This is a genomic window from Cellulosimicrobium sp. NPDC057862, from assembly GCF_042797035.1.
Classification (GTDB): Bacteria; Actinomycetota; Actinomycetes; order Actinomycetales; family Cellulomonadaceae; genus Cellulosimicrobium.
On the sequence record NZ_JBHVMH010000001.1, the window covers coordinates 602,509 to 657,385 of the forward strand.

Sequence of the window (54,877 nt, forward strand, 5' to 3'; positions counted from 1 at the left end):
GGCCCCGGTCCCCCGTAGCTCTCCTCGAGCTCCTCGATCGACATGCGCCCCTCGCTCCCCCGAGCCCGTCACGACCCACCGAGGGACCGCGCGACCGGGACAAACCTTCGTCGTACACGTGTTCTACAGCGGGCCACCCACACGACTGTCCCGGTGGCCGCGCCTCCCGCCTCCGACAAGCACGACCCCGCGACACTAGATCGCGGTTCCACACCCCGCAAACGGCCCTGTGCACGCCCGGTGGACAGGGACCCCCGAACCTGTGGACACACTCCCCCACACTGTGCACACCCGGTGGAAAACGGTGTGGACAACCTCACGATCTCCCTGTGTACATCAGCGTGAGCGGCCCCTGACCAGCCTCGTCACTACCCTCAGGGGTGTGGAAGAAAGAAAGTCCGACGACACGCCGACGACACGCCGGACACCGCCCGGCCACTCCGGCGACACCCGGACGCCACCCGACCCCGCGCCGTCGTCCACAGGTCGCCGCACCCGCTCCCGGCTCGACCGCGAGATCCTCGCGCTCGCCGTCCCCGCCCTCGGCGCGCTCGTCGCAGAGCCCCTCTTCGTGCTCGTGGACAGCGCGGTCGTCGGCCACCTCGGCACCGCCCAGCTCGCCGGGCTCTCGCTCGCCTCGACGCTCCTCGTCACCCTCGTCGGGCTCTGCGTCTTCCTCGCCTACGCGACCACGGCCGCGGTCGCCCGCCGCATCGGCGCCGGGCACACGCGCGAGGCGCTCCAGTCCGGCGTCGACGGGCTCTGGCTCGCGGTCGGGCTCGGCGTCCTGCTCGCCGCCGCGCTGTGGGCGACCGCGCCCTGGGCCGTCGGAGCGATGGGCGGGACCGGCGAGGTGGCCGAGCACGCCGTCGTCTACCTGCGCTGGTCCGCCCTCGGCCTCCCCGGGATGCTCCTCGTGCTCGCGTCCACAGGCGTGCTGCGCGGCATGCAGGACACGAAGACGCCCCTGTGGGTCGCCGCGGGAGGCGCGACGTTCAACGCCGTCCTCAACGTCGTCCTCGTCTACGGGGCAGGTCTGGGGATCGCCGGGTCGGGCATCGGCACGGCCGTCGCCCAGCTCACCATGGGCGCGGTGCTCGTCGTCGTGGTCGTGCGCGGCGCACGCCGCCACGGCGCGTCCCTGCGCCCCGCCGCCGGCGGCATCTGGTCGAACGCGCGCGCGGGCGCCCCGCTCTTCGTCCGCACCCTCTCGCTGCGCCTCGCGATCCTGCTCACCGTCTTCGTCGCGACCGGGCTCGGCGAGGTCACGCTCGCGGGCTACCAGGTCGTGAACTCCGTCTGGGGGCTCGCCGCGTTCGCGCTCGACGCACTCGCCATCGCCGCGCAGGCGCTCGTCGGCCACGGGCTCGGGGCCGACGACGTCCCGCGCGTCCGAGCCGTCCTGCGGCGCACCCTGCAGTGGGGCGTCGCGGCGGGCGCGGCGATCGGGCTCGTCATGGCCGCGGGCGGCTGGTGGTTCGCGCTGCTCTTCACGTCCGACCCGGACGTGCGCGCCGCCGTCGCGGTCGGCATGGCGGTGTGCGGGCTGCTCATGCCCATGGCGGGGTGGGTGTTCGTCCTCGACGGCATCCTCATCGGCGCCGGGGACGGACGCTTCCTCGCCTGGGCGGGGATGCTCACGCTCGTGGTCTACGTGCCGTTCGCGCTCGCCGTCCGGCACTGGGCGCCCGACGGCGCAGCAGGCCTCGCGTGGCTGTGGCTCGCCTTCGCGGGGGTCTTCATGGCCGCACGCGCCGTCACCACGGGCCTGCGCGCCCGCGGCAGCGCATGGATGGTCACCGGCACGGCGTGAACAGCACGAAGGCCCGGCCCCTCCGAGGAGGGACCGGGCCTTCGAGGACTGCTCAGCAGCAGATCAGGCAGCGACGACCTTCACCGCGAGGGTCGCGGAGACCTCCGGGTGGAGGCGGACGGAGACCGTGTAGTCCCCCGTCGCCTTGATCGGCTGGCCGATCTCGATCTTGCGCTTGTCGACCGACGCGCCCGCGGCGGTCACGGCGGACGCGATGTCCGCCGTCGTCACGGCACCGAAGAGGCGGCCGGCGGCGCCGGCCTTCGCCTCGACGACGACCGGCTTCGACTGCAGCGAGTCGCGGATCGCCTTCGCGTCGTCGAGCGACGCGATCTCGCGGGCCTTGCGCGCCTTGCGGATCGCAGTCACCTGCGACTCGGCGCCCTTGGACCACGGCGTGGCGAGCTTGCGCGGGACGAGGAAGTTACGGGCGTACCCGTCCTTCACCTCGACGACGTCGCCGGGCTCACCGAGACCGGTGACCTCGTGGGTCAGGATCAGCTTGGCCATGAGTTCTCTCCCTTCCCGCTCAGCGAGCCGTCGACGTGTACGGCAGCAGCGCCATCTCGCGCGCGTTCTTCACCGCACGGGCGATCTGGCGCTGCTCCTGGACGGAGACGCCGGTCACGCGACGCGCGCGGATCTTGCCGCGGTCGGAGATGAACTTGCGCAGCAGCGCGGTGTCCTTGTAGTCGACCGACTCGATCTTGGCCGACTTCAGCGGGTTGGACTTCTTCTTGGGCTTGCGCACCACAGGCTTCGCCATGGTGTTGCTCCTCTACAAGGTGCGATCCCCGCGCGCGGTCCGCGCCGACGAGCGACGCGGCACCCGCGGGGACGGGTGTGTGTTCTGGGAGTGGCGGGCGATCAGAACGGGGGCTCGTCGGAGAACGAACCACCGGACGACGCGGGGCCAGCCGAGGCCCACGGGTCGTCGCTCTGCTGCTGACCGCCGCCGGAGCTGAATCCGCCACCGGAGGCACCGCCGGAGTTGGCGCCACCTCCGTAGCCGCCACCGCCGCCGAAGCCGCCGCCACCGCCACCCGAGCGCTGGGCCCGGGTGACCTTCGCGGAGGCGTAGCGCAGGGAGGGACCGATCTCGTCCACCTGCAGCTCGACGACGGTGCGCTTCTCCCCCTCGCGGGTCTCGTACGAGCGCTGGACGAGGCGGCCCTGCACGATGACGCGCATGCCCTTCGTCAGCGACTCCGCGACGTTCTCCGCGGCCTCGCGCCAGATCGAGCAGCGCATGAACAGGGTGTCCCCGTCCTTCCACTCGTTCGACTGGCGGTCGAAGGTCCGCGGCGTCGACGCCACCGTGAAGTTGGCCACCGCCGCACCCGAGGGGGTGAAACGCAGCTCCGGGTCTCCCGTGAGGTTCCCGATCACCGTGATGACGGTGTCACCTGCCATGGCCAGCTCCTTCGTGTGTCGTCAGCATCGTCGCGTTCGTGCTCGTAACGGGTCTCGCGTCGCTCATCCCATCACGCGGCGCCCACACGCGCTACGGCGTGCAGCATCCCGGTGCGGGACGGTCGAACGGGGGACGCGGGGAGGATCAGCGAGCGTCCGTGCGCAGGATCTTGGTCCGCAGGACGACCTCGTTGAGGCCGAGCTGACGGTCCAGCTCCTTGGCGGTGTCGGAGGTCGACGTGAAGTCGACGACCGCGTAGATGCCCTCGGACTTCTTCTTGATGTCGTACGCCAGGCGGCGACGACCCCAGATGTCCACCTTGTCGACGGAGCCGCCGTCGGTCTTGATGACCGACAGGTACTTGTCGAGCGACGGGGCGACGGTGCGCTCCTCGATCTCGGGGTCGAGGATGATCATCAGTTCGTACTGACGCATGCGGATAACCCACCTCCTCTGGTCTTCGCGGTCACGGTCTCTCCGTGACAGGAGGGTTCATGCATTCGTGCTGCTGCCGCCCGACGAGCCGACGGCAGCTCCCCAGGGTACCCGCTCGGCGCGGGCCCCTGGAAATCTGCGGAACAGCCGGGCGTCAGCCGCCCTGGCCGGGGTTCGTCCCTCCACCACCGCCGCCACCGGGGCCCCCGCCGCCACCGTCGCCGGGGTCGGGCGTCTCGGTCGGCTCCTCGGTGGGCTCCTCCGTCGGCTGCTGGCCCGGGTCGGTTCCCTTCGAGACGACGAGCGCGATGGTCGATCCCGGTGGGACCTCGCTCATCGACGACTGGCTGATGACGAATCCGCGTGGCTGCTGGTCGGAGAACTCCTCGGTGATCCGCACCTTCAGGCCGGCCGCTTCGAGCTGGGCGCGCGCGGCGCGGCTCTCCATGCCGACGACGCCGGGCACCGTGACGTTCTCCGGCTGCTGCGGCTCCTCCGGTTCCTCGGTCGGCGTCTCCTCGGTGGGCTCCTCCGTCGGCGTCTCGGTGGGAGTCTCGGTCGGCTTCGGCTTGGGCGGCGTGTACTGCAGGAACTCGCCGACCGGCAGGTTGGCGGTCGCCGCCTGCATGTACGACGTCCACGCCTCGACCGGCCAGGAACCACCCGTGATCTCGGGGTTGCGCATGTCCGCCCACTTGCCGAACGGCGTGATCTGCTCCTGCTCGTTCTCCGGCCCGGTCTGGTAGAGACCGACGACCGTCGCGAGACCCGGCGTGAAGCCGGCGAACCACGCGGACTTGTTCTCGTTCGACGTGCCGGTCTTGCCGGCGGCAGGCCGGCCGATCGCCTGGGCGGGTTCACCCGAGCCCTGCTCGACGACCTGGGACAGCGCGTACTGCGTGGCCGCCATCGTCTCCGTGCTGAACTCCGGCGTGCGGTCCTCCGCACCGGGCGCTTCGTACTTGAGGTTCCCGCGCGAGTCGACGACCTTCGCGATGATGTGCGGGGTCGCCCTCTGGCCGCCGGCCGCGATGGTCGCGTACGCGTTGGTGAGCTCGAGCGGCGTCACCGTCGCGGTACCGAGCACGTTGGACGCGTTCGGGGCGACCTTGCCTTCCTCGATGCCGAGCCGGGTCGCGACGTCTGCCGTCTTGTCCGGACCTGTCTCGATGTTGAGCTCGGCGTACACGGTGTTCACCGACTGGGCGGTCGCCTCGACCAGGTCGATGTTGCCCCAGCTGTGGTCGCTGAAGTTGCGGACCTTCCAGTCGCCGCCGTCGTTCGCACCCTCGAACGTCATCGGAGAGTTGCCGTCGTAGCGCTCGTCGAGCGTGTGGTCGTTCTCGAGCGCCGCGATGAGCGTGAACGGCTTGAAGGTCGAGCCACCCTGGGCAGCACCCTGGGTCGCGTCGTTGAACGGCTTGCTCAGGTAGTCGGCACCCCCGTAGAGGGCTCGGATCGAGCCGTCGTTGGGATCGATCGACACGAGCGCGGCACGCAGGTTGGGCGAGACCGGGTTGTCGTCCCCGCGGGACTCCTGCGGAAGGGAGGCGATCGTGTCCTCCGCGGCCTTCTGCATCGCCGGGTCGACCGTCGTCGTCACCTGGTAGCCGCCGGTAAGGAGGTCCTCCTCGTCGATCCCGAGCTTCGCGAGCTCGTCGCGCGCCTCCGTGAGGAGGTAACCGGTCGGGCCGGCGAGCTTGTCCGACTTCACGTACTCGACCGGCATCGGGAAGCCCGCCGCGACCGCCTCGTCGTACTGCGCCTTGTCGATGTGCCCGTCCGCGAGCATGTTGTCGAGCGTGCGCTCCCACCGGTGCGTCGCCTGAGCCAGGTCGTTGGCCGGGTCCCAGTACGTCGGGTTCGGGATGATGCCCGCGATCATGGCGGACTGCGAGACGGTGAGGTCGGCGGCGTTCACCCCGTAGTACTTCTGCGCGGCGGCCTGGATGCCGTTGGCGCCGCGGCCGAAGTAGATGGTGTTGAGGTAGTTGCCGAGGATGACTTCCTTCTTCTGCCCCTGGGTGATCTTCAGCGCGAGGATCACCTCGCGGGCCTTCCCGACGTAGTCGGTGACCGTGTCCGTGTAGTAGCGCTCCACGTACTGCTGCGTGAGCGTCGAGGCCCCCTGGCGGTCGCCGCCCTGGAGGTTGTTGAGCAGGGCGCGCCCAATCCCCTTGACGTCGACGCCGGAGTTCGTCCAGAAGGTGCGGTCCTCCGAGGCGACGACGGCGTCCCCGACGTACGCCGGCAGCGTCGCGTAGTCGACGAGGGTGCGGTCCTCGGAGGCGAACGTCCCCATCTCCGTCGTGCCGTCGCCCCAGTAGACCGTCGAGGTCTGCTTGTTCACACCGGGCAGCGTGCTCGGGACCTCGGTCGTGTACCACGCGGCGACGAGCACGCCCGCGACGAGCGCGACGCCGGTCAGCATGGTCCCGACGACGACGCGCCACGACGGCAGCCAGCGGCGGAAGCTCTTGACGTGCGAGCGCGGGTAGTTGAAGAACCGACGGCGCCCGCGGGGGGTCGTCCGTCCGTTCGTCCTCGTGGATCGCGCCACGGTCTACCTTCCTCTGGGGGGCAACGGGAAGCTGGTTCCACGTCGTCCGCGGACCTGCTCGCGGCCCGCCGCGAGCGGACCACCTGCCCGACGGCGCGTCCCCGCCTCGGGCGCGGGACGTCGTCGGGCACGGGGTCGGCACACGCCGGACCACCCTGAACAATAGGGCGTCGCCCTGTCGGGACAAGGGCCTGCAGCACTGACAGCGCGATCGTGCGCCATTGATTCGCCGCGGCGTCCCGCCGCCTCCGCGGGTCCTTCACATCTGTGGCGCGATGCGCGACACTCCCCGAAGATTGCACGACGCATCGAGACGACCTAACCTGTCGATGTATCGACTCGATACATCGAGTCTCACAGCGGTCCCGCCGGGGCACGCCGAGCGAGCGTCAGGAGGTGGGATCGTGCGCAGCAAGACGCCCGTGCTCGAGACCGCGATCCTCGGCCTCCTCAAGGAGTCGCCCCTGCACGGGTACGAGCTGCGCAAGCGGCTCAACATCATGCTCGGCTCCTTCCGCGTGCTGTCCTACGGCTCGCTGTACCCCGCCCTCAAGTCGCTGGTGGCCCGCGGGCTCATCACCGGCACGGAGCAGTCCGCGGCGCAGTCGACGCTCGCGCCCGCCCTCTCGGGCAAGCGCGCGCGGATCGTCTACGAGCTGACGGCCGAGGGCAAGGAGCACCTCCAGAGCGTGCTGGCCTCGTCGGGGCCGGCCGCGTGGGAGGACGAGAGCTTCGACGTCCGGTTCGCGTTCTTCGCGCAGACCGACGCCGAGACCCGCATCCGCATCCTCGAGGGCCGGCGCACCCGGCTCACGGAGAGGCTGGAGGCGGTCAGGGAGTCCGCGGCTCGCACCCGCGAGCGGCTCGACGAGTACACGCTCGAGCTGCAACGTCACGGACTCGAGCAGGTCGAGCGCGAGGTGCGCTGGCTCGACGGTCTCATCACCACCGAACGCGACCGGAGCTCCGGGCACTCCCGGAGCACCACCCGTGCGCGGACCAGCAGCACCCCGCATCCTGCGGAACCTTCCGAGCAGGAGCCCGACGGCGCGAGGCGTCCCGAGGACCCTGGAACAACGAACACCAAGGAGCGAGGATGACCTCCATCCGCGTCGCCATCGTCGGCGTAGGCAACTGCGCATCGTCCCTCGTCCAGGGCGTGCACTTCTACCGTGACGCCGACCCGAGCACCACCGTCCCGGGCCTCATGCACGTGCAGTTCGGCGACTACCACGTGTCGAGCCTGGACTTCGTGGCGGCGTTCGACGTCGACGCGAAGAAGGTCGGCTTCGACCTCTCGGAGGCCATCAACGCCTCGGAGAACAACACGATCAAGATCGCGGACGTCCCGCCGCTCGGCGTGACCGTCCAGCGCGGCCCGACCCTCGACGGCATCGGCAAGTACTACGCGCAGACGATCGAGGAGTCGGACGCGGAGCCGGTCGACGTCGTCGCCGCGCTGCGCGAGGCCCAGGTCGACGTGCTCGTCTGCTACCTCCCCGTCGGCTCGGAGCAGGCCGCGAAGTTCTACGCGCAGGCCGCGATCGACGCGGGCGTCGCGTTCGTCAACGCGCTGCCCGTCTTCATCGCGTCCGACCCGGAGTGGGCCGCGAAGTTCGAGGAGGCCGGCGTCCCGATCGTCGGCGACGACATCAAGTCGCAGGTCGGCGCGACGATCACGCACCGCGTGCTCGCCAAGCTCTTCGAGGACCGCGGCGTCGTGCTGGACCGCACGTACCAGCTCAACGTCGGCGGCAACATGGACTTCAAGAACATGCTCGAGCGCGAGCGCCTGGAGTCCAAGAAGATCTCCAAGACGCAGGCCGTGACCTCGAACCTCGAGGGCCCGCTCGGTGGCAAGAAGGAGGACCGCAACGTCCACATCGGCCCGTCGGACTACGTCGCGTGGCTCGACGACCGCAAGTGGGCGTACGTGCGCCTCGAGGGCCGCGCGTTCGGCGAGGTCCCGCTGAACCTGGAGTACAAGCTCGAGGTCTGGGACTCCCCCAACTCTGCCGGCATCATCATCGACGCCGTGCGCGCCGCGAAGATCGCCAAGGACCGCGGCGTCGGCGGCCCGATCCTCTCGGCCTCGACCTACTTCATGAAGTCCCCGCCGGTCCAGATGGAGGACACGAAGGGCCGTGCGCAGCTGGAGGCCTTCATCGCCGGTGAGGTCGAGCGCTGATCCGGAGTGCAGCGAAGGTTGGGAGCCCGGCACGCTTTTCGCCGGGCTCTCGGCCGTAGCGGAGCGCAGGACCAGCGCGACCGAAAGAGTCGAGCGCTGACCTGGACTGCAGTGCAGGGTGAGGGCCGAGGTACGAGGCACTCGCCCGGAACGGAGCGCAAGGTCAGCGCGACCGAAAGGGTCGAGCGCTGATCCGGAGTGCAGCGAAGGTTGAGGGCCCGGCACGCTTTTCGCCGGGCCCTCGGCCGTAGCGGAGCGCAGGACCAGCGCGACCAGCAGAGTCGAGCGCTGATCCGGAGCGCGACGGAGGTGTGAAGCCCGGCGCGTTCGGCGCTGGGTGACGACGGGCGAGGCCCCTGCCGATGTTTCGGCAGGGGCCTCGCTCGTGTGCTCGTCGTGCCGCGCGTCAGGCGCAGGGGCTGCCCGCGTCCCAGGCGCCGTGCACGTCGGTGCCGGGCTGTGACCCGGTGGTCCACCACTGCGCGGTGTAGTTCACGCCCGCGCGGGTGACGACGTCGCCGGCGGTGTAGGTGCGGCCGGCGTCCCAGGCGTCGCCGCAGGCGGGTGCCTCTCCCGCCGGGGCGGTGCCGGCACCGCCGATGGCGCGCCAGGGGCCGTTCGGCTGGCCGGGCTCCTGGTTCCGGGTCCACCAGGCGGCGCGGTACTCGACGCCGTCGTGGTAGACGACGTCCCCCTTCGTGTACACGCCGGACGCGTACCAGGGGGCTGCCGCGTCGGCGGGCACGAGCGGGCCGGGCGTGGCGGTCTCGAACGTGCCCCGGAGGGTCCCGAGGAGCTCGTTGTCGTCGTCACCGGCGAGGTCCCAGAAGTACCCGCCGCCGTAGCCGTTGGTGGCGAGGTACTCGGCCTTGGCCGTCACGGAGCGCGGGGTGTCCGCGGTCCACCACTCGCCGTCGCCGTAGAAGTAGCCCTGCCCGGCGACCGCGTCGTAGTACTCCGGGAGGCCCTTGGCCTTGATGTCGGAGTAGTACGTGAACGGGAGGGCGCCGTCGGCCGCGGCGCCGGGCGTCGGGTCGGTGACGTTCTTCCAGCCGTAGCCGTACGCGGCCATGCCGAGCACGAGCTTCTCCTTGGGCCATCCGGCGGCGTGGTACGCGCCGAGGACACCGTCGGCGGCGAGGCCCCAGTTGGCGGGCTCGCCCGTCGTCGGGTCCTCGTAGACGTGCAGGTTGCCCTGGTGGCCGGTACGGGTGGTGTTCCAGTCGCCGTGGTAGTCGTAGCCCTGGACGTTGATGAAGTCGAGCGCCTCGACGAAGCGCGGGTCGAGCCAGCCACCGTAGGTGCGCGGGGCCCACCCGGCGGGGGCGAACCCGGTGATCTGGTAGTCCTCGCCGGTCTCGGTGCCGAGCTCGTCGAGCTCGGCACGCAGGAGCTGCGCGAACTGGACGAAGTTCTCCGCGTCCTCCTCGGGTCGCGGCGTGGGGTGCTCGCCGGTCGCGCCGGGCCACTCCCAGTCGAGGTCGACGCCGTCGAAGAGGCCGGCAGCGACGCCGTCGCCACCCTTGGTGCCGTTCTCCGCGTCCTGGACGACGGGCAGGTTCCCGCGGAAGTACACGTCGAGGCAGGACTCGACGAGCCGCTCGCGGTTCTCCGGCGTCGAGACCGCGTCGGAGAAGTTGTCCGACCAGGTCCACCCGCCGAGCGAGATGAGGACCTTCAGGCCCGGGTTTGCCTCCTTGAGCTTCTTGAGCTGGTTGAAGTTGCCCGCGAGCGCCTGGTCGGCGGTGTCCGCGACGCCGTCGACGGCCTGCCCGGCCGGCTTGAGCTGCACGTAGTCGTTGAGGGGGTCGCCCTGGAGCCCGCCGTCGACGGGGTCCTCCCGGTCGGTGATGTCGCAGACCAGATCGGTCGTGACGTTGCCGAACGCGTAGTTGAGGTGCGTCAGGTCGGACGCCGCCCCGGTGGTCTGGAGGTCGGCGACCTGGTAGCCGTCCTCGTTGCCGGCGTCCCACGCGGGGTAGTAGCCGACGGTCTTGTAGCCGTTGGCGCCGTCTCCGCCGGCCGTCGCGGGTGCGGCGTGCGCCGCCCCGACCGTGCCGGCGACGAGCGCCGCCGTCGCTGCGAAGGCGAGCCCTGCGGCTGCCGTCCTAGGGGTTCGTGTCATTCGAGAATGCCTCGCTGCTTCTCCGGGCCCGGCCACTGCGGCGGGTCGTGACGAAAACGCAAAGGTAACCTTCCTAATCATTTTTGCCCAGGGGGTTCCCAGGATGCGAGAACGGCACGTCTGGCTCCGGGTCGGCCGACATCGGCCCGTCGGGTCGTGGCGACCGCCTAGGGTTGGGGGGTGAGTGTCGTCGCCGAGCTGCGAGCGCTGCTGCGGCTGCGCGGGTTCCGCAGGCTGTTCGCCGTCCGCCTCGTCTCGCAGGCCGGGGACGGCATGTTCCAGGTCGGCCTGGCGTCGCTGCTGTTCTTCTCGCCCGAGTCGCAGGGCACCGCGGCGGCGATCGCGGGCGCGTTCGCGGTGATGCTGGCGCCGTTCACGATCGTGGGGCCGTTCGCGGGGGTGTTCCTCGACCGCTGGCAGCGCCGGCAGGTGCTCGCGTGGGGCAACGCGGTGCGCGTGGTCATCACGTTGGGTATGGCGGCGCTCATGCTCTCGGGCGGTGTGAGCGGATGGATCTACGCGCTCGGTCTCGCGGCGCTCTCGGTGAACCGCTTCCTCCTCGCGGGCCTGTCCGCGGGGCTGCCGCGCGTCGTCGACGGCCCGCTGCTGCTCACCGCGAACTCCTTGACGCCCACGCTGGGCGCCGGCGCGGCGTTCGTCGGGGGCGGGATCGGGTTCGTCCTGGGGCTCGCGTTCGAGCCGGGCCGGGTCAAGGACTCGTCCGCCCTCGTGTGCGCGGCGCTCGTCTTCGGGATCGCGGCGCTGCTCGCGCTGCGCCTCGGCCGGACGCAGCTCGGCCCGGAGCGCCCCGCCGAGTCGGCCATCCGGTCGGAGATCGTCAAGGTCGCGCGCGGTCTGGCCGACGGCGCCCGGTACCTCGTCGCACGCCGCACCCCGGGCCAGGCGCTGCTCGCGATGGCCACCCACCGCTTCCTCTACGGCGTGGTCTTCATCGCCTCGATCCTCATCGCCCGGAACCTCCTCGACGCGGGGAGCCAGACGGCGGGCATGGCGACCTTCGCGATCGTCGTCGGCCTGACGGGCCTGGGCGGCGCGGGCGCGATGGTGCTCACGCCGACGCTCTCGCGCTACACGGGGCCGCAGGTGTGGATCGCGATCATGCTGCTGCTCGCCGCGGCGAGCCAGCTCCTGCTCGTGACGACGCCGTCGCGCGCGGTGGTGTACACGGGTGCCGCGCTGCTCGGGCTGGCCGCGCAGGGCACCAAGATCGCCGTGGACACGATCGTCCAACGCGACACCGACGACGAGTTCCGCGGCCGCGCGTTCGCGTTCTACGACGTCCTGTACAACGCGGCATTCGTCGGCGCGGCCGCCCTGGCGGCGTTCACGCTCCCCGACACGGGCTGGTCGCGCGGCGTGTTCGTCGCCCTCGCGGTCGCCTACGCGCTCGCCGCCCTCGTGATGTGGACACGCGGGGCACGGACCCCGGCCGGGGTGGGCGACGCCGTCGGGCACGACGGCGCACGGCCGGCCTCCGAGGCCACCACACCCGGCGAGGGCTCGGCCGCCGGCGACGGTGTCCCGGCCGCGCGACCCGGTGCCTGACGGGGCACGACCGCCCGACGGGGCTCAGCCGAGCTCGGTGGCGAAGGCCCGGAGGTCGTCGACGACGAGCTGCGGTTCCTCGAGCGCGGCGAAGTGCCCGCCGCGCGGCATCGTCGTGAACCGCCGGACGTCGAAGAACCGCTCCGCGTACTCGCGCGGCGGCTGGGAGATGTCGCGCGGGAAGACGGCGAGCGCGGTCGGCACGTCGATGCGGACTGACCAGCCGGCGTCGGCACCCTCCCCGCCCGACCATGCGGCGTCGACGGCCTCCCCGTCCGACCATGCGGCGTCGCCCCCTGCCTCACCGCCCCAGTCGCCGTCGAGCCCCTCGTTGTAGAGGCGCATCGACGAGCGGATCGAGTTGCCGAGCCAGTAGAGCATCACGTTGGTGAGCAGGTCGTCGTCCGACGGCAGGGTGTCGGAGAGGTAGCCGAAGTGGTCGACGAGCCACGCCGCGAGGCCCACGGGAGAGTCGCTCAGGCCGTAGGACAGGGTGAGCGGGCGCGACGACTGGATCCCGACGTACCCGCCGTGCGTCTCGCCCCACGCGTCGACGGCGGCGAACATCGCGCGCTCCCCCTCGCTCGCCGTACCGCGGTCGACGAGGAACAGGTTGGGGAACGGGACGTCGGTGAGGTGGAGGCCGACGACGCGGTCGGGGTGGGCGCGCGCCACCTCCTGCGCGACGACACCTCCCCAGTCGCCGCCGTGCACGAGGTAGCGGTCGTAGCCGAGGCCCTCCATGAGGCTCGCGACGACCTCGGCGCTCTGGGCGCCGCTCACCGACCCGGCCTCGGGCTGCTCCGAGAAGTCGAAGCCCGGCAGGGACGGGACGACGACGTCGAACACCGGCTCACCCGGGCCGACCGCGGGATCGCGGCCCGTGAAGCGGTCGACGACGTGCGCGAACCGGTAGAACGAGTCTGCCCAGCCGTGCAGCAGCAGGATCGCCGGAGCGTCCGGGCGCACCGCACGCTCGTGGATCGCGTGGAGGTCGCGGCCGTCGATCGCGGCCACGACGTGGTGGAAGCGGTTGAGGCGTTCCTCCTGCGCGCGCCAGTCGTAGCCGTCGAGCCAGTGCGCGACGAGGCGGCGCATGGTCGCCATCTCGGTGCCGCGCTCCCAGCCGTGCTCCTGGAGCTCGGCGGGCCAACGGGTGCGGGAGAGCCGCTCGTGCAGGTCGTCGAGCTCGGCCTGGGGGACGTCGATCGTGAACGGTCGGAACTCCATCAGGGCCTCCGGTGTCTGGGGTTGGGTCCGTCCTCGACGCTAGACGGGGTAGCGGTCAGCCGCGGTCCTCTTCTCGTCGCTCCTCCCAGCCCCTCCCCGTCGCGACCACGGGCGTTCTGCTGTCGGCAGCGCCGATGAGTCCGCGAGCGAAAAGAGGTCGTCACGTCGGGCGGGAATAACGCAGGATGGTGGATGGTCGTACAGGGTACGGATCGATGTGGCGAGGCCGCGCCGATCGTCCCGGGTCGCCCACCCTCCCCGTGGCCCGCCGACCGAGAACCGACACCGTCGTCGCGTGCACCGCACGCGACTCCCGTGCTGCCCCCACGCAGCCCGCCCTGCCCTGACCGGGTCCGAACCTGAGCCCGGGCCGCCACCGACGCGAGCGGAGACACCCCGTGACAGCCTCCCCCACCCACGACACCTCGGCACCCGTCGACCGGCTCCCCCGGGCGGACTTCCTCGTCATCGCGCTGCTGCTGGGCTCCGCGTTCGTCGTGATCCTCAACGAGACCACCATGAGCGTGGCGCTCGCGCCGCTCATGGCGGACCTCGGCATCACGGCCAGCACGGGCCAGTGGCTCACGACGGCGTTCATGCTGACGATGGCGGTCGTCATCCCGGCGACGGGCTTCCTGCTCCAGCGTCTCGGCACGCGCGGGGCCTACCTGCTCGCGATGTCGCTGTTCAGCGCCGGCACCCTGCTCGCGGCCGTCTCGCCCGGCTTCGCGTGGCTGCTCACCGGCCGCGTCGTGCAGGCCTCGGGCACGGCGATCATGATGCCGCTGCTCATGACGACGATCATGACGCTCGTCCCGCCGACGATCCGCGGCAAGGTCATGGGGAACATCTCGATCGTCATGGCCGCGGCGCCCGCGCTCGGCCCGTCGCTCTCGGGCCTCATCCTCAACTCGCTGAGCTGGCGGTGGGTGTTCGGGATCGTGCTCCCGATCGCGCTCGTCGCGCTCGTCCTCGGCTTCCTGTACATCCGGGACGTCGCCGACCGTACGCACTCGCGCCTCGACCCGGTCTCCCTGGTCCTCGCGGCGTTCGCGTTCGGCGGCCTGGTCTACGGGCTCTCCAGCATCGGCGAGGCGGCGCGCCACACGCCCGTCGTCCCGCCGGCCGTGCCCATCGCGTTCGGTGCCCTCGCGCTCGGCGTGTTCGTGTGGCGCCAGCTCGTCCTCCAGCGCGAGGACCGCGCGCTGCTCGACCTCCGCGTGTTCACGCACCGTGGCTTCAGCGTGCCGCTCGGCATCATGGCGGTCGGCATGGTCGCCATGTTCGGCTCCCTCATCCTCCTGCCGCTGTTCCTCCAGGACGCGATGGGTCTCGAGCCGCTCGCGACCGGTCTCATCGTGCTCCCCGGCGGGCTCCTCATGGGTCTGCTCGGCCCGACCGTCGGACGGCTCTACGACCGCGTGGGCCCGCGCCCGCTCGTCATCCCCGGCGTGAGCGTCGTCGCCGTCGCCCTCGCGGCGTTCACGACGATCCACGCGGACTCGTCGCCGTGGTTCGTCCTGGCGCTCCACGTCACGCTGAGCCTGGGCCTCGCGTTCATGTTCACGCCGCTGTTCACCTCCGCGCTCTCGGCGCTCGAGCCGCACCAGTACTCGCACGGGTCGGCCTCGATCGGCACCGTGCAGCAGCTCGCGGGCGCCGCCGGAACGGCCATGTTCGTCGCCGTCATGACGACCCGGTCCATCGCCTACGGCGAGGCGGGCGCGTCGCCGCAGGCCGCCCTGGCCGAGGGCGTCGGTGACGCGTTCGTCTGGGGCACCGCCGTCATGCTCGTCGCGGTGGGCCTGTCGTTCCTCTTGCGCCGCCCCGCGCCGCAGGAGCACGGCCCGGGCCAGGGCCCCGCGCAGGACCGGACGCAGGACGCGCCGGTCGAGGACGTCAAGGTCGAGGCCGCACTGGCCACCGACGACGTCTGAGCCCTCGCCGCGTCGCGCGCCCGCCCGGAGGCGACGCGACCGCTGAGGGCGAGGCCGGAGGGGCGGTCGTGCCGGGTCGTGGTGGGTCGTGGCGGGTCTGGCGTGAGCGGCGCGAGGAACGAGCGGCGCGGAGGGTAGACCCGGCACGACCGCCCCGGAGGTCTCGACCGGACCGACGCGGGGAGCATCCCGCTCAGGAAGCCGACGACTCCGGCTGCTCCGCCCACCAGGCCAGGAGGTCCGCGCGCGCCGTCTCCTCGTCGACGGGGCCGCGGTCCAGGCGCAGCTCGAGCAGGTGCTTGTACGCCTTCCCCACCACCGGTCCCGGCCGGATCCCGAGGATCGCCATGATCTGCTGGCCGTCGAGGTCCGGGCGGACGGCGTCGAGCTCCTCCTTCTCCTGGAGGTCGGCGATGCGGCGCTCGAGGTCGTCGTACGACTCGCGCAGGCGCTGCGCCTTGCGCCGGTTCCGCGTCGTGCAGTCGGCGCGCGTGAGGCGGTGCAGCCGCTCGAGCAGCGGGCCGGCGTCGGTCACGTACCGGCGGACCGCGGAGTCGGTCCACGCGCCGTCGCCGTAGCCGTGGAACCGCAGGTGCAGCTCGACGAGGCGCGCGACGTCCTTGACGACCTGCTTGTCGTACCGCAGCGCCTTGAGGCGCTTGGCGACCATCTTGGCGCCCACGACCTCGTGGTGGTGGAAGCTCACGCCGCCCCCCGACTCGAATCGCCTGGTCGGCGGCTTGCCGACGTCGTGCAGCAGCGCGGCCAGGCGGAGCACGAGGTCGGGGGCCGGGACCGCGCCGTCGGGCCCGGTCTCCTGGGCGATCGCCTGGTCGAGGACCGTGAGGGAGTGCTCGTAGACGTCCTTGTGCCGGTGGTGCTCGTCGATCTCGAGCTTGAGCGCGGGGAGCTCGGGCAGCACGTGGTCCGCGAGGCCCGTGTCGACGAGCACCTCGAGCCCGCGACGCGGGGACGCCGCGCACAGCAGCTTCGACAGCTCGTCCCGCACGCGCTCGGCGGACACGATCTCGATGCGCTCGGTCATGAGGACGAGCGCGGCGAGCGTCCCGCCGTCGACGTCGAACCCGAGCTGGGCCGCGAACCGCGCGGCGCGCATCATGCGCAGCGGGTCGTCGTCGAACGAGCGCTCGGGGGCGATCGGCGTGCGCAGCACGCGGCGCGCGAGGTCGTCGAGGCCGTCGAACGGGTCGACGAACGTCATCTCCGGGACGCGCACCGCCATCGCGTTGACGGTGAAGTCCCGGCGCGACAGGTCGCCCTCGAGCGTGTCGCCGAACGCGACGACGGGCTTGCGCGACGTCGGGTCGTACTCGTCGGTCCGGTACGTCGTCACCTCGACGACGAGGTCGTCCCCGGGCCCCCCGCGACCGAAGCGCTTCGCCCCGATCGTGCCGAACTCCTTGCCGATGTCCCAGTGGGCGTCGCCCCAGCGCGCGAGGATCGCCTCGGTCTCGTCGGGCGACGCGGACGTGGCGAAGTCGAGGTCGTTGCTCGCCCGCCCGAGGAACGCGTCGCGGACGGGCCCGCCCACGAGCGCGAGCTCGTGACCGGCGGCGCGGAACCCCTCACCGAGCTCGATCGCCGCGGGTGCCATCTCGGTGAGCACGGCGAGGGCGCGGCGCTGGAGCTCGAGCGACTGCGACGTCGGCGGGGGCGACGGCTGGGGCGAAGAAGGCTGGGGCACGACACCCAAGCCTGCCAGATGCGACGCCCGCACCGGGGAGCCGGTCCCGGGGAGCCGACGTCCACTCGGTAAAGTTGGGACATGTCCACCCCTGCGCACGCCGACGAGCCCCGGAGGGATCCGGCGGGCGGGCGTGACAACGGTCGCGGGCAGCCCCTCCCGGTCCCCGCCCCGCCCGGCGGGCACGCGCTGCGCATCGACCCGCGCTCGCGCCCGGCTCCCGTGCCGCCGCCGCTGCCCGTGGTCGACGAGGTCTCGGCCGGCGGGCTCGTCGTCACGGTCGCGGGCGGCGACCTCTGCGCGGCGATCATCGCGCGGCGCAACCGGGGAGGGCGCCTCGAGTGGTGCCTGCCCAAGGGCCACCTCGAGGGCGACGAGACGCCGGAGCAGGCTGCGGTCCGGGAGATCGCGGAGGAGACGGGCATCCAGGGGGCGGTGCAGGAGCCGCTGGGCGTCATCGACTACTGGTTCACGGGCGACGACCGCCGCGTGCACAAGGTCGTCCACCACTTCCTCCTGCGTGCGACGGGCGGCTACCTCACGGTCGAGGGCGACCCGGACGGCGAGGCCGAGGACGTCGCGTGGATCCCCGTGGCGGACCTGCCCGACCGGCTCGCCTACCCCAACGAGCGCCGGATCGCCGCCGTCGCGCAGAGCGTCCTCGAGGGCAGGCCGGCGCGGTTCCACGGGGTGGTCGAGAGTAGGGTGACCCGGACGATCGTCCGCTCGCCCGGCCGTCCGCACGACGGCCGCGGCGGCCCGGCACCGCCCGCCCCACGGAGCTCGACCGACCACTCATGACGCCCTCCCCCAGCAGCGGCGCGCGCCCCGGCGGCGCCGCGTCGGCTCCGCTCCTCGGCAGGTCCGCTCACCTCCTCGTCGCCCTGGTCGCCCTGCTGGTGCTGACCGTCGGCGTCGTCCTCGGCGGTGCCGGCGCGGCGTCGGGCGTGACGGCGAGCACGACGACGCGCACCTCGACGAGCACCTCGACGAGCACGGCGGCCGAGACCGAGGACGCGGTGACGCTCGAGGTCTCGTCGCTCCAGCCGACCGTGCTCGGCCCGGACGACACGCTCACCGTGACCGCGCGCGTGACCAACGGGACCGCGGAGACGCTCGGGTCGCCCGTGGTGGCGCTCGGCATCGACCGGCGGGTGCTGAGCACCCGGTCGGCGCTCGAGAGCTGGACGACGATCGGGCTCGACGGTCGCGTCGGGGTCCGCGTCACCAGCGAGGACCTCGGGGCCCTCGCGCCGGGCGCGACGGTGGAGACGACGCTCACCGTCCCGGTCGCGGAGCTCGACCTGCACGCGGGCAGCGACTGGGGCCCGCGCGGCATCTCCCTCACGGTGTCCGACGGCGGCGCACGCCAGGCCGTCCAACGCACCTTCGTCCTGTGGGAGCCGTCGGGCGAGGTGACCCCGCTGCGCCTGAGCGTGGTCGCCGCCATGACCGGCCCGCCGGTGGACCCCGACCCCCAGGCGTACGACGACGCGCTCTCGGCCGCGGTGGCGACGGACGGTCGCCTCGGGCGCCTGCTCGCAGCGACCGGTGACGCTCCGGAGGTCGCGTGGGTCGCCGACCCGGCCCTGCTCGCCGCGGCGGCGGGGGCCGGTGACCCGGCCGTGAACGCCTGGGCCGACGCCGTGAGCGCCGCCGCCGCCGCCGGCCGGTCGGCGTTCGCGCTGCGCGCCTACGACCCGGACGTCGCGGCGTTCGCGCACGCCGGTCTCGCGCTGCCGGAGGGGACCCCGCTCCCGGCCGTTCCCGAACCGACGACCGAGGACCTGTCGACCGACGACGCGACCGACGGCGACGCGACGGACGACGACGCGGCCGCCACGGACGAGACCTCCGGCACGGACGCCGCCGCCGACCCGACGGCGTCGTGGCGGACGGACCTCGCCTGGCCGGGCGACGCCGTCCCCGACCTGTCCACGACGACGCTCGCCGCGGCGTCGGGTGCGACCGCGACCGTCGTCGGCCCCGGCGGGCTCGTCCCGGACGAGTCGCTGACCTACACGCCGTCCGGCGTCGCCGAGGTCGCGACCGCTGCCGGGCCCGTGAAGGCACTCGTCGCCGACGCGGTGCTGACCGCACTCCTGTCGGCCGGCGACGGCTCGGGCGTCACGGCGACGCAGCGGATCCTCGCCGAGACGGCCGTGATCGCCCGCGAGCGCCCTGCGGAGCAGCGCCACGTCGTCGTCGCCCTGCCCCGGAGCTGGGAGGCCGAGCCGACGCTCTTCACGGCGCGGCTCGACGCCCTCCGCGCGGCTCCCTGGGTCGACCTGGCCCCGGTGGACGATCTCCTGGCGTCCGCGCCGCCCGCCGTCGAGCGCACGACGCTGCCGGACGACGTCCCCGGCGAGGGGGAGATCACCGTCGCCCAGCTCCGTGCCCTCGACCGGTCGCGCACGGATCTCGCCGCGTTCGCGACGGTCGCCGCCGACCCGGCGACGATCACGCGCCCGCTCGAGCCCGGCTTCGTCACCCCGACCGCCGTCGCGTTCCGCGCCGCGCAGCCGTCGCGCGTGCTCGCCGTCCAGCACGCCGAGCAGCGGTCCGCCGCCGTCCGGGGCACCCTCTCGGTGGAGACGCGTGCTCCGTTCCTCTTCGTGGCCGAGCAGGAGGACCTCCCCGTCCGGGTGCGCAGCACCCTGGAGCAGGACGCGACGGTCGAGGTCGTCCTGCGGCCGGACGACCCGCGGCTGCGCGCACCGGAGCGCCGGACCGTGACGATCCCGGCCGCCACCCGGGACGCCGACGGGGACCTGGTGCCGACCGAGGCGAGCGTGGGGGTGCCGGTCGAGGGGTTCGGGAGCGGGAACGTCACGGTGGAGGTCGAGCTGGTCAGCGCGGCGCAGCCCCAGGTCCGCGTCGCGGAGCCGCAGGAGTTCGTCGTGCGCGTGCGCGCCGACTGGGAGTCGGTGGGCACCGTGGTCGTGGCGGTGCTCCTGGCCCTCGCCCTCGTGGCGGGGATCTGGCGCACGGTGCGCCGCGGCCGCTCGCCCCGCCGTCTGGCGGGCGCCACGGTGGACCAGCCGGCGCCGCCCGTGCAGGACCCGACGCCGCCCGCGCAGGCCGCCCGCCAGGACGAGGAGCGCGTCGAGTGAGCCCCGACCAGCCACGGCACGTCCGGCCCACGGGCGCCGGGCACGGCACGCGGCCCGGCACGACGCGTGACGTCGTCCCGTCCGGGGCGCTCCCGGGGGACCCCGCGGCGTCGGGCACCCCGGACGAGACCGCGGAGGCAGGGGCCACGGAGGCGCCCGCCCCCCGCACGGGCGGGCTCGGCCGCTCGTCCGCGCTCATGGCGTCGGGCACGTTCGTCTCGCGGGGCCTCGGGCTCGTCCGCAACGTCCTCCTCGTGGCCGCGATCGGGACCACGGGCCTGGTCGCGGATGCCTTCGACGTCGCGAACAAGATCCCCAACGTCCTCTTCGCGATCCTCGCGGGCGGCGTCCTCAACGCCGTCCTCGTGCCGCAGATCGTCCGCGCCTACCGCGCGCGCAACACCCAGGAGCGGCTCGACAAGCTGCTCACGCTCTCCGGCGTCGTGCTGATCGCGCTCTCGGCGCTGCTCACGGCGGGGTCGAGCATCCTCGTCGCGCTCTACACGGGGCCGGGGTGGACGGCGCCGCAGACGTCGCTCGCCGTCGCCTTCGCCTTCTGGTGCACGCCGCAGCTCTTCTTCTACGGGCTGTACACGCTGCTCGGGCAGGTGCTCAACGCGCGGGGCCAGTTCGGCCCGTTCATGTGGGCGCCCGTGCTCAACAACGTCGTGTCGATCGTCGGGTTCGCGGCGTTCATCGCGATCTACGGTCCCGCGGCCACGGGGAACGTCGACGACCTCACGCAGTGGGACGGGCCCAAGATCGCCCTGCTGGCCGGCACCGCGACGCTCGGGGTCGCGGCGCAGGCGCTCATCCTCGTGGTCCCGCTGTGGCGGGCCGGCTTCCGCTGGCACCTGCGGTTCGGCCTGCACGGCATCGGCCTGCGGTCCGCGGGCCAGGTCGCGCTGTGGACGTTCGCCGCCGTCCTCCTCGAGCAGGTCGGGGTCCTGTTCACCACGCGCTTCGCGAGCGAGGCGCCCCGCGCGGCGCTCGCGCAGACGTTCGGGCCCTACCGTGACGACCCCGGGACCCTCGGCGCCGTCACCGGGCTGATCACGGGCGCGCCCGACGCGTTCTCGGGCGCCCTCGCGGTGGCGGGCAACGCCGCCTACACGCAGGCGCTCATGATCTACCTGCTGCCCCACTCGCTCGTGACGGTGTCGATCGCGACGGCGCTCTTCACCGGCATGAGCGCCGCGGCGCACGCGGGCGACCTCGCGCGCGTCCGGCACGACCTCTCGCGCGGCGTGCGCACCGTCGGCGTCTTCACCGTCTTCGCGACCGTCGTGCTGGTCGTCCTCGCCCTGCCGATCACCAAGCTGCTCGTCCCCTCCGTCGACGCCGCGTCCGGCGAGGCCGTCTCCGAGGTGCTGCGCGCCATGGCGCTCGGGCTCGTGCCCCTGGGCGGCATGGTGCTCATGAAGTGGGTGTACTACGCGTTCGAGGACGGCCGGACCGTCTTCTGGATCCAGGTGCCGGGCACGCTCGTGCTCGTCGGCGTGTCCTGGCTCGCGACGCAGGTGCTGGCACCCCAGCTCTGGGTCGTGGGCATCGGCCTCGCGATGAGCGTGTCCAACCTCGTGGCCGTCGCGCTGCGCACCGTCGGGCTGCGACGCACGCTCCGCGGGCTCGACGGCGCCCGGATCCTGCGCCTGCACGTCAAGGCCGGGATCGCCGCGCTCGTCAGCGGCGTCGCGGGCTGGGGCGTCCTGCGCGGGTTCGTCGTGCTCACCGGCGACGGCCCGGACGGCATCTACGGGCTCTCGTGGTGGCAGGCCGTCGTCGTGGTGTCCGTCGCCGGGGCCGTGATGACGGCCGTCTACGCGGGCGGACTCAAGCTCATGCGCGTGCGCGAGCTCGACCAGCTCGCCGGTCCGATCGTGGGCCGCGTCCGCCGGCTCGTGCGGCGGTGAGCGGCGCGCGGCCCGCGGGCGCCAATCGGGTGATACGCGGGCATTCAGGGCCCGCGTACCATGGTGTGTCGACCACGAGTCCCACGGAGGAGGTCCGGTGAACGGCGTGGCCCCAGGAACACTGCTCGTCGCGCGCTACCGGCTCGACGAGCAGCTCACGTCCGACCTGTCGGACGTCACCGCATGGTCGGCGCACGACCAGATCCTCGACCGTCCCGTCCGGATCTCGCTGGTCTCCGGCCCGCACGTCGCCGACGCCCTCGACTCCGCCCGGCGCGCCGCGCTCGTCGTCGACCCGCGCCTGACGCGCGTGCTCGACGTCGGCACGGAGGACGGCGTCGCGTACGTCGTGACCGAGCGGTACACGGGCATCACGCTGAGTGAGGTCGTCGCGGGCGGCATCGTCGACCCGCAGCAGGCGCGCGCGATCGTCGGCGAGGCCGCGGCCGCGCTCGAGGTCGCCCAGCGGCGGGGGGTCCACCACCTCGCGCTCCGACCCGACGCGCTCCGCGTCGACGGCAGCCGCGTCGTCCTCACGGGACTCGGCCTCGACGCCGGCGTCGCGGGCCACGACCAGCACGACGCCGACCGGACGTCGCGTACCGACGCCGTCGGGCTCGTCGCCCTCCTCTACTACGCGATGACGGCGCGCTGGGCCGGACCGTCCTTGGACGTCCCCTGGATCGCCCCCGAGGCCATCCACCCCCTCCCGGCGCAGCGCGCCGGCGACGAGGTGCTCGCGCTCTCGGCCGTCCGGCCCGACGTCCCCGCCGAGCTCGACGCGCTCTGCGCGCGCGCCTTCGCGGGCACCCACGGCACCGTGGAGGAGTGGACGGCACCGCCCGCGGGCGACGCGCCCCGCTCCCCCGCCGACGTCGTCGGCGCTGTCGAGCCCTGGGGCGAGGTCTCGGTCGTCGCGGCCCTCCCCTCGTTCGTGCAGCCTGCGACGGCAGGCGTGAGCCGGCAGTCCGTCCGCACGGCGTTCGACGGGGCGACGAGCGCGCCTCCAGGCACGCCGCCGCCCGCACCGCCGGTCCGCCGCCCGACGACGGGACGCATCCACCGCGTGGGGGACGTGCCGGGCTCCGCCGGTCCGGGCGTCGCGTACGCCGCCGGGGTCGCCACGGGCGCCACGGCAGCGGTGCCGCCTCCCGCGCCGGACCCGGCGACCGCGGCGTACGCGGTCCCCCCGCCCCCCGTGGGCTTCGACACCGGGACCGCGCCCGTCCAGTACGCGGCCGCGCCGCCCCCCGTGCCCCCGACCACGGAGGCGCCGCAGGCCTGGAGCGAGCCCGCCCCCCGTCGGCGCGGCCCCCGCCGGTTCAACGCCACCCCGATCGTCCTGGTGCTCGTCCTCGGCCTCGTGGTGTGGGGCGTCGTGTGGGCGGTGGGCACCGCGTTCGACGGGTTCGGGCCCGCGCTCCAGACGAGCGAGGAACCCACGGGCGAGGGGTCGGAGGCTCCGTCGGAGGGCGACGGTGGTACCGCAGGGGGCGAACAGGCGCCCCCGGCGACGGACGTGCGCCCCGTGATCGCCTCGGGGCAGGCGCTGGACCCCGAGGGCGACGCCTCCGGGAACAACGACGGCGAGCACCCCGAGCTCGCGCCGCTCGCCTACGACCAGCAGCCCGACACGACCTGGATCTCGCGCCGCTACAACGCCGCGGACTTCGCCGGGCTGCGCACCGGGATCGGGTTCGCGGTCACGCTCGAGCAGAAGGCACCGGTCTCGGCGGTCGTGCTCGACACGGCCACGACCGGTGGCAACGTCGAGATCCGTGCCACGAGCCCGGACGCCCCCACCGAGGGCACCGTCCTCGCCTCCGGGCCGCTCGCTCCGGGCGTGGAGTTCACCTTCGACCAGCCGGTCGAGGCGGAGTCGATCGTCCTGTGGTTCACCGAGCTGCCGCAGAACCCGGCCGGAGAGTTCCGCGCGGAGATCAACGAGATCCTCGTCTCCTGACGCTCCCGGGACGGTCGACGCCCGCTCTGTCGGGCCCGACCGTCGTCGGCCCCGGTGCGTGGACGACCTGCGCGCCGTGCGCCGGGCCACCGTAGCGTCGCGAACACCCGTACCGTGGAACAGAAGCCGCCTCGGCGGCGTTCACACTCTCGCGTGGTCGGCCGCCACGCACCGAGCATCAAGGAGAGCACGTGACCGAGCAGTCTGCCGTCCAGAACCTGATCGTCGTCGGGTCCGGTCCCGCGGGGTACACCGCGGCGATCTACGCGGCGCGCGCGGGGCTGGCCCCGCTCGTGCTCGCCGGCTCCGTCACCGCCGGCGGTGCCCTGATGAACACGACGGACGTCGAGAATTTCCCCGGCTTCCCCGACGGGATCATGGGCCCGGACCTCATGGAGAACATGCGCAAGCAGGCCGAGCGGTTCGGCGCGCGCATCGAGTGGGACGACGCCACGCTGCTCGACCTCGAGGGGCCGGTCAAGACCGTCGTGACGGGCAACGGCGAGACCTACCGCGCCCGCGCGGTCATCCTCGCGACCGGGTCCGCCTACCGCGAGCTCGGCCTGGACGACGAGAAGCGCCTGTCCGGGCGCGGGGTGTCCTGGTGCGCGACCTGCGACGGGTTCTTCTTCCGCGACCAGCACATCGCCGTCGTCGGCGGCGGGGACTCCGCGATGGAGGAGGCGACGTTCCTCACCCGGTTCGCCGAGAAGGTCACCCTCGTCCACCGCCGCGACGAGCTGCGCGCCTCGAAGATCATGGCCGACCGCGCCCTGAACGACCCGAAGATCGACTTCGCCTGGAACAGCGAGGTCGCCGGCATCGGAGGCGAGAACAAGGTCGAGGGCGTGACGCTGCGCGACACCGTCACCGGCGAGGAGCGAGAGCTGCCCGCGACCGGCCTGTTCGTCGCGATCGGTCACGAGCCCCGCACCGAGCTCGTCAAGGGTCAGATCGACCTGGACGACGAGGGTTACATCCAGGTCGTCGGGCGGACCACGGCGACCAACCTCGAGGGTGTGTTCGCGTGCGGCGACGCCGTCGACCACACCTACCGCCAGGCGATCACCGCCGCGGGCTCCGGGTGCGCGGCAGCGCTCGACGCGCAGCGCTACCTCACCGAGCTCGCCGACGCCGCCGGCCTGGCGGAGCTCGCCGGCACGCCGACCACGCCGAACCCGGACGAGCTGCCCGAGGCGCTCGCCGAGCTCCAGGCCTGAACCAGCGTCCCCTCACTCCCACCGAGTCCAACAGCAGGAGGTCCACCATGCCGACCGTTCCGGTCACCGACGACACCTTCCGTGCCGAGGTCCTCGAGTCCGAGGTCCCCGTCCTCGTCGACTTCTGGGCGACGTGGTGCGGCCCGTGCCGCCAGGTCGCGCCGATCCTCGAGGAGCTCGCCGAGGAGTACGACGGCAAGATCAAGATCGCCAAGCTCGACACGGACGCGAACCCCGAGACGACCGGCGCCTACGGCATCGTGTCCATCCCGACGCTGAACGTCTACGTGGGCGGCGAGCTCCAGAAGTCGATCATCGGAGCGCGTCCCAAGCGGGCGCTCACCGAGGAGATCGACGCCGTGCTCGCCACGGCCGTCTGAGCCGCACCCGACCACGACGCCGGAGGGCGGACCGCGAGCACCGCGGTCCGCCCTCCGGCGTCTTCACGGGATCCCCCGATACCCCGTGCGACACTGGGGGTCGTGACTGGACCGACGACTCCCCCGCAGCAGCCCGCTCCCAGCGGCACCCGCCTCGACCCGTGGTTCGGTGCCTACGCAGAGCGAGCGCACGGGATGCGAGCGTCGGAGATCCGAGCGCTGTTCGCCGTGGCGAACCGACCCGAGGTCGTGTCGCTCGCCGGCGGCATGCCGTACCTCGAAGGACTCCCGCTCGACCAGATCGCCGACACCATGCAGCGCCTCGTCGCGACGCGCGGCGCGACGGTCCTCCAGTACGGCTCCGGGCAGGGCGACGAGACGCTCCGCGAGCAGATCCTCGACGTGGTCCGGCTCGAGGGGATCGAGTGCCACCCCGACGACGTCGTCGTCACGACGGGGTCGCAGCAGGCGCTCGACCTCGTGACCAGAATCTTCGTCGACCCCGGCGACGTCGTCGTGGCCGAGGCGCCGAGCTACGTCGGGGCGCTCGGCGTCTTCCGCTCGTACCAGGCGGACGTCGTGCACGTGCCCCTCGACGAGCACGGTCTCGTCCCTGAGGCCCTCGAGGAGACGCTCGCCCGGCTCGCCGCGGACGGTCGCCGCGTCAAGCTGCTCTACACCGTGCCGAACTTCCACAACCCGGCCGGGGTGACTCTCACCGCGGAGCGCCGCCCACGCATCCTGGAGATCGCGCAGCGCTACGGCGTCCTGGTCATCGAGGACAACCCCTACGGCCTCTTGGGCTTCGACGGGCAGACGCTCCCCGCCCTCAGGTCGCTCGACGAGGACGGCGTCCTGTACCTCGGGTCGTTCTCCAAGACCTTCGCCCCGGGATACCGCGTCGGCTGGGTCGTCGCGCCCCACGCGGTCCGCGAGAAGCTCGTCCTCGCGAGCGAGTCGGCGATCCTCTGCCCCTCGAACGCCTCGCAGCTCGCCATCGCGGCGTACCTCGACACGTGCGACTGGAAGGGTCAGATCAAGCAGTTCCGCGAGCTCTACCGGGAACGCCGGGACGCCATGGTCGGCGCGCTCTCCGAGCACCTCCCCTCGGCACGCTGGACCGTGCCCGACGGCGGCTTCTACACCTGGGTCCAGCTCCCGGAGGGCCTCGACGCACGGTCCATGCTCCCGCGCGCTGTCACGGCGCGCGTCGCCTACGTGCCGGGCACCGCCTTCTACGCGGACGGCACGGGCTCGAGCCACGTGCGCCTCTCCTACTGCTTCCCGACCCCCGAGCGGATCCGTGAGGGCGTCCGACGCCTCGCCGGGGTCGTCAACGCCGAGCAGGAGCTCGTCGAGATCTTCGGGACCAACGCCGAGCTCGACCCTGACGTCACGGACGTCGAGAACCCCTCGCCCAACCTGGCCTGAAGCACCTCACCACGACGCCGTGCAGCCCTCACCGGGCGTCGCCGGCACCGAACAGGAGTCCGTCAACAGTGGACACGACCACGGGTACCCCGGCGGCCACGGGCGAGGCTGCCACCGCAGCCCAGACCGATACGCAGCGCGCTGACCAGCACCTTCACCTTCTCCGGCCCGAGGACGACGTCCCCCCGGGCGGGCACGTCGCGATCCTCGCCGGCGGGCTCTCCCACGAGCGCGAGGTCTCCCTGCGGTCGGGGCGCCGCGTCGCCGAGAGCCTCCGTGCCGCTGGTCTCGAGGTGACGGTCCACGACGTCGATGCCGACCTCCTCCCGTTCCTCGCCGCGACCCGCCCCGACGTCGTGTGGCCGCTCCTGCACGGCGCGAGCGGTGAGGACGGCTCGATCCGCGACGTCCTCGAGCTGGTTGGGGTTCCCTACGTCGGCACCGGGCCGCGGGAGAGTCGTGCAGCCTGGAGCAAGCCCGTCGCCAAGAGCGTCGTGCTCGGCGCAGGCCTGTGCTCACCCGAGTACGTGACCCTCCCGCAGAGCCTGTTCCGGGAGCTCGGCGCCCAGCCCGTCCTGGACGCCGTCGTCGCGCGCCTCGGCCTCCCCCTCGTCGTCAAGCCGACCCATGGTGGCTCGGCGCTCGGCGTGACCCTCGTGGAGCGCGCCGACCAGCTCCCCCGCGCCATGGTCGACTGCTTCGCCTATGGCGACGTCGCCCTGATCGAGCGCGCCGTGCGCGGCGTGGAGCTTGCGGTCAGCGTCGTCGACCTCGGCCAAGGTCCTGAGGCTCTGCCGCCCGTCGAGATCGTCACGACGGGACCGTACGACTTCGACGCGCGATACAACCCCGGGCGAACCGAGTACTTCGCCCCTGCCCGTCTGGACGATGACGTTCTCGGCATCGTCCGCGAGGTGGCCGTTCGTGCGCACGTCGCGCTCGGCCTGCGCGACCTGTCGCGGACCGACGTGATCCTCGACCAGGACGGCGTGGTGCAGTTCCTCGAGGTCAACGTCGCGCCCGGCATGACCGAGACGTCCCTCCTCCCCCAGGCCGCTCGTGCCGCTGGGCTCGACCTCGGGCACCTCTACCGCTCGCTCGTCAACGCCCACGTGCGGCACTGAGGGACGGCGGTCCGACCGACGCATCGTCGGTCGGTGTTTCACGTGGAACGTCGGGCAGACGGTGGTGAGCGTGGACTCGACGATCAACCGGGTGAACCAGCACACGTCGTGACCATGCCACGGACCACAAGGGGCGCTGGCGAGTCACAAGAGTCCCGATGGTCGCGAACCGGCTGATCACGCGAAGGCTGGTCCCGGCTGGTCCCGGCTGGTCCCGGGCTGTTCCCGGGTCGGGTTGTCGACGAAGACCCACGCGGCGGTCGACGGCAAAGGGCGACCGCTCACGATGCTCGAAGGGCCAGGACAGGGCGGGGGCACTCCGGCGTCCCTGCCGCCGCTGGACGTGAACCGGTCCCCCGGTAAGGGGAGGGATGCTCGCACCACCCTGACGCCGTGTTGCACGACAGGGCACCGGAGAAGGTGAGTGCGCGGCGGACTGCCCCTGCACCACGGGACGCTTCGCCATCAGCGTGTGAACCATAGGTTGGGCTGAGCCCGTTTCACGTGAAACGCCACTTCCGAGCGAGCTTTCCGCCACGGGGTTTCACGTGAAACAGTTCCTGGTACGCGTCCGGGCCCGGCCTCGCGGGGTCTGTGCCCCTCCGCCGTGCTCACTCGACGATCGGCACGGCACGAAGGACGAGGGGGCGGCACCAGACCGCGGCGTGTCGAGAACGTAGCGATGCGGGGCGCCACATCGAGCGCACCGCGGGAGACGGGCCACCCCGCCGATTGCGCGCCCGGATCTCCACTCGAGCAGATCATGATGCACAGCACGCACACCTCGACACTCGTGTTTCCACCTCTTGCGGCGCCCCTCCCCTCCGTGGATGGCGACGGCTGCGCGGGCCTCGTTCCCGCTCCCAGGAGCCACGATCCGCGAGCGACCAGTCCGCCCGCAGGCGAACGTGCCGGGCGTCGAGGCTCGTTTCACGTGAAACGTCACCGATCGTAGCTTCCACCTACCCGCACACCGCACGGCCGCTCGCGGGACACCGGGCAGGAGGACGGCCGCTCGCGAGACACCGGGCAGGAGGGAGCGACTCCTTAGAAGGCGCCATGGCTGCATGCGGACGCAGTTGAGCCGCCACCCGCGGCATCCTCATCGATCACACGCGAGATGGACGGGGCAGCCGCTCTGGTCACCGCGTTCCATGGACGGGTTCGTAGGCCGCTCTGTGCTCCACCCGGAAGGGGAGCGCCGACGATCTCTGCCGGGCGAAGGTGCCCAGCATGGGGCCGGGACTGCCGCGGGTGCTCACGAGCCTCACGACAGTCCCGGCAACGGCGACGCGCCCTGGTGTCGCGCACGCCGCCTGGTATCGCTACTTGCGCAGGAGACCCGGGTCGTCGGGTGCCATCACGTCGAGGATCCTGTTCAGGTCCTCGACCGAAGCGAACTCGACGGTCAAGCGCCCCTTGTTCTTGCCGAGGTCGACCTTCACGCGCGTCTCGAAGCGGTCGGAGAGACGATGAGCGAGCTCGTCGATCGCGGCGGACCGCTGACCCGCTCGCGGCGCGCGCGGCGCACGGCGATCACCGTCCAGTCCGCCCATCGCGACGATCTCCTCGGTTGCACGAACGGAGAGCCCCTCGGCCACGATCCTCTGGGCGAGGCGCTCGATCTCCGCGCCGTCGGAGAGGCCCAGGAGTGCGCGAGCATGACCGGCAGAGAGGACTCCCGCCGCGACCCTCCGCTGCACCAGGGGAGGGAGGCGCAGGAGCCTCAGGGTGTTCGAGATCTGCGGCCTGCTGCGCGAGATGCGCTCCGCGAGCTCCTCGTGAGTGCATCCGAAGTCGTCGAGCAGCTGGCGGTACGCCGCCGCCTCTTCCAGGGGATTGAGTGCGCTGCGGTGCAGGTTCTCGAGCAGTGCGTCGCGCAGCAGGTCGGCGTCATCCGTCTCGCGGACGATCGCGGGAATGACGTCGAGGCCGGCAGCCTGTGTTGCGCGCCACCGGCGCTCCCCCATGATCAGCTCGAAGGAACCGTCGTCCCCCGGCACGGGACGAACCACGATCGGCTGAAGAACGCCGATCTCGCGGATCGAGCCCACGAGCTCGTCGAGGTCTCCCTCGTCGAAGACGGTGCGCGGCTGGCGAGGATTGGGACGGATCGACGCCGTGGGTACCTCGGCGAACCGTGCGCCGGGGACCGGTACGAGGTCGTCTGCCGCGCTCCCCGTCCACTCCTCGGTGCTCGAAGTGGGCGCGCCACCAGAGTTCTCCCGAGACGACTCCGAGATCCCGTTCCCCGCCGAGTCCCCGCCATCCGTCGTGCCGGGGTCGGTTTCACGTGAAACAGCGGTCGCGGCATCGCTGCGAATCGGCGTCGCGACATCGTCGCGCTGCTCGCCATCCTCCGCGCGGTCCTGTTCCCTCCCCGGCCCAGGCTCGTGGTCACTCCCGCCGAGCGCGCCACGATCCCCCGCGCTGACGGCCTCCAGCTCGGCGAGGTCGCGCGCCGAGAGTGACGTCAGAGAGTCCACGTCCGCGGGACCTGAGCCGGTGTCCGCGACGAGCGTCACGACCGGAGTGCTCTGAGTCCCGCTCTCAGCGGAACCCTGTGCCTCCCCGTCACCTGCGGAAACGTCCTCGGTTGGTGCGTCGTCGTGCGCCGGCTCCTCTGGCGTCGGGCTCGGGAAGAAGACGTCAACCGGTCGCTTCCCCTCCGAGCTGGTCGGGATGAGAGCCCCAAGCCCCCGGCCGAGCCCTCGACGCTTCTCGCTCATCGCAGTTCCTCCTGCCGCAGGCCGGGACCACCGATGGTGCCGGCAAACTCATGTTCAGTTCGGACCACCTCGGGCACGGGGGCAGTCTCCGGAACGTCAGCATGCTCGCGATCCGCATCCTGCCCGGAGAGGGCACCGAGATCGTCGTCGCCGCTCCGATTCGCACCGCGTTGCGTCAGCTCACGTGCGGCCTCCAGGTACGCGAGCGCGCCCGTCGAGCCTGGATCGTAGGTCATGACCGTCTGCCCGTGGCTCGGTGCCTCAGAGATGCGCACAGAGCGCGGCACGGTCGTCCGCAAGGTCTGGTCAGGGAAGTGCTCGCGCACTTCTGCCGCCACCTGTTGCGCAAGATTCGTTCGCCCGTCGTACATCGTCAGCAGGATCGTCGAGACGTGCAGGCCAGGGTTGAGGTGCGACTTGATGAGCTCGATCGTCTTCAGGAGCTGGCTCAGTCCCTCGAGGGCGTAGTACTCGCACTGGATCGGGATGAGCACCTCTCGACCGACGACGAACGCATTCACGGTGAGAAGACCCAGGCTCGGCGGGCAGTCGACCAGCACGTAGTCGATGGGGGCCAGACCCTCGCGCTCACGCCCTGCCAGGTACTCGTCCAGCGCGCGGCGGAGCCGCGTTTCACGTGAAACGAGGGAGACCAGCTCGATCTCCGCGCCCGAGAGGTCGATCGTGGCGGGTACACACCACAGCGTCGGGATGTCAGGGCATTGCTGGACTGCGCTGGCGAGCGGATCGCCGTCGACCAGGACCTCGTAGACCGACGGCGTCCCCGCGCGGTGCTCGACCCCGAGCGCGGTCGACGCGTTGCCCTGAGGATCGTTGTCGATGACGAGCACGTTGAGCCCCGCCAGCGCGAGGCCGGCAGCGAGATTCACCGTCGTCGTGGTCTTCCCCACGCCGCCCTTCTGGTTCGCGACCGTGATGATCCGTGTCGACGCCGGACGCGGGAAGCGGCGGCCTTGGAGGTCGATGCGACGCCTCGCGTCCTCGGCAAGCTGCGCCGCGAGCGGCGTCGACTCGTCCGTGACCGGCAAGCTCGCCATCAGTGCTGCTCTCCGGTCGTCCTCGCTCCCGGAGGTCCGCGCCGCTCCCCCGTCCTGCGAGAGAGACGTCGCCGACCGATCCTGACGTTCTCCAGGGTCGACAGGGCTTTCCGTCACGCGTCTCATCCTCTCCATCGTCGCGTCCCAGCATGCGCCGTCCGACCCACTCATCTGTGGATGTCGGGCGCTCTCCACCCCGTGTCGTCACACAGCCGTGCCGACGGCGAGGCTCGGGTTCAGCGTGCCCCAGTCTGCCGCACGATGCGCACGACGGTCGTCGTCTCCACACCGGGGATCGTCGGCGCGTCCACGATCTCGGGTTCGCCGCCCTTGAGCCGTCGCAGCACCTTGCGGGCTGGATCGACCTCGCGCGCCACATTGCGTCCCTTGAGGACGATCATCTCGCCACCGGGTCGGACGAGCGGGAGCGAGAGCCGGACCAGCTTGTCCAGCGCGGCCACGGCGCGAGACGTCACCGCGTCGCACTCGAACGCACCGTGGTACTCCTCCGCACGCCCCCGCTTCACCTCGATGTTCGAGAGGTTCAGATCCGCTGCGATCTCCGACAACCAGGCGCAGCGCCGCTCCATCGGCTCGACCAGGTAGACCGACGCCTCCGGACGCATCGCCGCGATCACGACCCCGGGAAGTCCAGCACCGGATCCGATGTCCGCGATGAGCCCTGTCTCCGGGAGGAACGGAACGACCGCGGCCGAGTTCAGGATGTGCCGGTCCCAGATGCGAGGAACCTCGCGGGGTCCGATCAGCCCGCGCAGCTCGCCCTCCTCGCGCAGGCGTTCCGCGAACCGATCGATCGCCGGGAACGACGCACCGAAGTACTCAGTCAGCGCCTCCCGCGAGATCTCCGGCTCTGCGTCTCGATCCACCAGGTCGCTCATCGGCTCTTCTGCTTCCTCGTCCATGGGCACGCCACATCGTTTCACGTGAAACGCCCGCCGGCGTGCTCGATCACCACGTGATCCCCGTCGTCCGGCGTGGCTTGCTGGCACTCACCAAGCCACAGACGCTCCCCCCGCTGCTCCCGCTCGGGCTCGAGCGCCGAACGCACCACGTGCAGCGGAGAAGTGCGAAGCGACACCGAGCCAGACGCAGCGCCACCACCCCGGACGGCACCCGCCCTCTGTCATCGCCACGACAAAGACGTTCGCCCTCCGTTTCACGTGAAACGGAGGGCGAACGGGTCCGACACAGACCAACGTCAGTCAGCGGGGTAGATCACCACGTAGCGCTGAGGCTCGACGCCCTCGGAGTCGCTCCGGAGGCCGGCGGCGGCCACCGCGTCGTGGACCACCTTGCGCTCGAAGGCGTTCAGCGGCTCCAGCGAGACCTTCGCCCCACCGGACCGAACGCGCGAGATCGCCTCCTCGGCCTGCGCGGTGAGCTCACGACGACGAGCGGCACGGAAGCCAGCGACATCCAGCATCAGTCGGCTCCGCTCCCCCGTCCGCGCCTGGACGGCGAGACGCGTCAGCTCCTGGAGCGCGTCAAGGACGTCGCCGTCCTCACCGACGAGGGAACGCAACGCGGCGGGATCGTCGGCCACGATCTCGACCGCCGCGCGGTCGTGCTCGACGTCGATGTCGATGTCACCGTCGAGGTCGGCGATGTCGAGCAGCTCCTCGAGGTAGTCCGCTGCGATCTCACCCTCCTCCTCCAGGCTGGTGGTCTCGCGCGACGACTCGTCGGTGACGGCGTCTTCGGGCGCTGGGGTCTCGGTAGGCGTCATGACGGTGCTCCTCACGGCGGGGGCGCGCACGCGCGCGGGGTCTACTTCTGCTTCTTCTTCTTGGGCGCGGGCTTGGTTGCCCCAGGGGCCGGAGAGCCCTTCGCGCCGTCGTTCGTCCCAGATCCGTCTGCCGCCTCGGGGGCGTCCTCGACGGGAGCGTCCTCGACGCTCGGCGGGGTCGTCCCGACCGGGCGGGGCGCGGCCTTCTGCCGGTCCTTGCGCTTGGGCTGCTGACGCTGCCCGCGCGGCTGCTCGATCACCGGCGTGGCGTCCTCGACGATGCCCTTCGCCGCGCGCTTGCGCGCCTGGCGCTCCTTGAGGAGTCGCTCCGCCTCGGAGCCCGGCGCCGGCATGCGACGGATCGTGTAGAACTGCTGACCCATGGACCAGAGGTTCGTCGTCGTCCAGTACACGAGCACACCGACCGGGAAGTTGACACCGGAGACGGCAAAGATGAACGGGAAGACGTAGAGCATCATCTTCTGCGTCGATGCCATCGGTCCCTCGAGAGCGGCCTTCGGCATGTTCTTCATCGTGAGCTGGCGCTGCGTGAAGAACGTGGTGGCGCACATCGCGACGATGAGCACGGCGATGACGATCTTGGTCTGGAGGTCGTCGGTCCGGAGGAAGACGTCGGACAGCTGCGCCCCGAACACCGATGAGCTCTCAATGTCGCTGGCGACTGCCGAGTTGATCGGCCCGATCGGGTCGTCCGTGCCGTTGGAGATCGGCACCAGGCCGTTCAGCACCCGGAAGAGCGCGAAGAAGATCGGCGACTGCAACAGGATCGGCATGCAGGACGCGAAGGGGTTGGTCCCGTGCTTCCGGTACAGGTCCATCGTCTCGCGGCTCATGGCCTCGCGGGACGCCGGGTCAGTCTTGCCCTTGTACTTCTTCTGGATCGCCTGCATCTCGGGCTGGAGCATCTGCATGCCGCGCGATGCCTTGATCTGCTTGAAGAACAGCGGGATCAGCAGGATGCGGATGATGATCACGAGCCCGACGATCGACAGGACCCACGCCGGCCCGGGACCGTCGGAGAACCCGAGGAACACCAGACCCTGGTGGCACAGGTACATGATCCACGCCACGACCCACTCGATCGGGGCGAGGAACGCGAAGAAGTCCATCGGTGACTGCTCCCTCAACTTCAGACAAAGCTTGTGAATCGCCCGATGTCGGGCTGCGGACTAGTGCGTGTGTCGTGCCGGCGGAACGTCGTCGACCCCACCGAGGCTCCAGGGGTTGCAGCGCAGCAGCCGCCAGAGGGCGAGGCCCGTTCCGCGCAGGGCGCCGTGACGACGCACCGCCGTGAGGGCGTACTGGGAGCAGGACGGGTAGTACTTGCACGTGGGCCCGGTCATCGGGGAGATCACCGACTGATAGGCCCGGATCATGCCGATGAGGGTGAGCGCCGGGACGCGGCGCAGCACGGCAACGATTCGACGCACGATCCCGGGAGCTCCGCGGTCGGCGGCGTCCTCGGGGGACGTCGCGCGGGGAGCGTCGACCGGGTGGGTGGTCGTCATCGATCCACGCCCGCACGCTCGTGGAGGCGCCGTACGGCGCGATCGAGGCCGCGGTCGAGGTCGTCGCTCAAGGCGTCGAACGTCGCCGCCGCGGAGGCGGGGAGCGCGCGGACGACAGCACGCCCGTGCTCGGGCAGCATGTTGAGGCGCGCCGCCGTGGCGGCGCGCAGCCGACGCTTCACGAGGTTGCGGTGCACCGCGTTCCCCACCGCCTTGGAGACGACGAAGCCGACCTGTGGTCGCGCATCACCCTCGAGATCCTCGGAGAGGTGCACGACCACGGTCGACCTACCCGCACGCACGCCGCGGCGCACCGCCCGCTCGAAATCGACGGAACGGCGCAGTCGGTGCGCCGCGGGGAGCACGTGGTATCAGGCAGAGAGCTCGGTGCGGCCCTTGCGACGGCGGGCAGCCAGGATGGCGCGGCCGGCACGGGTCCGCATGCGCAGCCGGAAGCCGTGGGTCTTCGCCCGGCGCCGGTTGTTCGGCTGGAAGGTCCGCTTGCTCACGAGGTACTCCAAGAACGTCGGGGAGGTACACCGTCTATGTCCTCGACGATGCAGTGACAGGTCCCGGTTGGAGCCTGTCGGTGGTTCAGGTCGTGCACCGTGCGGTCACCCGCCCGGCCGCCGTCCAGGCACGCAGACCGAGTGGGCCATTGCTGGGGGCACCGGATCCTTGCAGGCAGCTCACGACGCGAGGCCTCGTGTCGAGTCTCCTCCACGCGGGCGCGCCAAGAACACCTGGAACGGCTGTCTGACGTTACGCTGCGCGACCCCTCCGGGTCAAACCAGGAGAGGTGAGATGTGCCGCGGCCCGGGAACCGCGGCATCGCGGTCACCGCGACGCCCCTCGGAGGCTGCGAGCATCCTTACCCTACAACCCACAGCCTGTGGACAACTATGTGGACGAGGGGTTCCCATGGCACGATCGACCTCAGCATCACCACACCCCTGACCTTCCTTCGTCGGCGCACCCCGCCCGGCCCGTCAGCGCGCGCTCGACGGTCGGCCTCGCGCGCCGGTGCACACCCTCGACCTGTGAGGAACTGCCCGTGGCCAACCCGGACGAGAACATCGCCGACGTCTGGGCGCAGACCCTGAGCATCCTCGAGGCGAGCCCGGACATCACACCGCGGCAGATCGCGTTCATCCGTCTCGCGAAGCCGCTCGCGATCCTCGACGACACGGTCTTCATCGCGGTGCCGCACGAGCAGACCCGCACCTACCTCGAGACCCGCGTGCGCGACGAGCTCGTCACGGCGATGTCCTCGTGCCTCGGCCGCGACGTCCGGTTCGGCATCACGGTCGACCCGGAGCTCAGCTCCGACCCGGTCGTCGCGCCCGCCTCCCGCCCCGCCGTGGAGCGCCCGTACATCGAACCGGACGACGGCCTGCCCGACCTCCCGCCCCCTCCTCCGCCGCGCCCGCAGGCCGAACCGAGCCGGCTCAACCCCAAGTACGTCTTCGAGACGTTCGTCATCGGGTCGTCGAACAGGTTCGCGCACGCCGCGGCGGTCGCCGTCGCAGAGGCTCCCGCCAAGGCCTACAACCCGCTGTTCATCTACGGGGACTCGGGCCTCGGCAAGACGCACCTGCTGCACGCGATCGGCCACTACGCGCACAACCTCTACCCGAACGTCCGGGTGCGCTACGTGAACTCCGAGGAGTTCACCAACGACTTCATCAACTCGATCGGCGAGGGCAAGGCGGGCGCGTTCCAGCGCCGCTACCGGGACGTCGACGTCCTCCTCATCGACGACATCCAGTTCCTCCAGGGCAAGGAACAGACGATGGAGGAGTTCTTCCACACCTTCAACGCCCTCCACAACGCGAACAAGCAGGTCGTCATCACGTCCGACCTGCCGCCCAAGCAGCTCAACGGGTTCGAGGACCGGCTCCGCTCCCGGTTCGAGTGGGGCCTCATCACCGACGTCCAGCCACCGGACCTCGAGACGCGCATCGCGATCCTCCGCAAGAAGGCGTCGAGCGAGCGGCTCGCCGCCCCGGACGACGTGCTCTCCTACATCGGCTCGCGCATCTCGACGAACATCCGCGAGCTCGAGGGCGCGCTGATCCGCGTGACGGCCTTCGCCAACCTCAACCGTCAGCAGGTCGACCTCCCGCTCGCCGAGATCGTCCTCAAGGACCTCATCACCGACGAGGACAGCGCCGAGATCACGCCCGCCGCGATCATCGCGCAGACGGCCGCGTACTTCGGTCTGACGATCGACGACCTCTGCGGGAGCTCGCGCTCGCGCGTCCTCGTCACCGCGCGGCAGATCGCCATGTACCTGTGCCGCGAGCTGACCGACCTCTCGTTGCCGAAGATCGGCCAACAGTTCGGCGGGCGCGACCACACGACGGTCATGCACGCGAACCGCAAGATCACCGAGCAGATGGCGGAGCGACGGTCCACCTACAACCAGGTGACCGAGTTGACGAGCAGGATCAAGCAGCAGCACCGGGGCTGAGGCGCGTCGCAGTGGGCCCACCCGCGCACACGCCTGCCACGCCGGAGAGGTCCGGTCCTGTCTGTCGACCCGCCGTCGCCTCCCCGGCGCCCGACCCAAGGCACCCCCGGCACACCCTCCGGACCCCCGCAGACCCCGCGCGGGATGCCGCTGCTCGGTTCCGGCACGACGGCGCACTCCCTGTCACACGCGAGCGGCGTCGGGCGTCGGCGCGATCGAGGCATCCCGCCGTGCCCACCCCGGCCCACCCGCGGCCCGTGCGGCGCTCCCGTCGCTGGTCACGCCCGGCTGCTCCGCGAGCATGTCCGTGGCAGGTACTCGCACCAGCTTCACGCGCCCGCCCAGGTGCCGCACGGCCAGTTCGACGGCGGCCCGCGTGGTCTGCCGACGTCTTCCACGACCTCTTCCACACCGATCCACAGAGATGCGCACCGGAGTGCATCATCCTGTGGATACAGCCCTTGCGAACGCTCCTGCACTGTCTGGCGACCTCGAAAGACCGCTTCGTACACAGCGTGTGGGTCGAGTTGTCCACAGTCATCCACAGGAGATCTGTGAGTTGTGACATCCGCGTGATCTGGGGAGCCGCGATCGACCACAGGAACCGGTGGCTCTCCAGAATCCGCGGAGTACCGAGCGCTTTTCCCGGGAGGGCTGTGGAAACGGTGCGTCGTGCACAGTCTGTGGACGGCACTCGGAGCCACCTGCTGTGCACGCGTCTGTGGATAACTGTGGACGACCAGCCCTACGGTGTGGATGACGAGGTGCCCATCGGTGGACGACGTGTGGGGACAGAACGGTCGCCCACAGGCTGCGCGACTTTCCCACAGCGGGACCACGGGTTCGTCCACACTCATTTTTGCCCTCTGACCTGCGTGGACACCCGTTTTCCACGCATTCCACAACCCCTATGACGACGACGAAGGTTTGATCAAGGGGGAATTCCACACGCCTTCATCAGGCTCCGGCGGCCGACCTGCACCACCCGTCCCGACCACGATCCCGCACCGACCGCCGAACAGCCATCGGCGCGCAGCCGGAAGGCCGGGCCGTACCGGCCGACGCCATGGGCGACATCGCTGCACAGCACCGTCCCCAGGCACGGTGTTCCAGTTCCTCCCGACCTTCTCCTCGCGTAGGGTTCATGCACGACACGTGTGCGCGGACCTGCGACCCGAGCTCCTCGCGTCCCCCGCCACGGCTCTCGCTCGGGCGGTCAGGACGTCACTCAGCCCGACGACGAGCCGTACGCCGAGGCGCAGCCGGACGGCACATGTGAAGATCGAGTCCGATCAGGACGTTGGGACGAGAGGGTGTGGGATGAAGTTCCGGGTTGAGCGTGATGTCCTGGCCGACGCGGTGACCTGGACGGCGCGGACCCTGCCGACCCGCCCGCCCGCCCCGGTGCTCGCCGGTGTGCGGCTCGAGGCCGACGCGTCCGGGACGATCGGCCTGTCGAGCTTCGACTACGAGGTCTCGGCCCGCTCGGAGATCCCCGCGGAGGTGAGCGAGCCCGGCACGGTGCTCGTGTCCGGCCGCCTGCTCGCCGAGATCTCCCGTGCGCTCCCGGCGAAGCCGGTCGACGTCGTCCTCGAGGGCACCAAGGTCACCGTGACCTGTGGCGCGAGCCGCTTCACGCTCCTCACCATGCCTGTGGACGAGTACCCCGCGCTCCCCGCGATGCCCGAGCTCTCCGGCACGGTCTCCGGCGACGAGCTGACGAACGCCGTCGCGCAGGTGACGGTGGCCGCGAGCCGCGACGACACGCTCCCCTTGCTGACCGGCGTCCGGGTCGAGATCGAGGGCGAGAAGATCACGCTCCTCGCCACGGACCGCTACCGGCTCGCGCTGCGTGAGCTCACGTGGACCCCCGTCACGCCCAGCTACTCGGCGGTCGCGCTCGTCCGGGCCCGCACGCTCAACGACGTGGCCAAGTCGCTCGGCAGCTCGGGCCTGGTCAACGTCGGACTGAACACCGGCGCCGGGGTGGACCTCATCGGCTTCGAGGCGGGCGGCCGCCACACCACGTCGCAGCTCGTCGACGGCGACTACCCCGCCGTCCGCCGGCTGTTCCCGGACGAGACCCCGATCCACGCGGTCGTCCCGACGGCGCCGCTCATCGACGCGGCCAAGCGCGTGTCCCTCGTCGCGGAGCGCAACACCCCGATCCGGCTGTCGTTCACGGACGGCCAGGTCGTCCTCGACGCAGGCCAGGGCGACGACGCACAGGCGTCGGAGGCGCTGGAGGCTGTCCTCGTCGGCGAGGACATCTCGGTCGCCTTCAACCCGCAGTTCCTCCTCGACGGCCTGGGCGCGCTGGGCACGGACTTCGTGCGCCTGAGCTTCACGCACCCGAACAAGCCCGTGGAGTTCACCGGGCAGGACTCGCTGGACGGCGAGGACTCCTCGCACTACCGCTACCTGCTCGTGCCGATCCGCTTCGCGGGCTGACCCGCGAGGACCGTTCTCGCACCACCGCCTCGACCGCATCACCGCACCCCGGAGGACTCGCATGGTCACGCGCATCGGACTCGTCGGCCTCGGCAAGATGGGCAACAACATGCGGGCGCGCATCCGTGCGGCCGGCATCGAGGTCGTCGGCTACGACCCGCGGCCCGAGGTGTCGGACGTCGCGACCCTCGCCGACCTCGTCGCGGCCCTGCCGGACGACGGTCCGCGCATCGTGTGGGTCATGGTCCCCGCGGGCGAGCCGACCCGGGGCGTCGTCACCGAGCTCGGCGGCCTGCTCGGCGCGGGCGACTTCGTCATCGAGGGCGGCAACTCGTACTACGCCGAGGACCAGGCGCGCGCCGCCGAGCTGAGCGAGAAGGGCGTGGGCTACCTCGACGTCGGCGTCTCCGGCGGGGTCTGGGGCCTCGAGAACGGCTACGGCCTCATGGTCGGTGGCGACCGCACGCACGTCGAGGCCGCCATGCCGGTCTTCGACGCCCTGCGTCCGGAGGGGCCCCGCGAGGAGGGCTTCGTCCACGCCGGCGAGGTCGGCGCGGGCCACTTCGCGAAGATGGTCCACAACGGCATCGAGTACGGCCTCATGCAGGCGTACGCCGAGGGCTACGAGCTCCTCGCCGCGAAGAGCGAGCTCGTCAAGGACGTGCACGGCACGATGAAGGCGTGGACGCGCGGCACGGTCGTGCGGTCCTGGCTCCTCGACCTGTTCGTCAAGGCGCTCGAGGAGGACCCGCAGCTCGCCGCGATCGACGACTGGGTCGACGACTCGGGCGAGGGCCGGTGGACGGTGGACGAGGCCATCGACAACGCCGTCCCGCTGCCCGTGATCTCCGCGGCGCTGTTCGCGCGCTTCGCCTCGCGCCAGGAGCAGTCCCCGGCGCTCAAGGCCGTCGCGGCGCTGCGCCAGCAGTTCGGCGGGCACGCCGTGAAGGCCGCCGACCCGGCCTGACCGGTCGGCATCCTCCCCCGGCACGTCCTCCCGCGATGTACGTCTCCCACCTGTCCCTCGTCGACTTCCGCTCCTACGAGTCCGTCGACGTCGAGCTCGTCCCGGGTGTGAACGCCCTCGTCGGGCAGAACGGTCAGGGCAAGACGAACCTCGTCGAGGCGATCGGGTACGTGGCGACGCTCGCGAGCCACCGGGTCGCAGGGGACGCGGCGCTCGTCCGCGCCGGCGCCACGCGTGCCGTCGTCCGGACGCGGGTCGTCCGGGGTGACCGGGCGAGCACGGTCGAGCTCGAGATCGCCTCCGGTCGCGCGAACCGGGCCCGCATCAACCGGTCGCCCGCGCAGCGGCCTCGCGACGTCCTCGGCATCGTGCGGACCGTCCTCTTCGCGCCGGAGGACCTCGCCCTCGTCAAGGGCGACCCGGACGGGCGCCGACGGTTCCTCGACCAGCTCGCCGTCCTCCTGGTCCCACGGGTCTCCGCGCTCCTCGCGGACTACGAGCGGGTGCTGCGCCAGCGGGGTGCGCTCCTCAAGTCCGCGACCGCGCTCCGGGGCCGCGGCCGCGGGACCCGCCGACCGGCGGCCGCGGAGCCGCCGCCGGACGACGACGCGCCCGAGGGCGCATCGTCCCCCCTCGCGACGCTCGAGGTGTGGGACGCCCGGCTCGCGAGCCTCGGCGCCGAGATCACCGCCCTGCGCCTCCAGCTCGTGACGGCGCTCACGCCGTACGTCGCGGAGGCGTACGAGCAGGTCAGCGCCGGGCAGGGCGAGGCGCAGATCGGGTACCGCTCGTCGGTCGACGAGGCGCTCGACCCGGACGGTGCCCGCGACGGCGCCCCCGCGACGGGTGCGCCGGGCCCCGACGGCGACGGCCCGACGTCGGGCCTCCCCGACGCGCAGGCGCTGGAGAAGCGCATGCTGGATGCCATGCGGGTGGTGCGGGCGAAGGAGGTCGAGCGCGGGGTGAACCTCGTCGGTCCGCACCGCGACGACGTCGTGCTCACCCTCGGGGGCCTGCCGGCGAAGGGCTACGCGAGCCATGGCGAGTCGTGGTCGTTCGCCCTCGCCCTGCGCCTCGCGTCGTACCGCCTCCTCAAGGACGGGGCGCCGGCCGGGCTCGACTCCCTCCTGTGGGCGGACCAGTGGGGTCCCGACGGCGAGCCCGTCCTCGTGCTCGACGACGTGTTCGCCGAGCTCGACGTGCGGCGCCGCGAGCGTCTGGCCGAGCTCGTCGCGGGCGCCGGCCAGGTCATCATCACCGCGGCCGTGCCCGACGACGTCCCCGCACTCCTGGACGGGGCGCGGTTCGCCGTCCACGAGGGGACGGTGACGCGTGTCGAACCGTGACGGATCGCGCGGCGCGGCGTCGCCCGGTGGCGCGGGGTCACCCTGGGAGCGGGAGAAGGGGGCGGCCTCGCCACCCGTCCCCGCGGCGTCGGCGCGCCCGACCGTCGAGGACCGGGACGAGGTGGAGCCTCGGGCGACGGGGTTGCCCGTCGGGGACGTCGTGGAGCTGACGCCGCCGGCGGAGGTGGCGCGGCAGGCGCTCAACCGGGCGAAGGCGGCGGCCCGCGCGAAGGGGCTGCGGCCGGGGCAGGAGCCTCGCCGCCGGATCCTGGCCGACCCGCCGACCTCGGGCGCCCGACCGGGCGGCCGCGACCCGCAGCTCTTGGGCGACGTCGTCGCGCGCCTGCTGCGGGAGCGCGACTGGGTCGCCGACGTGTCGGTGGGGGGCGTCGTCGGGCGGTGGCGCGAGGTGGTCGGGGACCAGGTGGCGGACCACTGCGAGCCGGAGACTTTCGAGGACAAGGTCCTCGTGGTGCGGGCGGACTCGACCGCCTGGGCGACGCAGGTGCGTCTGCTCGCACCGCAGCTCCTCGAGCGGCTCGCGCGCGAGGTCGGCGAGGGCGTCGTGGAGACGGTCACGGTCCTCGGTCCCGCGGGTCCGAGCTTCCGCCGCGGCAAGAAGTCGGTCCGCGGGCCCGGCCCGCGCGACACCTGGGGCTGACGGCCCGACGGCGCCGGCCGCGTCGTCCAGAGGCGCACCAGCGGCGGTGCCGACAGACGACGAGGCCCGCCGTGACCGGGGCACGGCGGGCCTCGCGGGTGGTGACCAGGGCGCTGGTCACCACGTCATGGGGTCAGGACTGCACGCGGCGGCGCAGCCAGAACACCAGGGCGCCGCCACCGACGAGCAGCGCGGCGAACGCGGCGGCGCCGGCGACGGTCGCACCGGTCGTGGCGAGCTCGGGGCCGCTCGCCTCCGCGGGTGCGGGGACGTCCTCGGCCGCGACGGGTGCGACGGGCGGGTTCGCGCAGGCGCTGGTCGCCGGCGGGTAGGAGACGACCGTCGAGTACGAGGGGTTCACCTCGAAGAGCACCTCGACGCCGTCACGCGTCCAGGCGTAGTTGCCCTCGGTCTCGGTGTACGACCCGTCCTCGTTGCGGACGAACCCGGGCCACTGCTTCGGCTCCTCCGCCGACGCGCCGGGCCACAGGATCGTCCCGTCGAGCGGCTGGCCCTCCACGACATAGTTCTCGCCACCGTTCGGGTGGAGGAACGTGATCGTCAGCGGGTTCTCCTCGTCGACGGTCACGCCCTCGGGCAGCGCGACCGCGTAGCCGAGGTACGGCACGTCGCCCTGGCAGACCGCCTCGATCGTGCCCGGGACGAGCGCACAGGCCTCGTCGGACGGCAGCAGGTCCGCGATCGGGAACAGCGCGCTGCGACCGTCCTCGGCGACGACGTAGCCGAGCTCCGCCGTCTCGGCGGAGAACTCGACGGAGGCGTCCTTGGGCTCTGCGACGACGCCCTCGGCCGTGGCGGTGTAGCGGAACTGCGGCGACTCGGCCGGGACGGCGTCACCGGTCAGCTCGGCGCCGCACACCTCGACGGCTGCGGGGACGTCGGGCGTCGCCGGGGCGACGACGGGCTCGTCGATCGGCTCGGGCGTGTCGCACGCGCCCTCGGGGAACAGGTTCGCCAGGTCCTGGTGGTCCCAGGAGATGAGCGTGCCGTCGGGGAACTCGCCGAGGTGCTGGCCGTCGGGCGAGTAACGGATGTCGGTCGGGAGGTCGTCGACCCCGCCGGGCAGGTCGACGAGGTCCTGCTGCACGGCCCACGCGGTGCACAGGTCCTCGGTGGTCACGTCGGGCTCGATCGTCTTCGCGACCTCGCGCACGGCCTCCAGGTCGAGCGGCGCCACGAGCCAGGTCTTGTCCCACGGCTTCTCGGGCAGCGCGACCTCGTCGCTCGTGACGATCTTCTGCGGTCCGGAGTTCTCCCAGGCTGCAGGCCGTTCGGCGTCGAGCTTGGGGTAGACGTAGACGCCGACCTGGACGGGGGTCTCCTCCTCGGGAGCCTCGCAGGCGGTCGTGGAGCCCTTCCAGGACTTGTCGTACCTGCTGTTGTCCGAGGCGTCGACGGCGACGCTCCAGGTGTGGTCCTGGGTCGGGTCCAGCTCGTAGGTCTTCTTGAAGTGCCCGTCGAAGCTGCGGGGCTCGAGCGTCGTGCCGTCGACGACGACGGTCAGGCCGTTCCCGGGCGCGTAGGCCCAGAGGTCGACCTTCAGGCTCTGGCAGTCGGCGACGGGCTCGCCGCTGTGGGCGGAGGCGGGTGCCGCGGTGACCACGAGCAGGCCACCGAGTGCGAGCGCTGTCGTCGCGACGCTCGCGAGGAGTCTCTTCACGAGGTGAGGGTCCCTTCGGGGGTGAGGCCGCCCGCACGCGGATCACTCCTGCGCGGACGACGCGCGAATCATGATTGTGTGTGGTATTAGACCACTTTCCACGTGAAATGCCGATTCCCGACTTGTCCAGAAGGGAGCGTTCCCACGATGCGGACGGCGAGCGCCGTCCGGACGGCTGCGACGCCCGCGCGGAGGCGGCTTCCCGACCGGTGGACAACGTCTGTGGACAACTTTGTGGAGGAGTGTCGACGACGGCGCGCGGATCGAGTCGTGAAAGCCGGGGACGCCGTCCCCAGGAGGGCCACAATCCGCGGAATTCGGCTCGTGGCGGGTAGACTGGGGAGGTCATTCCGGGTCTGTTCACCACCCGTGCGCGCAGCCCTTCCGACGAGGCGCGGCCAGCCGTCCACGGCCGACCGTCCGCCGTCCGCGGAGGAGGCGACGCCGACCGTGGTGCGGGCCCGGAACCCTTGAGCAGCGGCGACCGCTTCCGCACGAACGCGGGCGCAGCGTGCACGACGACGAGGAGCAGTCCTGCCCGTGGCAGACCACACCGACACCGCCATCTCCGACCCGACGGCGTCCGCGGAGGCGGCACCCTCGGCGGGCGGCGGCTACGACGCGAGCAACATCACCGTCCTCGAGGGCCTCGAGGCGGTCCGCAAGCGTCCGGGCATGTACATCGGCTCGACCGGCGAGCGGGGCCTCCACCACCTTGTGTACGAGATTGTGGATAACTCTGTGGACGAGGCCCTCGCCGGGCACGCGGACACGATCGACGTGACGCTCCAGGCGGACGGCGGCGTCCGTGTCGTCGACAACGGCCGCGGCATCCCCGTCGCGATCCACCCGACCGAGGGGAAGCCGACCCTCGAGGTCGTCATGACGATCCTCCACGCGGGCGGCAAGTTCGGTGGCGGCGGGTACGCGGTCTCCGGCGGGCTGCACGGCGTCGGCATGTCCGTCGTCAACGCGCTGTCGACGCGCATGGTGTCCGAGGTCCGTCGTGACGGGTACTCGTGGCGTCAGGAGTTCACCGAGGGCGGCAACCCGGTGACGCCCGTCGAGCGGCTCGAGCCGTCGGCCGAGACGGGCACCACGCAGACCTTCTGGGCCGACCCGGGGATCTTCGAGACGACCGAGTACGACTTCGAGACCCTGCGGGCCCGCTTCCAGCAGATGGCGTTCCTCAACAAGGGCCTGCGCATCACGCTGACGGACGAGCGTCCTGCCCACCTCGACACGGGCGACGAGGTCACCGGGGGCGACGGGGTGGCCGACGCTGACGGCGTCTCCGAGGCCGACGACGCGACGTCGGGCGCGTCCACCCCGGCTCGCACCGTCTCGTACAAGTACGACGGCGGCCTCGTGGACTACGTGAAGCACCTCAACTCGGCGAAGAAGGTCGAGCTCGTCCATCCCGACGTCATCGACTTCGAGTCGGAGGACACCGAGAAGCGCATCTCCGTCGAGATCGCGATGCAGTGGACCAGCGCGTACTCCGAGTCCGTCCACACGTACGCGAACACCATCTCCACGACCGAGGGCGGCACGCACGAGGAGGGCTTCCGCGCGGCGATGACCTCGCTGGTCAACCGCTACGCGCGCGACAAGGGCATCCTCAAGGAGAAGGACGACAACCTCACGGGCGACGACATCCGCGAGGGCCTGACCGCCGTCGTCTCCGTGAAGCTCGGCGAGCCCCAGTTCGAGGGCCAGACGAAGACGAAGCTCGGCAACACCGAGGCGAAGACCTTCGTCCAGCGCGTCGTCCACGAGCAGCTCACCGACTGGTTCGACTCGCACCCGAACGAGGGACGCGACGTCATCCGCAAGGCGATCCAGGCGTCCCAGGCGCGTCTCGCGGCTCGCAAGGCGCGCGAGGCCACGCGCCGCAAGGGCCTGCTGGAGTCGGGCGGCATGCCCGGCAAGCTGCGCGACTGCCAGTCGAACCGCGCCGAGGAGTGCGAGATCTTCATCGTCGAGGGTGACTCGGCCGGCGGCTCCGCCGTCCGCGGCCGCAACCCGCGGACGCAGGCGATCCTCCCGATCCGCGGCAAGATCCTCAACGTCGAGCGCGCGCGCCTCGACCGGGCCCTGTCCAACCAGGAGGTCCAGTCGATCATCACGGCGTTCGGCACGGGCATCGGCGAGGACTTCGACCTCACCAAGCTGCGGTACCACAAGATCGTCCTCATGGCCGACGCCGACGTCGACGGCCAGCACATCGCGACCCTGCTGCTCACGCTGCTCTTCCGGTACATGCGCCCCCTCATCGAGAACGGGCACGTCTACCTCGCGCAGCCGCCGCTGTACCGGCTCAAGTGGTCGAACGCCCCGCACGACTACGTCTACTCGGACAAGGAGCGCGACGCGTTCCTCGCGTCCGGGCAGGCCGCGGGCAAGCGGATCCCCAAGGAGAACGGGATCCAGCGCTACAAGGGTCTGGGCGAGATGGACTACTCGGAGCTCTGGGACACGACCATGGACCCCGAGCACCGCACGCTCAACCAGGTCACCCTGGACGACGCCGCCGCCGCGGACGAGATCTTCTCCGTCCTCATGGGCGAGGACGTCGAGTCCCGCCGCAGCTTCATCCAGCGGAACGCGAAGGACGTGCGGTTCCTTGACATCTGACCGGCCGGCGTCCGCCCCGCGCGGACGACCGGCCCGCGAACGTGCCCCGGCGGCGCGGACAGCGGCAGACGACGAGCGCAGCGAGCACGCAGGAACGAACGAACGAGGTAGACCGTGACCGACGAGCAGAACCCCGAGACCGAGCCCACGGCTCCCGGCGACGGGGCCGAGGAGATCGTGCACGCCGACGGCACGGCGGTCGCCGTGCACCACGGGCGCATCGAGCAGGTCGACCTCCAGCTCGAGATGCAGCGCTCGTACCTCGACTACGCGATGAGCGTCATCGTCGGCCGTGCGCTCCCGGACGTGCGCGACGGCCTCAAGCCCGTGCACCGGCGCGTGCTGTACGCGATGTACGACGGCGGCTACCGGCCGGACCGGTCGTACTCGAAGTGCTCGCGCGTCGTCGGCGACGTCATGGGCAAGTTCCACCCGCACGGCGACAGCGCGATCTACGACGCGCTCGTCCGCCTCGTGCAGGACTGGTCGCTGCGCTACCCGCTGGTCGCCGGGCAGGGGAACTTCGGCTCCCCCGGCAACGACCCGGCGGCGGCCCCGCGGTACACCGAGTGCCGCATGGCCCCGATCGCCATGGAGATGGTCCGGGACATCGACAAGGACACCGTCGACTTCCAGGACAACTACGACGGCCGTACCCAGGAGCCGGCGGTCCTGCCGTCGCGGTTCCCGAACCTGCTGGTCAACGGCTCGGCAGGCATCGCGGTCGGCATGGCGACGAACATCCCGCCGCACAACCTGCGCGAGGTCGCCGAGGGCGTCCAGTGGCACCTGGACCACCCCGAGGCGAGCCGCGAGGAGCTCCTCGCCGCACTCCTGCTGCGCATCAAGGGCCCGGACTTCCCGACCGGCGCGACGATCCTCGGCCACAAGGGCATCGAGGAGGCGTACCGGACCGGTCGCGGCTCCATCACGATGCGCGCGGTGGTCAACGTCGAGGAGATCCAGGGCCGCGTGTGCCTGGTCGTCACCGAGCTCCCCTACCAGGTGAACCCGGACAACCTCGCGGCGAAGATCGCCGACCTCGTCAAGGACGGCCGCGTCCAGGGCATCGCGGACATCCGCGACGAGACGTCGGGCCGCACGGGCCAGCGCCTCGTGATCGTGCTCAAGCGCGACGCCGTGGCGAAGGTCGTGCTCAACAACCTCTACAAGCACACGCAGCTCCAGGACACGTTCGGCGCGAACATGCTCGCGCTGGTCGACGGCGTGCCGCGCACGCTGAGCCTCGACGCGTTCGTCCGGCACTGGACGACGCACCAGCTCGACGTCGTCGTGCGTCGCACGCGCTACCTGCTCGCCGAGGCGGAGCGCAGCATCCACATCCTGCGCGGCTACCTCAAGGCGCTGGACGCGCTCGACGAGGTCATCGCCCTCATCCGGCGCTCCCCCGACGTCGACCGCGCGCGCGCGGGCCTCATGGAGCTGCTGGGCGTGGACGAGGTCCAGGCGACGGCGATCCTCAACCTCCAGCTCCGCCGTCTGGCCGCGCTGGAGCGGCAGAAGATCCTCGACGAGCACGACGAGCTCGAGCGCAAGATCCTCGACTACGAGGACATCCTCGCGAAGCCGGAGCGCCAGCGGACGATCGTCGGCGAGGAGATGGGCGAGATCGTCGCCAAGTACGGCGACGAGCGCCGCACGACGATCCTCCCGTTCGACGGCGAGGTCTCCATCGAGGACCTCATCGCCGAGGAGGAGATGGTCGTCACCATCACGCGCGGTGGCTACGTGAAGCGCACGCGCAGCGACAACTACCGCGCGCAGAAGCGTGGCGGCAAGGGCGTACGCGGCGCGCAGCTGCGCGAGGACGACATCGTCGACCACTTCTTCGTGACGACGACGCACCACTGGCTGCTGTTCTTCACGAACCTCGGGCGGGTCTACCGCGCGAAGGCGTACGAGCTCCCTGAGGGCGGTCGTGACGCCAAGGGCCAGCACGTGGCCAACCTGCTCGCGTTCCAGCCCGGCGAGAAGATCGCACAGGTGCTCGACCTGCGCGACTACGACGCCGCGGAGTACCTGGTCCTGGCGACGCGCCGCGGCCTGGTCAAGAAGACGCGGCTGTCCGAGTACGACTCGCCGCGCTCGGGCGGGCTCATCGCGATCAACCTACGCGAGGACGAGTCGGGCACGCCCGACGAGCTCGTCGCGGCGCTCCTCGTGGACGCCGACGACGACCTCATCCTCGTCTCGCGCAAGGGCCAGTCGATCCGCTTCCCCGCCGCCGACGACACGATGCGGCCGCTCGGCCGCGCGACGTCGGGCGTGACGGGCATGAAGTTCCGCGAGGGCGACGAGCTGCTCTCGGCGGACGTGGTCGAGGAGGGTTCCGACCTCTTCGTCGTGACGGAGGGCGGGTTCGCCAAGCGCACGCGGATCGACGAGTACCGGGTCCAGGGGCGCGGTGGTCTGGGCATCAAGGTCGCGAACCTGGTGGAGGCTCGTGGAGATCTCGTGGGGGCTCTGGTCACAGAGGCCGACGACGAGGTGCTGGTGATCATGGAACGCGGGAAGATCGTGCGGTCCGCGGTCGACGAGGTGAACCTCACGGGCCGTAACACGCAGGGGGTGACGTTCGCGAAGCCCGACAAGGGCGACCGCATCATCGCGGTCGCGCGGAACGTCGAGCGTCGCCTCGGAGAGGATCGGGATACCGTGGAGGGCGAGGACGGGACCGGCACGGCCCCGGTCGGCACCGACACGAGCAGCGCACCGATCATCGACCCGACCGCCTCGTCCGACGGGGCGAGCGGGACCGAGCCGGCCCCCGGAACCACCGAGGAAACCAGATGAGCAGCGAGAACAACGCACCGCCGACGATCACGCCCCGGCTGACCGTGCCGCGCCCGGACACGGACACGACCTCGCGCGCCGGGGGTGCGTCCACGGCGAGCAAGCACGCGGAGTCGAACGGCGCGTCGAACGGTACGTCGTCCGGCGCCGTTCCCCCGCCGCCCCCGCCCCCGCCGCCGAGCCAGTCCCCGAGCCAGTCCGGCGGCCAGGCCGCCGCGGAGCGGGGCGTCGACGACGACGGGATGGAGCGGGCGTCGGGCGAGAGCCGCGTCGCCGTCGCGCGCGCGGGTGCCGTGAAGGCGGCCGCTGCGGCCATCGCCGCGGCGAAGACCGCGGCCAAGAAGGTCTCCGCGGCGGTCCCGGCCGCGCCGGCGGAGTCCGAGCCTCAGCAGCCCGGTCACGACGAGATCGACGACGAGACGGTGAGGCGCGTGCCCACGACCACCTCGGCGGCCCCCAGCGCCTCGGCGGCTCCGGCCGCGACGAACGCCCCGGCGGTGGCCTCGCTGCACTACTCCGCGGCCGGCGTGTCCGGCTCCGCGACCCCGCTCACCGGCGCCACGCCCGCCGCGGGCCCGGCGACGGGCGCCACGCCCACGGTCCGGCACGACGGCGGCCCGCGCCGCGTCCGGCTCGCGGTCTCGCGCATCGACCCCTGGTCCGCGATGAAGCTCGGCTTCCTGCTCGCCGTCGCGATCGGCATCATGACCGTCGTCGCGACGGCCGTGGTCTGGTACGTCCTCGACGGCATGATGGTCTTCGCCAAGATCGAGGACCTGTTCACGCAGATCGTCGGCACCGAGACCGACGTGGACATCCAGCAGTACGTCGCGTTCGGCCGTGTGATCTCCATCGCCACCCTGCTCGGCGTGGTGAACGTGGTGATCATCACCGCGCTGTCGACGATCATGGCGTTCCTGTACAACATCGTCGCCGCGCTCGTGGGCGGCGTGCACCTCACGCTCACGGACGACTGACCGCGGACGGCTCCCGGACCGGGGGTCACGGACTCCTCGGTTTGGGTCTGCGGCTCCCGGTGGGGTAACCTCAATCGCTGCCTGCGAGCGGAGCGGCCCCCCGGGGCTGTCCGGCGAGGCGCGTACGGGCCTATAGCTCAGACGGTTAGAGCGCTTCCCTGATAAGGAAGAGGTCAGAGGTTCAAGTCCTCTTAGGCCCACTGCCGAACCCACTCGAGGGGGAACGTCATGAAGAAGCTTCTCGTCCTGCTCCTCGCCGCCGGCGCCGGATATCTCCTGTGGCGCAAGTACACGGAGGACAACGCCGAGCGCGACCTCTGGGCAGAGGTCACAGACACCTTCGAGTGAGCATGTCTCACTCCTGACCGGCCCCAGGCCGCGTCGCCCGGGGCCATGGCGCAATTGGTAGCGCACCTGCTTTGCAAGCAGGGGGTTGGGGGTTCGAGTCCCCCTGGCTCCACCACGGAAGGGCCTCCGACGTCTGTCGGGGGCCCTTCGCGCTGCCCGGGCGCCGAGGCCCGTGAGCGTCGACCCCGCCGCGCGCGAGGGTGCCCCGACGAGGGTGCGGCTACGCTCGCTCCTACTCCGCCGGACGTGCGGGGAAGGGGGCGACGACGGTGACCCTGACAGGACCGGGGCGGACTCCGCGCTGGATCGTCCTGGCCTTCCTGCTGGCCAGCTTCGTGTGGGCCCCGGTCATCGCGGTGTCCTTCACCGAGCCGCCGACACCCCTGCTCGCGGCGGTCTTCCTCGGCGGCCTGGCGCTTCTCGGGTCGGCGTTGCTGCTCGTCCTGCTCGACGTCGTCACTCCGACCTCGAACCCCGCGGCGCGGCGGTGGAAGGTCACGGTGCTGGTCGTCCTGACGATGGGGCTGTGGGCCCCGATGTTCTCCTGGGCCGAGCCGGGCGAGCAGCCCTGGGCGTGGCTCTCCGGCTTCGTCGTCGCCGCGTGCGGGCTGGTCGGCTGGCGCAGCGGTGTCGTGGCGACCGGTGTGCTGGGCGGTGCCGCCGTGGCCGGCGCCCTCCTCTTCGACCGTGCGGTCCTGCCGAACGTCGTCACCACCCTCGGGGTCGCCCTCGGCGTGTGGGCGATGTGCCAGGCGCTGGTGTGGTTGCACCGCCTGTGGTGGTCCGCGCAGGACGGCCGGGAGGCTCAGGCACGCCTCGCGGTGGCCGAGGAACGGCTGCGTGTCGGCCGCGAGCTGCACGACGTGCTCGGACGACGTCTTGCCGTCATCGCGCTCAAGGCGGAGCGTGCGGCGGACCTGGCTGCGCAGGACCCCGACGGGGCCGCGGGCGAGAGCCGGAGCATCCGCGAGCTCGCGGCGGGGGCGCTCCGGGAGGCCCGACGGACGATCCACGGGGAGGCGGTCACGGACCTCCCGGCGCAGCTACGGTCGGCCGACCTGGTGCTCCGCTCGGCAGGAGTCACCACGACGGTCGACGCCGATCCCCGCACGCTCTCGACCCTGCCCCCTCCGCTCGCCGGGCTCTTCGCGACGGTCGTCCGCGAGGCCGTCACGAACGTCCTGCGGCACAGCGACGCTCGACTCGCGTCGATCCGTGTCGTGGCACGCGGGCCCGTCACGGCACTGAGCGTCGAGAACGACGGCGTCCGGTCCGCCGCGAGGTCGGACTCGACCGGGGGCACCGGCCTGGCGGGTCTCGCGGCGCGGTGCGGTGCCCTCGGTGCGGATCTCGTCTCGGGACCGGAGCAGGGCGGCCGATTCGTGGTGCGGGTAAGACACCCGGCGCCGTCGGGGAGGTCGTGATGAGCGGACGGATCCGGGTGCTGCTCGCCGAGGACGACGAGCTGATCCGGGAGGCCCTGGTCGGGCTCCTGGAGCGCGAGCCGGACGTGGACGTCGTCGCCACGGCCCGCGACGGCCGCGAGGCGATCGACCGAGCACTGCTCCACGCTCCTGACGTCGCCGTCGTCGACCTGCACATGCCGGCGGTCGACGGGCTCGGCGTCATCGGGGAGCTGGCACGGGCGCTCCCACAGTGCGCAGGCGTGATCCTCACGGGCCACGGCCACCCGCACGTGCTGCGCGAGGCCCTCGCCTCCGGTGCGCGAGGGTTCCTCGCCAAGGGCGCGCCGGGCACTGCGCTGGCAGACGTCGTGCGGAGGGTCCACGAGGGGCAGCGCTACGTCGATCCGGTCCTGGCCGCGGACGCCCTGACGGTGGCCCCGTCGCCGTTGACCGCTCGGGAGACCGCGGTGCTGGTCGCTGCGCGGCAGGACCGGCCCGTCCGGGACGTCGCGCGGGAGCTCTTCCTCTCGCCGGCCACGGTGCGCAACTACCTCGCGTCGGTCAACCGCAAGCTCGGGGCGGACAGCAGGTCCCACGCCTACCGCATCGCCCGCGAGAACGGCTGGGTCTGACGAGGCTCCGCGTGAGCGTCCGCACGGGTGTTCCGTGCGCGACTCACGGGTCAGCCGTGCGGGACCCCGGCCCAGACTCACGAGCATGGACACGCAGCAGCCCCGCCTCGACCCCGCACAGCACGACGGCACCCACCGCTCGCGCGGTGCGGGCCGCCATCTCCTGGAGCGCTGGCCGTCCCTCGTCGGACTGCTCGCTCTCCTCCTCAACGTCGCGAACGGCGCCGACGCGCACGTCACCGCGATGATCATCGTCATCGCCTCGGCGTGCTACCTCGCGACCAGTGCGATCGGTCCACGCCGCAGCGGCTGGATCGTGGTCGGAGGCGCGATCGTCGCGGTCGTCCTCGCTCGCGTCACCGGGCTCGACGCCACCGTGACGGCGCTCGTCCTGGGCGTGACGTCCGCTGTGCTCGGCCTGCTCCGGGGCGCCGACGTCGACCGCCGCGAGCTGGTCATCCAGGCCCTGGGTTTCCTGGGCTTCAGCGCCGTCGCGCTCACGGCCATGACGGTGGGCCCCGTCCCGGCCCTCTACCTGGCGGCGCTGGCCGCCGTCGGGCACGCCGCGTGGGACGTCGTCCACTTCGTCCGGGACCGCGTCGTGCCTCGTTCTCTCGCGGAGGCCTGCTTCGTGCTCGACCTCGGTCTCGGCCTCGCGATGCTGTTCCTCGCCGCCGTCATGCCGATGTAATGGAGGTCCATACGATGTCCAGGACAGCACGAACGAGGGGGTCGAACCATGGGGCGCGTCGTCGTCGCGAACTTCGTCAGCATCGATGGCGTCATCCAGTCGCCGCTCTCACCGTCGGAGGATCCCGACGGCGGGTTCCAGCACGGCGGCTGGGTCTCGGCGGGCGACGACGCCGTCGACGCCTTCATGCGCGACGTGACGCTCGGAGCGACCGGGATGCTGCTCGGCCGCCGCACCTACGAGATCCTCGCGGACGCCTGGGCGGACGCCGACGAGTCCGAGCCGGCGGTCGCGGCGATGAACCGCATGCCGAAGTACGTGGTCTCGTCGTCCGCGGACGGTCTCGGGTGGCAGGGGTCGCACCTGCTCGAGGGCGACCCTGCGGACTCGGTGCGGGGCCTGAGGAACCGCACCGACGGCACCCTCGTCGTCTTCGGGTCCGGGACCCTGGTCAGCGGCCTGGCCGAGCACGACCTCGTCGACGAGTACCGGCTCCTCGTCTTCCCCGTCGTCCTAGGTGTACTGACCCAGCAGGTTGTTGACGTAGCGAGAGACCTCCGGGTCGAGTGGGAGCTGTCTAGGAACCCGGCTCGCACCAACGGAGGTCTCTCGT

Annotated in this window: 44 protein-coding genes and 2 tRNA genes (1 of these 46 cut by a window edge); 28 read left to right on the forward strand and 18 right to left on the reverse strand. The window is 71.7% G+C overall.

The annotated features are described in order from the left end of the window. Positions 1-44, reverse strand: the 5' portion of a protein-coding gene (gene dnaB / locus ACFVN3_RS02565) for a replicative DNA helicase (RefSeq protein WP_378230232.1). Its footprint begins 2,299 nt before the window's first position; 44 of the gene's 2,343 nt are visible here — the first part of the coding sequence; it begins with the start codon at positions 42-44; its stop codon lies off the left edge, out of view. Positions 45-517: 473 nt separating this feature from the next. Between dnaB and ACFVN3_RS02570 the strand changes: the two genes are divergently transcribed. Further along, positions 518-1,813, forward strand: a complete 1,296-nt coding sequence (locus ACFVN3_RS02570) for an MATE family efflux transporter (protein WP_378230330.1) — start codon at positions 518-520, stop codon at positions 1,811-1,813. Between the two features lie 63 nt (positions 1,814-1,876). Here the strand turns inward: ACFVN3_RS02570 and rplI are convergent, their stop codons facing one another. From rplI to ACFVN3_RS02595, 5 genes are all read right to left on the reverse strand, one after another. Next, on the reverse strand, positions 1,877-2,323 hold the full coding sequence (rplI, locus tag ACFVN3_RS02575) for a 50S ribosomal protein L9 (RefSeq protein WP_047230914.1): 447 nt from the start codon (positions 2,321-2,323) through the stop codon (positions 1,877-1,879). Positions 2,324-2,342: 19 nt separating this feature from the next. Then, entirely contained in the window at positions 2,343-2,579 is a 237-nt protein-coding gene (rpsR, locus tag ACFVN3_RS02580) for a 30S ribosomal protein S18 (RefSeq protein WP_021481584.1), read from the reverse strand. A gap of 101 nt (positions 2,580-2,680) precedes the next feature. Then, the gene (locus tag ACFVN3_RS02585) at positions 2,681-3,226 is read right to left on the reverse strand and encodes a single-stranded DNA-binding protein (RefSeq protein ID WP_047230913.1); all 546 of its coding nucleotides are present in this window, start codon (positions 3,224-3,226) and stop codon (positions 2,681-2,683) included. Between the two features lie 145 nt (positions 3,227-3,371). Next, positions 3,372-3,662, reverse strand: coding sequence for a 30S ribosomal protein S6 (gene rpsF, locus ACFVN3_RS02590; RefSeq protein ID WP_172819989.1), 291 nt, complete (start codon positions 3,660-3,662; stop codon positions 3,372-3,374). A 154-nt stretch (positions 3,663-3,816) separates the two neighbouring features. Next, a complete protein-coding gene (locus ACFVN3_RS02595; protein WP_378230236.1) occupies positions 3,817-6,222 on the reverse strand; it encodes a transglycosylase domain-containing protein in 2,406 nt (801 codons plus the stop codon). 404 nt (positions 6,223-6,626) lie between these two features. Here ACFVN3_RS02595 and ACFVN3_RS02600 point away from each other — a divergent pair, with 404 nt between their 5' ends. Next, entirely contained in the window at positions 6,627-7,322 is a 696-nt protein-coding gene (locus ACFVN3_RS02600) for a PadR family transcriptional regulator (RefSeq protein WP_168731418.1), read from the forward strand. Beyond that, positions 7,319-8,410: an inositol-3-phosphate synthase gene (locus ACFVN3_RS02605; protein ID WP_378230238.1), complete on the forward strand. Its 1,092-nt coding sequence runs from the start codon at positions 7,319-7,321 to the stop codon at positions 8,408-8,410. The genes ACFVN3_RS02600 and ACFVN3_RS02605 overlap by 4 nt, the downstream gene beginning before the upstream one ends. A 406-nt stretch (positions 8,411-8,816) precedes the next feature. On the opposite strand, the gene ACFVN3_RS02610 is transcribed toward ACFVN3_RS02605, so the two are convergent. Next, entirely contained in the window at positions 8,817-10,535 is a 1,719-nt protein-coding gene (locus ACFVN3_RS02610; protein ID WP_378230240.1) for a glycosyl hydrolase family 18 protein, read from the reverse strand. A gap of 180 nt (positions 10,536-10,715) precedes the next feature. Between ACFVN3_RS02610 and ACFVN3_RS02615 the strand changes: the two genes are divergently transcribed. Next, the gene (locus tag ACFVN3_RS02615) at positions 10,716-12,101 is read left to right on the forward strand and encodes an MFS transporter (RefSeq protein ID WP_378230242.1); all 1,386 of its coding nucleotides are present in this window, start codon (positions 10,716-10,718) and stop codon (positions 12,099-12,101) included. A gap of 24 nt (positions 12,102-12,125) precedes the next feature. On the opposite strand, the gene ACFVN3_RS02620 is transcribed toward ACFVN3_RS02615, so the two are convergent. Then, entirely contained in the window at positions 12,126-13,331 is a 1,206-nt protein-coding gene (locus ACFVN3_RS02620) for an epoxide hydrolase family protein (protein ID WP_378230245.1), read from the reverse strand. Positions 13,332-13,729: 398 nt separating this feature from the next. On the opposite strand from ACFVN3_RS02620, the gene ACFVN3_RS02625 reads away from it, so the two are divergent. Further along, positions 13,730-15,268 (forward strand): MDR family MFS transporter, encoded by a 1,539-nt coding sequence (locus ACFVN3_RS02625; protein WP_378230247.1) that lies wholly within the window; start codon positions 13,730-13,732, stop codon positions 15,266-15,268. A 193-nt stretch (positions 15,269-15,461) separates the two neighbouring features. On the opposite strand, the gene ACFVN3_RS02630 is transcribed toward ACFVN3_RS02625, so the two are convergent. Beyond that, a complete protein-coding gene (locus tag ACFVN3_RS02630; protein ID WP_378230249.1) occupies positions 15,462-16,973 on the reverse strand; it encodes a CCA tRNA nucleotidyltransferase in 1,512 nt (503 codons plus the stop codon). A gap of 81 nt (positions 16,974-17,054) precedes the next feature. On the opposite strand from ACFVN3_RS02630, the gene ACFVN3_RS02635 reads away from it, so the two are divergent. From ACFVN3_RS02635 to ACFVN3_RS02670, 8 genes are all read left to right on the forward strand, one after another. Beyond that, complete coding sequence (locus tag ACFVN3_RS02635; RefSeq protein ID WP_378230251.1) at positions 17,055-17,774, forward strand: NUDIX hydrolase; 720 nt, start codon at positions 17,055-17,057, stop codon at positions 17,772-17,774. Then, on the forward strand, positions 17,771-20,086 hold the full coding sequence (locus ACFVN3_RS02640) for a DUF6049 family protein (protein ID WP_378230254.1): 2,316 nt from the start codon (positions 17,771-17,773) through the stop codon (positions 20,084-20,086). Before ACFVN3_RS02635 ends, ACFVN3_RS02640 begins: the two co-directional genes overlap by 4 nt. Next, on the forward strand, positions 20,083-21,999 hold the full coding sequence (gene murJ, locus ACFVN3_RS02645) for a murein biosynthesis integral membrane protein MurJ (RefSeq protein WP_378230256.1): 1,917 nt from the start codon (positions 20,083-20,085) through the stop codon (positions 21,997-21,999). Before ACFVN3_RS02640 ends, murJ begins: the two co-directional genes overlap by 4 nt. Before the next feature lie 97 nt (positions 22,000-22,096). Continuing rightward, the gene (locus ACFVN3_RS02650; RefSeq protein WP_378230258.1) at positions 22,097-23,962 is read left to right on the forward strand and encodes a protein kinase family protein; all 1,866 of its coding nucleotides are present in this window, start codon (positions 22,097-22,099) and stop codon (positions 23,960-23,962) included. A gap of 191 nt (positions 23,963-24,153) precedes the next feature. Beyond that, entirely contained in the window at positions 24,154-25,182 is a 1,029-nt protein-coding gene (gene trxB / locus ACFVN3_RS02655; protein ID WP_378230261.1) for a thioredoxin-disulfide reductase, read from the forward strand. A gap of 47 nt (positions 25,183-25,229) precedes the next feature. After that, the gene (gene trxA / locus ACFVN3_RS02660; protein ID WP_087470418.1) at positions 25,230-25,562 is read left to right on the forward strand and encodes a thioredoxin; all 333 of its coding nucleotides are present in this window, start codon (positions 25,230-25,232) and stop codon (positions 25,560-25,562) included. Between the two features lie 102 nt (positions 25,563-25,664). Continuing rightward, positions 25,665-26,993, forward strand: a complete 1,329-nt coding sequence (locus ACFVN3_RS02665) for a PLP-dependent aminotransferase family protein (protein ID WP_378230264.1) — start codon at positions 25,665-25,667, stop codon at positions 26,991-26,993. 203 nt (positions 26,994-27,196) lie between these two features. Beyond that, positions 27,197-28,117, forward strand: a complete 921-nt coding sequence (locus tag ACFVN3_RS02670; protein WP_378230332.1) for a D-alanine--D-alanine ligase — start codon at positions 27,197-27,199, stop codon at positions 28,115-28,117. A 1,325-nt stretch (positions 28,118-29,442) separates the two neighbouring features. On the opposite strand, the gene ACFVN3_RS02675 is transcribed toward ACFVN3_RS02670, so the two are convergent. The 8 genes from ACFVN3_RS02675 to rpmH form a co-directional block, all read right to left on the reverse strand. Continuing rightward, a complete protein-coding gene (locus tag ACFVN3_RS02675) occupies positions 29,443-30,846 on the reverse strand; it encodes a ParB/RepB/Spo0J family partition protein (RefSeq protein ID WP_378230267.1) in 1,404 nt (467 codons plus the stop codon). Further along, positions 30,843-31,904: a ParA family protein gene (locus tag ACFVN3_RS02680; RefSeq protein ID WP_378230269.1), complete on the reverse strand. Its 1,062-nt coding sequence runs from the start codon at positions 31,902-31,904 to the stop codon at positions 30,843-30,845. Before ACFVN3_RS02680 ends, ACFVN3_RS02675 begins: the two co-directional genes overlap by 4 nt. A gap of 236 nt (positions 31,905-32,140) precedes the next feature. After that, the gene (gene rsmG, locus ACFVN3_RS02685; protein WP_378230334.1) at positions 32,141-32,827 is read right to left on the reverse strand and encodes a 16S rRNA (guanine(527)-N(7))-methyltransferase RsmG; all 687 of its coding nucleotides are present in this window, start codon (positions 32,825-32,827) and stop codon (positions 32,141-32,143) included. 296 nt (positions 32,828-33,123) lie between these two features. Next, positions 33,124-33,651: a protein jag gene (locus ACFVN3_RS02690; RefSeq protein WP_378230271.1), complete on the reverse strand. Its 528-nt coding sequence runs from the start codon at positions 33,649-33,651 to the stop codon at positions 33,124-33,126. 41 nt (positions 33,652-33,692) lie between these two features. Continuing rightward, positions 33,693-34,781 (reverse strand): membrane protein insertase YidC, encoded by a 1,089-nt coding sequence (yidC, locus tag ACFVN3_RS02695; RefSeq protein WP_378230273.1) that lies wholly within the window; start codon positions 34,779-34,781, stop codon positions 33,693-33,695. Between the two features lie 60 nt (positions 34,782-34,841). Continuing rightward, on the reverse strand, positions 34,842-35,180 hold the full coding sequence (gene yidD, locus ACFVN3_RS02700; protein ID WP_378230275.1) for a membrane protein insertion efficiency factor YidD: 339 nt from the start codon (positions 35,178-35,180) through the stop codon (positions 34,842-34,844). Beyond that, positions 35,177-35,545 (reverse strand): ribonuclease P protein component, encoded by a 369-nt coding sequence (gene rnpA / locus ACFVN3_RS02705; RefSeq protein ID WP_378230277.1) that lies wholly within the window; start codon positions 35,543-35,545, stop codon positions 35,177-35,179. Before rnpA ends, yidD begins: the two co-directional genes overlap by 4 nt. Before the next feature lie 6 nt (positions 35,546-35,551). Then, positions 35,552-35,689, reverse strand: a complete 138-nt coding sequence (rpmH, locus tag ACFVN3_RS02710) for a 50S ribosomal protein L34 (RefSeq protein WP_034225701.1) — start codon at positions 35,687-35,689, stop codon at positions 35,552-35,554. A gap of 545 nt (positions 35,690-36,234) precedes the next feature. On the opposite strand from rpmH, the gene dnaA reads away from it, so the two are divergent. From dnaA to ACFVN3_RS02735, 5 genes are all read left to right on the forward strand, one after another. Further along, the gene (gene dnaA / locus ACFVN3_RS02715) at positions 36,235-37,653 is read left to right on the forward strand and encodes a chromosomal replication initiator protein DnaA (RefSeq protein ID WP_053370370.1); all 1,419 of its coding nucleotides are present in this window, start codon (positions 36,235-36,237) and stop codon (positions 37,651-37,653) included. A 1,320-nt stretch (positions 37,654-38,973) separates the two neighbouring features. Next, the gene (dnaN, locus tag ACFVN3_RS02720) at positions 38,974-40,104 is read left to right on the forward strand and encodes a DNA polymerase III subunit beta (RefSeq protein WP_378230279.1); all 1,131 of its coding nucleotides are present in this window, start codon (positions 38,974-38,976) and stop codon (positions 40,102-40,104) included. A 61-nt stretch (positions 40,105-40,165) separates the two neighbouring features. Further along, positions 40,166-41,071 carry a phosphogluconate dehydrogenase (NAD(+)-dependent, decarboxylating) gene (gene gnd, locus ACFVN3_RS02725; protein ID WP_378230281.1) on the forward strand — a complete coding sequence of 302 codons (906 nt, stop codon included), beginning with the start codon at positions 40,166-40,168 and terminating at the stop codon, positions 41,069-41,071. A 35-nt stretch (positions 41,072-41,106) separates the two neighbouring features. Further along, positions 41,107-42,417 (forward strand): DNA replication/repair protein RecF, encoded by a 1,311-nt coding sequence (gene recF / locus ACFVN3_RS02730; RefSeq protein ID WP_378230283.1) that lies wholly within the window; start codon positions 41,107-41,109, stop codon positions 42,415-42,417. After that, positions 42,404-43,078: a DUF721 domain-containing protein gene (locus tag ACFVN3_RS02735; protein ID WP_378230285.1), complete on the forward strand. Its 675-nt coding sequence runs from the start codon at positions 42,404-42,406 to the stop codon at positions 43,076-43,078. Before recF ends, ACFVN3_RS02735 begins: the two co-directional genes overlap by 14 nt. 133 nt (positions 43,079-43,211) lie before the next feature. On the opposite strand, the gene ACFVN3_RS02740 is transcribed toward ACFVN3_RS02735, so the two are convergent. Next, positions 43,212-44,759, reverse strand: a complete 1,548-nt coding sequence (locus tag ACFVN3_RS02740) for a hypothetical protein (protein WP_378230287.1) — start codon at positions 44,757-44,759, stop codon at positions 43,212-43,214. A gap of 564 nt (positions 44,760-45,323) precedes the next feature. On the opposite strand from ACFVN3_RS02740, the gene gyrB reads away from it, so the two are divergent. The 10 genes from gyrB to ACFVN3_RS02790 all read left to right on the forward strand — a co-directional run. Next, positions 45,324-47,396 (forward strand): DNA topoisomerase (ATP-hydrolyzing) subunit B, encoded by a 2,073-nt coding sequence (gene gyrB, locus ACFVN3_RS02745; RefSeq protein WP_378230336.1) that lies wholly within the window; start codon positions 45,324-45,326, stop codon positions 47,394-47,396. Between the two features lie 174 nt (positions 47,397-47,570). Next, complete coding sequence (gene gyrA, locus ACFVN3_RS02750; RefSeq protein ID WP_378230338.1) at positions 47,571-50,210, forward strand: DNA gyrase subunit A; 2,640 nt, start codon at positions 47,571-47,573, stop codon at positions 50,208-50,210. Beyond that, positions 50,207-51,187, forward strand: coding sequence for a DUF3566 domain-containing protein (locus ACFVN3_RS02755; RefSeq protein ID WP_378230289.1), 981 nt, complete (start codon positions 50,207-50,209; stop codon positions 51,185-51,187). The genes gyrA and ACFVN3_RS02755 overlap by 4 nt, the downstream gene beginning before the upstream one ends. A 126-nt stretch (positions 51,188-51,313) precedes the next feature. Then, positions 51,314-51,387, forward strand: a tRNA-Ile gene (locus ACFVN3_RS02760). A 28-nt stretch (positions 51,388-51,415) separates the two neighbouring features. Further along, positions 51,416-51,535, forward strand: a complete 120-nt coding sequence (locus ACFVN3_RS02765) for a DLW-39 family protein (protein ID WP_208863433.1) — start codon at positions 51,416-51,418, stop codon at positions 51,533-51,535. A 39-nt stretch (positions 51,536-51,574) separates the two neighbouring features. Next, positions 51,575-51,650 (forward strand) — tRNA-Ala (locus ACFVN3_RS02770). Positions 51,651-51,804: 154 nt separating this feature from the next. Next, positions 51,805-52,959 (forward strand): sensor histidine kinase, encoded by a 1,155-nt coding sequence (locus ACFVN3_RS02775; RefSeq protein WP_378230291.1) that lies wholly within the window; start codon positions 51,805-51,807, stop codon positions 52,957-52,959. Further along, entirely contained in the window at positions 52,959-53,573 is a 615-nt protein-coding gene (locus ACFVN3_RS02780; protein ID WP_378230293.1) for a response regulator, read from the forward strand. Before ACFVN3_RS02775 ends, ACFVN3_RS02780 begins: the two co-directional genes overlap by 1 nt. Positions 53,574-53,658: 85 nt before the next feature. Next, the gene (locus ACFVN3_RS02785; protein ID WP_378230295.1) at positions 53,659-54,264 is read left to right on the forward strand and encodes a hypothetical protein; all 606 of its coding nucleotides are present in this window, start codon (positions 53,659-53,661) and stop codon (positions 54,262-54,264) included. A gap of 48 nt (positions 54,265-54,312) precedes the next feature. Beyond that, positions 54,313-54,877, forward strand: a 565-nt coding sequence (locus ACFVN3_RS02790; protein WP_378230297.1) for a dihydrofolate reductase family protein, incomplete at its 3' end; no start/stop codon positions are given.

What these genes read in the sequence shown, in the direction of transcription:
- ACFVN3_RS02585 (WP_047230913.1), bottom strand. Translation starts at nt 3,226, where the DNA reads ATGGCAGGTGACACCGTCATCACGGTGATCGGGAACCTCACGGGAGAC.
- ACFVN3_RS02780 (WP_378230293.1), top strand. Translation starts at nt 52,959, where the DNA reads ATGAGCGGACGGATCCGGGTGCTGCTCGCCGAGGACGACGAGCTGATC.
- rpsF (WP_172819989.1), bottom strand. Translation starts at nt 3,662, where the DNA reads ATGCGTCAGTACGAACTGATGATCATCCTCGACCCCGAGATCGAGGAG.
- ACFVN3_RS02785 (WP_378230295.1), top strand. Translation starts at nt 53,659, where the DNA reads ATGGACACGCAGCAGCCCCGCCTCGACCCCGCACAGCACGACGGCACC.
- ACFVN3_RS02680 (WP_378230269.1), bottom strand. Translation starts at nt 31,904, where the DNA reads ATGGCGAGCTTGCCGGTCACGGACGAGTCGACGCCGCTCGCGGCGCAG.
- recF (WP_378230283.1), top strand. Translation starts at nt 41,107, where the DNA reads ATGTACGTCTCCCACCTGTCCCTCGTCGACTTCCGCTCCTACGAGTCC.
- ACFVN3_RS02640 (WP_378230254.1), top strand. Translation starts at nt 17,771, where the DNA reads ATGACGCCCTCCCCCAGCAGCGGCGCGCGCCCCGGCGGCGCCGCGTCG.
- rplI (WP_047230914.1), bottom strand. Translation starts at nt 2,323, where the DNA reads ATGGCCAAGCTGATCCTGACCCACGAGGTCACCGGTCTCGGTGAGCCC.
- ACFVN3_RS02605 (WP_378230238.1), top strand. Translation starts at nt 7,319, where the DNA reads ATGACCTCCATCCGCGTCGCCATCGTCGGCGTAGGCAACTGCGCATCG.
- ACFVN3_RS02765 (WP_208863433.1), top strand. Translation starts at nt 51,416, where the DNA reads ATGAAGAAGCTTCTCGTCCTGCTCCTCGCCGCCGGCGCCGGATATCTC.
- ACFVN3_RS02675 (WP_378230267.1), bottom strand. Translation starts at nt 30,846, where the DNA reads ATGAGCGAGAAGCGTCGAGGGCTCGGCCGGGGGCTTGGGGCTCTCATC.
- ACFVN3_RS02755 (WP_378230289.1), top strand. Translation starts at nt 50,207, where the DNA reads ATGAGCAGCGAGAACAACGCACCGCCGACGATCACGCCCCGGCTGACC.
- rsmG (WP_378230334.1), bottom strand. Translation starts at nt 32,827, where the DNA reads ATGGACGAGGAAGCAGAAGAGCCGATGAGCGACCTGGTGGATCGAGAC.
- yidC (WP_378230273.1), bottom strand. Translation starts at nt 34,781, where the DNA reads ATGGACTTCTTCGCGTTCCTCGCCCCGATCGAGTGGGTCGTGGCGTGG.
- rpsR (WP_021481584.1), bottom strand. Translation starts at nt 2,579, where the DNA reads ATGGCGAAGCCTGTGGTGCGCAAGCCCAAGAAGAAGTCCAACCCGCTG.
- trxA (WP_087470418.1), top strand. Translation starts at nt 25,230, where the DNA reads ATGCCGACCGTTCCGGTCACCGACGACACCTTCCGTGCCGAGGTCCTC.
- ACFVN3_RS02620 (WP_378230245.1), bottom strand. Translation starts at nt 13,331, where the DNA reads ATGGAGTTCCGACCGTTCACGATCGACGTCCCCCAGGCCGAGCTCGAC.
- yidD (WP_378230275.1), bottom strand. Translation starts at nt 35,180, where the DNA reads ATGACGACCACCCACCCGGTCGACGCTCCCCGCGCGACGTCCCCCGAG.
- ACFVN3_RS02690 (WP_378230271.1), bottom strand. Translation starts at nt 33,651, where the DNA reads ATGACGCCTACCGAGACCCCAGCGCCCGAAGACGCCGTCACCGACGAG.
- dnaN (WP_378230279.1), top strand. Translation starts at nt 38,974, where the DNA reads ATGAAGTTCCGGGTTGAGCGTGATGTCCTGGCCGACGCGGTGACCTGG.
- ACFVN3_RS02635 (WP_378230251.1), top strand. Translation starts at nt 17,055, where the DNA reads ATGTCCACCCCTGCGCACGCCGACGAGCCCCGGAGGGATCCGGCGGGC.
- ACFVN3_RS02610 (WP_378230240.1), bottom strand. Translation starts at nt 10,535, where the DNA reads ATGACACGAACCCCTAGGACGGCAGCCGCAGGGCTCGCCTTCGCAGCG.
- gnd (WP_378230281.1), top strand. Translation starts at nt 40,166, where the DNA reads ATGGTCACGCGCATCGGACTCGTCGGCCTCGGCAAGATGGGCAACAAC.